A 57,671-nucleotide genomic window follows, 5' to 3' on the forward strand; every position below is an offset into this window, starting at 1 on the left:
TGATTCATCGCGTGTCCCAAAACCGACATTACGTCGCACGAGTTTAATCAGGGAAGTACCATGTACTTTCTGATAATCCCGATTCAACGCTTCAAAATCATCCTGAATTTTACGCGTCGTTTCCCCTGTAATCGACTGCGGGGTTCCATCCGGATACTCCACCGTCGCTTCGATCATGCGGAAATCGGTTTTAGGAAAAATATTGAAAGGCGCAAACCCGCCCATAATCAATCCGGCGGACATCAGCATCAATGCTCCCGCAACTGCCAGAGCAGACGAGGGATAGTTCAAGGCCGCTTTAAGGACAGGCAGGTAGCAGCGGTCGATAAACCATTCCAGTTTTCGACTGACAAATCCCTGTTCCTGTTTTTGAAAGCTCCCGTCCGCTGGCTGTTTCGCATGTGCCAGGTGGCAGGGAAGAATAAACGTACTCTCCATCAATGAAATCAATAACATGGCGATCACCGCGATCGGCATCACCGCGATGAATTTTCCCATGATCCCGGAGACGAACAGCAATGGCATAAAAGCAATCACAGTTGTCGTAACCGAGGCACAGACAGACGGTAACACTTCGGTGGCACCATCAATGGCGGCGGTGACAAATGATTTCCCCATTTGTCGATGTTCGTAAATATTCTCACCCACCACGATCGCATCGTCGACCACAATCCCCAGCGCCATCAGGAAAGCAAACATCGAAAGCATATTCAAAGTCTGGCCTGTATAATACAGAACCACACAAGCACCAAACATCGAAATGGGAATCCCCAGCGCCACCCAGAATGCCAGCCGGAATTCCAGAAATATCGCCAGTGTGATAAATACCAGAATCAGCCCCTGTAACCCGTTTCGGGTCAGCAGGTCCATACGGTCACGCACATCCACTGACTGGTCTTTCCATAATTTCAGCGAATACCCGGCAGGCAGTTTGGCAGTTTCGACGAAAGCCCGTACCTCTTCCACAATCGCCAGTAGATCTTCCTGAGCGGTCCGTTCCACGGCAACCGACAAAGCCGGCTTGCCATTGATTTCACTGATCATGGTCGTATCAGCAAATTCATCCTGAACGTGTCCCAGGTCCCCCACTGTCAGCACAACCCCGCCCGGTTCAGTGACGAGGGGGATCTTTTCAATTTCTCTACCGGTCAGATGTTTATTTTTTCCGCGTACTAATACGACCTCAGAAACGGTATTCAGCTTCCCCCCGGGCAGCTCCATATTTTCTCTGCGTACGGTCCTCGCTACATCCTGTAATGTCAGCCCATATTTCCGCAGGGTGGCTTCAGGGATTTCGATATCAATCTGATAATCGCGTGCCCCGGCAATATTGGCTTGAGATACCGATTTCAGCTTCATCAAATCATCACGAATTTTTTCTGCCAGTTCACGCAGTTCCAAAGCGCTATTCTCGTCCTCGATCCCCGGACCAATCACGGCAACTTCAATTGCTACCTGCCGAAACGTGATCTGCTGAATTTCCGGATCTTCCGCCAGCTCCGGAAAACTGGGAATGCGATCGATTTCAGAGCGAACCTCGTTCAGAATTTTCTGCACATCGGGTACATCTGCCCTTAATTCGAGAACAATAGACCCTGATCCTTCATTGGCAATGGACGTCATCTTTTTAATGCCGTCAATCGCGCGAACGGCCTCTTCCATCTTCTGGCAGATGCCTTCTTCGACTTCATCGGGACTGGCGCCCGGATAAGGCACCGAGACCAGAATGATTTCCAGTTCAAATTCCGGAAAGACTTCACGCCGCATCATCATCAGTGAAACCAGGCCGACCCCCAGTACTGTGACCATCAGCGTATTCATCGCTGGGGAATTATTGATGGCCCATTTGATGATCGACCTCATTCTGCGTCTCCCTCACTCACCAGCATGCCTTCATCAGCAGTGCTGAGTGGCGAGACGACAACCCGATCTCCCGGCTTCAGGCCGGAGGCACCCTGCTCGACCAGCAACTGATCACCACTCATGTCCACCACGCGAACTGTTTCAGAATGCAGTTTACCATCCCGGACGACCCACACCAGATTTCCCGGACGAATGGCCATCTCGGGAAGTTTCAGCAGGGAAACATTCCCTTTAAGCGGAATATCAATCACGACAAACATTCCCCGTGTCAAAGGGGGGGCCCCCACAATTCGATTGGTCGGCTGCCCATTTACCAGAATGGCAGAGGGGCGTGGATCAGATACAATAATGCGACAGGGAACCGTTCTCGTTTTTTCATCAAGACCAATGCCATCGAAACGGGACAATTCACCATCCCAGACAAACTTGCGCCCGCCGAGTTCGTAGGAAACTTTGACGGGCAGTTGTGGCAGTTGGTATCCCAGATCATGACGATTGGAGGGATCGGTAGCAGTACGATTCCCCTGGGCAGCCTGAGCTGCGTGCTGCCAGAGCAGAGAGAGTTCTTCCATTCGCAGATCCGTGCTCACTTCTACGGCGGAAGTATCTTCAATTGTCACCAGCGGGTCACCGACTTTGACATAACCATCCTCCTCGACCGAATCCTCAACGATAACCCCATTGATGGGTGAATAGATCCGGGTGCGGCTGAGATCCAGCTTGGCGCGAGACAGTTGCACTCCCACCAGGTCGCGGGCATGCATCATACGTTGTCGTTTCGAACGCAGCAGGTCGGCTTCATTAGTCAACTTCTGCAGTGCGTTGCGGGCGGCCAGTTCACCACGTTTGGCTTCTTCAAATTCGGTATCCGAAACCACATTTCTGGCTCTTAATTTTTCCACGCGATTCAAGTGTGTTTTCTGCAGATTGACTTCTTCATGCGCCAGATCAATCATCGCTTTGGAGTTATCGATTTCCACTTCCAGTTCATCGATGACATCCTGCGCCTGTGCATGTTCCTGGGTCAGCCGCTTGACTTCGAGTTCGTAGTTCTCGGGATCAATCTGGATCAACAGATTCTCTGTCCCCGATGCCGCCCGTTCCTGATCGGTTGCTTTGCGTACCAGATTCCCGACCTTGCATCCATTACGCGTCAATAAAACCCTGCCTGCCACTTCCGCCGCCAGCTTCACTTCGCGGGAAGGAACCACAGTTCCATCAACGGTTACCGTAAAACCGGAATCTGTCGGGATCACAGGCTGAGTCAAGACCAGAGGTGCGGCCTGGGCCAGTAGTTTCTGACTCTGTTCCGGTTCTTTTTTCATCGCCATTAAAACAACCAGGCTGCCACCACCTGCAGCTAAAATAATAACCGGAAGCATGAAATGCTTCAGCTTTTTATAAAAGCTGCCTGATTTCTGATTTTTGAAGTCTGACATGATTATTTTCTATCGTGAATTGCATCACAAATGAAATTGACAATAAACGCGAAAAGTCAATTACGAAGTATCAACAGTGATTTTTGAGTTTCAATTTCCGTCGCTCAGCATTAATGCCTTGATCCAGAAAGCTCTATTTAATTTCGACTCAGTTTGATTAATGTTTCCCGATTGTGTACCGGGTCGGTTCAGAAATTGTTAAGTGTTGAAGAAGAATCCATTTCTGATGAGAGGAATTCGTGTTTCAGATTTTTGATGGCTGCCAGAGAAAACTGAAGAATATGTTCAATAATTTGTTCGGTATTGTAATGAGCTTCCTGTTCTTCCTCTCCCAGCATCAAAGTAACCAGACCGCCTGAAACACGGTAGAACTGACACTGAGCAGCGATACTGAAAACACACTGCATTCGCCGATGATCCGGTACCTCTTCTCCCAGAATCTCCAGCAGGATTTTGTCGGCGATGTTCACAAACGGACGGAACAGATCCTGAACCAGATGCTCACAGGCCCGTGTGGGCCTGAGTACTTCGCGCATTATCAGATGATTACTCCAGGAAAGCTCCCCCGTGCCCAACATCCGTCTCACCAGTGTTTTGACCCAATCCTCTAATTTTTGTTCGGGGGGTGTATTCTCAGTCCATTCCGGTAAAGGAGCCCGGGAAACTCCCATCTGTTTCGCCAGGCAGATCACTTCCAGGTAAAGCTGTTCTTTATCCCCAAAATAATAATTGACACTCGCCAGATTGACATCCGCTTTCTGACAGATTTCACGAACCGTCGCCTTCTCAAAGCCTTTCTCTGAGAAAACCGGTCCTGCGACCTCCAGCAGTTTTTCACGGACATTGATTGTGGACATGGTGGTATTCCGACTCTTTGTAGCGCTAACCGACCGGTCTGACAATCGAATGATTACAGCCTGATCGCGATATTCATTAAACCCGCCGTTTTAAACAATTGTATTAAACAGCCGTTTAAATTCAAAGCAAATTTTTAAAAATCAATGTATATATTCATAAAACGCTACTATAAATTGACTTATAGCACACACAAGCACACCAGTATTGTCGAAATACCGAATATTGAGCAATTGATTCGAGATCAGCTGGCGAAGCGTTCGGGACCTTCTTCGCGGATATCAAACCGCTGAAACCCGGATTCATCAAGGCGCTGCCTGAGAAGTTCTCTCCACAATTTTTGAGGGAGTCCATTCAGAATTCCGTACAGGACCATCCCGATTGTCAGGCTGGCGACTTCGACGACGCGCATCGGCAGCGAAAATTGCTTCAAATCGGCGAATATTTCCTCGGCACTGCAGTATTCACCAAACTTTTGATCGTGGTACATAAATTCCACGCCAGAGAAATCTTTGCTCCATTCATAGTCGAACGGACCAAATTCTCTTCTACGATGGAGTACCCAGAAGCGGGTTCCCTCAAAACGTATTCCGTGTGTACCTTCCAAAACGAATGTTCCTGAATAGAGACTGATACTTTTGAGTGCCATGTGTGTAAGAGACCTCGTATCAACCAGATGGAAACAAAATGGACTATAAATCATACGTCATTCTCCTCCTTTTGCGAAGTCCGTTTTAGAACCTCTGGTTGGCTTCCTCTGTCCATCCAAGCCGATAAACCTTCTTTTTTTCCAGGAACCGTTGGGAACCGGAAAAAAATAACCACCATAAGTCGATAAGTATTCAGAACTTGCTATCATTATGACAACCCAGTTGTTCAACCCGGTTCGATTCAAAACACAGGATCCATGAAACATTCAGAACCGTATCTTGCAGCGGTCGAGATCGTCCGCAAACTACGTGACGCAGGCTTCCAGGCCTTGTGGGCAGGCGGATGCGTACGTGATCTGCTGCTGCAGAAAGAACCCAAAGATTACGATGTCGCCACGAATGCACTGCCTGAGGAAGTGCGCACACTGTTTGGCAAACGTCGAACTCTGGCCGTCGGTGCCAGCTTTGGAGTCATCATCGTCCGCGGACATCAGCCCGACTGCGATGTAGAGATTGCCACATTTCGCAGCGAAGGCCCTTATCTGGATGGACGGCGTCCCGAACACGTGAAATTCACCACAGCCGAAGAAGATGCCCAACGCCGTGACTTCACCATCAACGGCATGTTTTTCGATCCCATCAACGACGCGATCTTCGATTACGTAGGTGGCAAAGCTGATCTCAATCAGCACATCATTCGTGCGATTGGAAATCCTCTGGAACGAATGCAGGAGGACAAACTCCGCCTGCTCCGCGCCATACGGTTCGCTGCCACGCTCCACTTTCAACTGGAAGAAACCACGCGTCTGGCAGTTCAGGCGATGGCAGATCAGATTAACGTGGTCAGCCCCGAGCGGATTGCAGACGAGTTGCGTAAGATGCTGGTTCACCCGGCCCGCAGCCAGGCGATTGCCCTGGTTCAGGAAACTGGGCTGCTCAAACAGGTTCTGCCTGAACTGACTCCACTCTGGGAATCCGCAGAAAACCAAGACCTCTGGCTTCACACACTCGACCGCTTGAAACTGGTAAATACACACAACTTTGAAACCGCTTTTGCGACACTCCTGCTGGATTTACCCGCTGCGGGTCCTGATCAGCGTCTGAATGAAATCTATGAGATCTGTAAACGTCTGCGTTTTTCCAATCATTCTCTAAACCTGGTCCACTGGCTGGTGCAGCAGCGAAACAGTCTGGAGCATGCCCCCGACATGAAGCTGTCTCGGCTCAAACGCCTGCTGGCACATGAGGATTGCCCACATCTGTTTGAATTAATTGCCGCCGATTTAAGTTCTCAAAAACAACCACTGGACGACCTTGAATTTTGCCGTCAGTATCGTGATCATACTCCCAGAGAAGTCTTGAATCCCCCTCCCCTGATCTCAGGTAATGATCTGATCGACCTGGGTATCAAATCGGGTCCTCAGTTCAAACATCTGCTGACGCAGGTTCAGGACGCCCAACTGGAAGAATTGATTCATACGCAGGACGAAGCATTTGCGCTGTTAAACCAAATACTTCAAAAATAAACATCGTATTCGAAATTTCATTAACAGTCGTTCGCTAAGGTTTTCTCATGGCTGATTTAGTTCGTATCGGAATCATTGGAGCAGGCGCTGTCTCCGATTACCATCATGTTCCCGGCATCAATCTTGATCCCCGCGCGGAACTGGTCTCCATCTGCGATCCGAACTCCGAACTGCTGGCCCAGCGTCAGAGCGACTGGGGAAAAACCAAAGTATCGACGCGATTTGAAGACATGGCTGATGACCCGGATGTGGATGCCGTGATCATTGCGACTCCCAATTTCACTCATCATGAAATTGCGTTGGCCTGCATCAAAGGTGGCAAGCACGTGATGTGTGAAAAACCACTGGGATTGAACTACACCGAGTCAGCCGAAATGTATCGCGCAGCCCGTGATGCCAATCTGCGACACATGACGGCATTCACTTATCGCTTTGCCCCTTCGATGCGATATGTGAAACACCTGGTTGAATCCGGGGCGCTGGGAGTGCCCCGACATTTTCGCAGCCAGCGTTTTCTCGACTGGCCTGAATCCAGCTGGGGTTGGCGGCAGAGTAAAAAACTGGCCGGCGCCGGTGACCTGTTTGACATGACGATCCACCGTATCGATTTCGCGCAGGATCTGCTGGGACCGATTAAAAGCATTTGTGGAGCCGTCGCTCAATTTGTTCCACGAGATAAAACAGCCGAGGGTGAAGCCTGCGAACCGTCAGAAGTAGATGACTGGTCGTCCCTGATTGGTCAGTTTGAAAACGGAGCCGTCGGTGTCTGGGAAGGCAGCACCCTGATGAAGGGCTATCACAACGATGGCTTCGGCTATGAATGGGCCGAGGTCAACGGTTCAGAAGGCTCCGCCGCCTATCAATTGACCGATCCCAACAACATCCTGATCGGAAAACCGGGGCAAACCATGGAAAAGTTACCCGTCCCCGATGAATACCTGGTGATTGACGGCAGTCCCCGCAAACCTCACGAAGGCGTTCCCAGTACGGTTTTCCGCTATGACCTGGTCTACGAATTCGTCTCTGCGATCGTCGAAGAACGGGACGCGATTCCCGGTTTTGATCACGGTGCCTCAGCCCAACTCGTGGCTGACTCGGTACTGGAATCGTTCGACAAACGCACCTGGATCGACATTAACTGTGATCTCTGAGACTTAAAATGTCAGCTGGTAACGCATTATACCCGTAGGCGAAATATCGTAATTGCCGATATCGGATTTGTATTCCAGCTTTCGGTTGAAAACGAATCCGACTTCCAGTTTGCTGATCATTCCGCCGGTATGTTTTGTTTCGAGACCGCCAATTAAGCGCAGATCACTATAAGTCGCGATATCATCAAAGCCTGCTGTGCCACGCCGAATTCCCCACGAGCCACCGCCAAATTCACCAGCGACATACGCCCACCGTTCGAGTTCCTCTGTTTTTTCAATACGGTACGTGTACTTGGGCTTGGGAAAAATCAATTCGAGTCGTGATCCTTCACTGAACCACATAATCATCCCCGCTGCAGGCAACATCTGAATATTTTCGCGATCCAGATACACGACTCCCATGACAAACTGCTTGGAGCGGGAGTGCACATAATAGGCAAGCCCTTTCCCGGTTATCCGCAGAGAATCGGACGTCACATTTTTGAAATCACTGTAAACTCCGGGAGCCACTTCCAGTTCATAGGACCACTTTTCGTTATGTTTTTTGAACCAGCGAAACGCCACCGAGGTATCGTAAACTCGCGCTGGTAAATCAGTCTGTATCGGTCCATCCAGATAATGCACGCCAAAATAAGGGGTCACCGAAAAACCTTCTAACCGCGGCACTTCGATTGTTTCCGACAGATTGATGCTGAAAATTCCAAGTTCATCCCCCGTTCCCGGCAACCATGTGACTCCGGCGTCTGCCTGCTTATGAGAGATTAATGGCACAATCGCATCACAGTCGACGCAGTCATCGCCTGGGTCTGCCCAACTCTGATCGTCATCCAGCAACTGAGGCGGAATCCCCAATGCTTCTCGTGAATCAGCATCCAGCACATTGGGGATCTGGGGAGACTGGCTCACCTGTTCGATTTCAGCCTCGCGCGGCATAAAAATCGTTCGATGCTGCAGCGCTTGTGAACTGCCTGTCGCAGCATCACCACGCGACTGAACAGACGCACCTTGTGCCCATGCCGTACCATCAACACTCTCCATGCTGAGCGCACACAGGGCAACGACCAGAAACACAACCTGGCGGGACCGAAAGAACATGACCGAATTTCCCAAATGTATGATAAGGATTTACCTGGAAATCATTATCAGAGCCCGAGCACGTAGACCAGGGTCAGATAGATGAGAGGTGGTAAGGGGAGGAGTTATGAGAGAGGTAGCAGGGAGTGCTGTATGAAATATCAGGGAATGAATATCAGGTCAACCCGAATCTAGATCAGTGGATCTCTCAATTCTCTGCAAAAATGCCCTGTCCTGAACGTTGCCCCTTACCATATTAGATGTTAGAATCAAACTCCTTAGACAGAATATATACATTCGAACATAGCAATTTTCTTTTATCAGGAACTAGTGAGAAATGGGACGTGTTGAAAAAGGGCGTGAACTGGCCCAACGTCGAGTCCGGAAACACAAGCTGAAACAGCTCCGGGCAAAGTTTGCCAAAGCGAAAGATCCTTCGGAAAAAGAAGCGATCAAAGAAAAAGTTCGCAAAATCAGCCCCTTCACTGTCCTGGAAGAATCTGCATAAGCAGTTCCAGCAGTCAATGATGAAACATGACGCTGACTCGCCTGCAGCCAGCGTCGTTTTTTCGTGCGCTGCCTGAAACTGTATCCGAGTAAAAAAACAGCCCTGGAATTTGGTTCCAGGGCTGATTTGCATTTTCCTGAGGTTGCCTGTTCATCTACCCGAGAACAGAAACAGTCCCTCATGCGCATCCACATGAATCGTGGCTCCCTCCTCAAAATCTCCCGAGAGCAGCTTGTTGGCCAGTTCATTCTGAATGTTCGATTGAATCGTCCGCTTTAAGGGACGCGCTCCATACACCGGATCATAGCCTTCCTCCGCCAGCAGATCTTTGGCAGCAGTGGATACTTCCAGAGTGAAACCATTGTTTTCCACCAGCCGGGAAAGGTTTTGCAACTGCAGATCCACAATCTGGCGAATTTCTTCCCGCCCCAACGGATGGAATACAATCACTTCATCAATGCGGTTCAGGAACTCCGGTAGAAACTCATGCTGTAACGCATCCATGACCCGATCATGAATCAGGCCCTCGTCTTCTTTACCAGACAGATCCATAATCGTCTGGCTGCCGATATTTGAGGTCATTACCACAATCGTATTCGAGAAATCCACAGTTCGCCCGTGGCTGTCTGTCAGTCGCCCGTCATCCAGCAGTTGCAGCAGGATGTTAAACACATCACGGTGTGCTTTTTCGACTTCATCCAGCAGCACGACCGAATAAGGCTGCCGCCGCACTGCTTCCGTCAGACGGCCTCCTTCTTCATATCCAATATACCCCGGAGGCGCACCAATCAGACGCGCAACAGAATGTTTCTCCATGAATTCACTCATATCAATGCGAATCATGCTGCGCTCATCATCAAACAGAAACCCAGCCAATGCTTTACACAGCTCTGTTTTCCCCACACCCGTCGGCCCGAGGAACATAAACGAGCCAATCGGTCGATTCTGGTCCTGTAAACCGGAGCGAGAACGTCGCACTGCATTGGAGACAGCGTGCACGGCTTCATTCTGATTGATCATCCGCGTGTGAATTTCGTCTTCCATCCGCAGGAGTTTTTCACGTTCCCCCTGTAGCATCTTCGAAATTGGAATCCCGGTCCACATGCTGATCACCTTGGCAATATCTTCCGACGTGACTTCCTCGCGCAGCAGTCGCTCCCCACTCACATCCCCGAGTTCATTGACACGCTGCTCCATCTCAGTCAGTCGCTGACGCGCGGCGTTCAATTCCTGCTCTGCATTGTAGGCCTGCGAATAGTCTTCGTTGGAATTCGTCTGCTGAGCCCGGTGAAACGCCTGCTCATAAGCGGTATTCAGCCGATCGATATCTTCCTTTAAAGGCTGCAGACCCGACAGTGCCTCTTTTTCCGTTTCCCAGCGTGTCTTCAACGCATTGACACTCTCTTCACGATCAGCGATCTGCTTGCGCAGTTCTTTCAACCGTTCCTGACTGTCAGGCGTCGTTTCTGTCGCTAAAGCAGCCGCTTCAATCTGCATCCGGGTCAACTGCCTGGTTGCCTCATCAATTTCGGCAGGCATGGAATCCATCTCCATTCGCAACTGACTGGCAGCTTCATCGACCAGGTCGATCGCTTTGTCAGGCAGGAACCGATCATTGATGTACCGATCCGATAACGTCGCAGCATTGATCAGCGCATCGTCAGTGATCCGCACCCCATGGTGCGTTTCGTAGCGTTCTTTCAAACCCCGCAGGATGGAGATCGTATCTTCGACCGTAGGTTCAGTCACCATCACCGGCTGGAAACGCCGTTCCAGCGCAGGATCTTTTTCGATGTACTTGCGATACTCGTCCAGCGTGGTGGCCCCCACACAATGTAGTTCACCACGAGCCAGAGCGGGTTTCAACAGATTCGAGGCATCCGCGCCCCCCTCCGCTGCGCCTGCCCCCACGACGGTATGCAACTCGTCGATGAACAGAATAATCTGTCCCTTCGCCGCTTCGATCTCCTTGAGCACTGCTTTCAGACGATCCTCAAATTCCCCTCGATATTTGGTGCCTGCAATCAGGGCGCCCATATCCAAGGCAACGACACGTTTATTTTTCAGGTTCTGTGGCACGTCACCCATTACTATTCGATGTGCGAGCCCTTCCACAATGGCCGTCTTCCCGACCCCTGCCTCTCCGATGAGTACCGGATTATTTTTTCGACGCCGGGACAGAATCTGAATGACACGGCGGATCTCCTGATCGCGACCGATGACCGGATCGATTTTCCCCTGCCTGGCCAGTTCGACGAGGTCTTTCCCATACTGCTCCAGAGACTGGTATTTCTCCTCTGGACTCTGATCGGTGACGCGCTGACCCCCGCGTACCGCCTGCAATGCAGAGAGCACATCATCCTCTTCAATTCCGTTGAGTTCCAGCAGCCGCTTAGGCTGTTCATCAACGGTCGTACAAGCCAGCAGGAGATGCTCGGTGGAAACAAAATTGTCCTGCATCTGGTCTGCACGATCCTGCGCCGCCTGCAGTATTTTGAGCAATGCCTGCCCTACGCCCACCTGCATGGTGGCGCCGGAGACTTTCGGCAGGCGACTGATTTCATCATCGACCATTTTCTGCAACTGAGGCAGATTGGCACCGATCTTCTGAATCAGCGGCTTCACAACCCCCTGCTCTTCATCCAGCAATGCTTTGAGCAGATGCAACGGTTTGATTTCCTGCTGACCAAAATCTTCAGCCGTCTGCTGAGCACGCTGCACAGCTTCCTGGGCTTTCACAGTCAACTTTTCAAATCGAAATGCCATAACACTCCTCCGTTCTATTGTTAACCTGCGCAGCAACTCAACAGCCTGAATTATCATATCAGATAACTGGTCGGTAAGCAGTGCCTGTAGAATAAATTTTAAGTGAATCAGACTCGGGGAGGGAGAGTATTGTGAGTCTGACCAGTGGTTTGAAACTGAAAATAAACAGTAACTTAGAAATGGATTTCATGAGAGGAATCCGGGGCCCAAGACGACTCTTGAGCCCCGTTCCTTATCTCAAAGAACTGAATCAGTCCTTTTTCTCAAATTCTGCATCAATGACATCCTCTTCATCGGACGCCGCAGCACCAGCTTCCGGAGCTGCCCCTTCGGCTGCACCGGCTTCCTGGCTCGCTTTATACATCTGCTCGGTGAAGGCATGTGTTGCCTGCTGCAACTCTTCACAAGCAGAATTGATGGCCGCAACGTCTTCCGTTTCGAGAGCATCATTCACTTTCTTAACAGATGCTTCGATCGCGGATTTCGAGGATTCATCAATCTTTTCAGCATGTTCCTTCAACAGTTTTTCCACATCATAGACGATGCGAGAACCGTTGTTCTTTGCCTCAGCCAGTTCTTTCTTCTTCTTGTCTTCATCAGCGTGCGCTTCTGCCTGTTTCTTCATATCTTCGATTTCAGATTCAGACAGTCCGCTCGACTGTTCGATTTTGACTGACGTCTCTTTACCGGTGGCAACATCCTTGGCTGACACGTTCAGAATGCCGTTCACGTCGATATCGAATACCACCTTAATCTGTGGAACCCCGCGTGGAGCCGGTGGAAGTTCTTCCAGATTAAACTGCCCCAACAGTCGGTTGTCGCTGGCCATCTGTCGTTCCCCCTGGAACACGCGAACGGTCACCGCAGTCTGATTGTCAGCAGCAGTCGAGAACACCTGATCTTTCGTCACAGGAATCGTGGTATTACGTTCAACCAGTTTGGTCATCACGCCACCTTCAGTTTCGATCCCCAGAGACAGGGGCGTCACGTCGAGCAGTACCACATCCTGAACATCACCAGAAATAATCCCCCCCTGAATCGCAGCGCCAATCGAAACCACTTCATCCGGGTTAACCCCTTTGTGAGGCTCTTTGCCGAAGATCTTCTTGACAAACTCCTGCACTTTGGGAACACGTGTTGAACCACCAACCAGCACGACTTCGTCAATATCGCTGGGGCTGAGACCGGCATCTTTCATTGCCTGCTCAACCGGTTGACGACAGCGTTCCACCAGGGGATCGATTAACTTTTCGAACTCAGATCGAGTAATGGCCATCTGCAAGTGCTTTGCACCACTGCTGTCAGCGGTGATGAAAGGCAGATTGATGTCCGTCGACTGCGAGGATGACAGTTCCTTCTTCGCCTTTTCAGCGGCTTCCCTCAGACGCTGCAACGCCATGGCATCAGTTCGCAGATCAATGCCCTGCTCTTTTTTGAACGCGTCTGCTATGTGGTTGATCAATTCTTCATCGAAATCGTCACCACCCAGGTGACCATCGCCGTTGGTACTCAACGTTTCGATGACTTCATCGCCCACTTCGAGAACAGAAACATCGAAGGTACCACCACCGAAGTCGAACACGACGATTTTTTCGTCGCTCTTTTTCTCCAGACCGTAAGCCAGAGCAGCCGCAGTAGGCTCGTTAATGATTCGAGAAACTTCCAGACCGGAAATCTGACCCGCGTCTTTGGTCGCTTGCCGCTGAGCATCATTGAAATAAGCGGGTACGGTAACAACCGCCTTATTGACCTTATGCCCCAGGTAGCTTTCGGCAGCTTCTTTCAGCTTCCGCAAAATGGAGGCGGAGATTTCTGGCGGCGTATAAGTTTTGCCACCGGCTTCAATTTTGACGTAGTCTTCCGGTCCACCGATAATCCCATAGGGGACAATCTTTTCTTCGCTCTGAACCTCGTTATGACGACGTCCCATAAAGCGCTTGACCGAGTAAACCGTATTTTTAGGGTTGGTGACCGCCTGACGCTTGGCAGGCTCACCCACAAGAGTTTCCCCCTTATCAGTGAAGGCCACGACACTGGGAGTGATACGATTTCCTTCCAGGTTGGGGATCACTTTTGCTTCCCCACCTTCCATGATTGATACCACTGAGTTGGTTGTACCCAAATCAATACCGATGATTTTTTCGCCTGATGACGACATATGAGTTTCCCCTCTTTCCTTATTCGTATTTCAGATCTGTACAAAGCTCAAACAACGAGAAAACTCTCCCAGCCTCATACACCTCAATCTTGTGTTTCAATAATTTCGTTCAATTCTGCCTGTAAACACAGGCTACTCTGCTAGACAGCAATGAGTGTGCCAAGCTGAACACCATCACAAAAAAAACACCTATATCCCTTATTAACAACAACTTATCGATTCAGACCGTTTTTGCATGATTAAATATACGAAGCAGGCACTGCCAAATTGACACCGCCGCAATCCCATTCTGCCTCTGAGTCAAAATGACATAATGGCAGTCAATTCACCCTGCCCGCTGGAATAAAAGCTAAACAGTTCACAGGTCTGGCCTAACCGCTTGACAGCCCCTAAACACGGCGGTACAAACTAGAACAATTGAAGACCAAACCGGTGACTGGTAAACATCTCACACAGAATGAACCCGGTCTTCAACTCCAACGCCTCTAACCGATTATTATATAATATTTTAAGCAAAATATTCAAGAATGAGATTCGGGAGAAATCCGAAGTTAATCAATTCTTAAGGGACTGTAATCCAATTGTGAAACTGGCAGTAAGCAACGAAACACAACCAGGGAAGGCGTGTGATCTGGCTGCGGTTAATTTTCTGAGAGACAGAAACGAGACTCACATCCTGAAAGATTCCGATGGCCAAGAAAAAAGCGGTTAATAAACGAACTTCAGTCAGTAAGCCGAAGTCGTCAGCCAAGAAAAAAGTGGTCCAAGCCAGCGTCAAACGAAGTCCCGTGTCGCTTCAGTCAGAACTAAAAAAAATTGACCGAGAGATTGTCAAACTGGTCAATAAACGCTGCTCAATGACAGTCAAACAGATCAAATCTGATCCCGAGCCCCGCAAGGCCATGTTTGACCCCAAATCTGATGAAGAACTGCGTCAAACCATAGAAAAACTGAATGGATCTGGCCCGCTGACCAACAATGCAATCCGGGGAATTTTCCGCCAGATCCTCAGTTCTGCCCGCAGACAGATCCACCCCCAACGCGTTGCTTACCTGGGCCCCGCTTACAGTTATACCCACCTGGCGGCCCTGGAACGGTTTGGCGGAGGAGCCGATATGGTGCCTGTAAACACCATTGGTGCCGTCTTTGAAGAAGTTAACCGGGGCAACACCGAGTTTGGTGTGGTTCCCATTGAAAACAGTACCGATGGACGGGTTGTTGACACACTTGATATGTTCACCCGACTTCCGTTGCGGATTTGTGGTGAAGTTCTGATCGCTGTACACCACAACCTGCTGGCACGCTGTGAACGCAGCGAAATCACCGAGATTTACAGTAAACCTCAGGCCCTCTCACAGTGCCGCGAGTGGCTCTCCCGGAACATGCCTCAAGCACACCTGCATGAAGTCACCAGTACTTCGACCGCCGCACAACTGGCAGCGACCAAACCAGGTGCCGCCGCAGTTGCCAGCCACCAGGCCTCTGTAGAATACGATCTGCAGATTATCGTCGAAGGCATTGAAGACAATGCCAACAACGTCACACGCTTTGCCGTCATCGGCGAAGAAGTCTGCGATCCGACCGGTAAAGATCGTACCGCGATCCTGGTTCAAATCGCCCATAAAGCTGGCTCTCTGGCTGATACCCTGCAAATCTTCAAGAAAAACAAGGTAAACCTGACCTGGATTGAGTCCTTCCCACTCCGGGGAGAAGAGCCGGGATACCTGTTTTTCATCGATTTTGAAGGCCATGTTCAGGAACCTCATATTAAACGGACCCTGAACGAACTGGAAAAACGCGTGGTTCGCCTGGAAACGATGGGCTCCTACCCCCGAAGTGGGATTCTGGAGTAGCAGATGACGGCAATCGAGCTCCCTGTCTCGTCTGATTCATGAGAATTCCGTGAAAACAGGGGTCATTTCAGGATTTTCAGCTCAAATCCTTGAATCATTGCGTTTGACTCAATAACTTATGCAGCAGCTCAGACTGCAGCTTAAGAGCGTGATTGAAAATAATTTTGCCAATCACGGCTCCTTTTCGCTTTTGTATGGCTCTGAATTCCTGGGGAAATCAGGTTCCGTACAGTCATAACCAACATTCACTTTAACTTCAATCACAGGATTAATTATGCGTCGCTTCCTTGTAGCCGGTAACTGGAAAATGAATACCACCAAAGAATCCGGTGCACAGTTGGCACAGGCCCTGGCATCAGAAGTGCCATCTGAAAATCCTGCCGTTGAAGTTCTGGTCTGCCCTCCGTTCCCCTACCTGACCACCATTGGCGATATCGTCACAGGCTCAGGCGTCGGCTATGGTGCACAAAACTGCTACCATGAAGCTCCGGGGGCGTTCACAGGTGAGACCGCGACCGAAATGCTGACCGATATTGGCTGCCGCTCCGTCATTCTGGGACACAGTGAACGACGTCATGTCCTCAAGGAAACAGACGCAGACATCAATCTCAAAGTCAAAAAAGCCCTCGAAGCGGGTCTGCAGGTGATTCTCTGTGTGGGTGAATTACAGAGTGAACGTGAATCAGACCAGACAGAAGCAGTGCTCAATACTCAGATGACCGGTGGCCTGGCAGGCGTCGACGGAGCCGCTTTCGGGCAGATCGTCATTGCTTATGAACCAGTCTGGGCTATTGGAACCGGTTTAACAGCAAGCCCTGAACAGGCCGAAGCCGCTCATCTCTACCTGAGAAACTGGTTAAAAGACCAGTATTCTGCAGAAATCGCTGATGCAACACGGATTCTGTATGGCGGTAGTGTCAAACCGGATAACGCAAAAGAATTGCTTTCACAGGAAAATGTCGATGGTGCACTGGTAGGGGGAGCGAGCCTTAAAGCAGAACTCTTTATCCCGATCATTCAGGCTGCTGTGGAGTTATCCGCAGAATAGTCCAGAGTTTCTGCCATTTTGACAACACTCCGATTCCAGAATCGATTTACAGACCGTATGCCATTACTGTATGATGCAGGCGATCTTACTTCATCAACTGCGGGTGATACGATCAACTCGTTCAGAAGATATTATAAGCCATTTAGGATGACACAATGATTTTTGCGACGTTCCTGGAAGCCATTACGGATCCTGCTACCATTCTGATGACATTTCTGATGTTCTTCGGAATCCTTCTGATCATCATCATCCTGCTCCAAAAAGGCCGCGGCGGTGGTCTGGCCGGTGCTTTCGGTGGTGCCGGTGGTCAAAGTGCACTGGGAACCAAAGCCGGTGATGTCTTCACGAAAATCACGATCATCATGGCTGTGATCTGGGTGATCCTGGCTGGTGTCTCCGGCATCACCACACGCGCCAGTTCCGGAAAATACAGCGGCGGTAGTGCCGTTTCTGAAGATACTGAGATCAGCTCTGACGACAGTGAGAAAAAAGAAGAAAACCCTGCTACTGAAGAAACACCAGCAGGTGGCCCGGAATTCACACCTCCCAAAGACCTCGCTGAAAAAGAGACACAACCCGCCGAAGAGAAAAAGCCTGCAGCAACTGAAGAGAAAGCAACCAAGCCGGCTGAACCAGCCAGTAAAGATGCTGCTCCCAAAGCTGCCGCTCCTGAATCTAAAGAAGACAAAAAACAGGAAACTCCTGCTCAACCTGAGACAACCAAATCTCAACCCAAGTCAGAATAGTCAACTCAGCTGAACCCCTTGTTCGGCAAAGTGATGCTGGTTCTCTAAACCTCAAATAATTCCTGTTAGATCAGAAAAGAGTGTGTTGTGCTGCTGGGCATGACTGGATTTGGAAGTGCGACCGCAGAAAACGACCGGCTCTCGGTCCATGCGGAACTACGTACCGTCAACAATCGTTACCTGAAAGTTTCCACCCGTTACCCGGACTTCTACGCCAAACTGGGAAGCCAGATCGAAAAATTGATTCGCGGCTCAGTCTCGCGCGGGACCGTGAACCTCACGCTGCGAATTGACAGTCTGGATCGCACCAGCGATTACCTGCTGGACGAAGAAGTCATTAAACAGTACTGGGAACAGCTCAAACACCTGTCCGAAGTCTGCCACACTCCCCTGCCCGATCGCGTCGATCGTCTGTTAACGTTACCCGGTGCAGCAATCGATAATTACTCACGCTCGCATACCCCTGAGTCGGACTGGCCTCTGATTGAACAGGCCATTCGTGGCGCTTTGAAGGAACTCACTGAGTTTCGCAAGAAAGAAGGGGAATCAGCCCAGGCAGACCTGGAGAGCAGTAATCAGATCATTCGCCAGCAACTTGCCGTAGTCAAAGAGAAGGCGCCGCGTGTCGTCACCAGCTACCGCGATCGTCTGCATCAGCGACTGACAGACCTGCTTAAAGATCAGGAAGTCGAAATGGACCCTGACAGCCTGATCCGCGAAGTCAGCATGTTTGCAGATCGCTGTGATATCAACGAAGAAATCAGTCGACTTACTTGCCATTTAGAGCAATTTGATACAATTATCTCATCGAACACATCTCAGGGTAAAAAACTGGAATTTCTGGTGCAGGAGATGTTCCGCGAAATTAATACGATCGGCTCGAAAGCCAACGATGTTGAGATTTCCCATGCCGTGATCGAAATGAAACTGGCTGTTGAGAAAATCAGAGAAAACGTCCAGAACGTTGAATAGTATAAAATTATTGATCTCACTGAGATTGAATAGAGAGACCACACAACGATTACTCTGGAGCTTTGCCAAGTGTCTGAACCCCAAGCCTGTATCCCACCGCACATTCCGATTGTTGTGCTTTCCGGCCCGACGGCCAGTGGCAAAACGACCATTGTCAATCGGCTGATGCAGGACTCTCCCGTCAAGCTGATCAAAGCGATTTCGGCTACGACACGACCTCGTCGGAAAGGGGAAGTGGATGGCGAAGATTACTATTTTCTGTCGACAGAACAATTTGAGAAACGACAGGAAAATAACGAATTCCTCGAATGTGAACAGGTTCATGGGTTGGGATACTGGTATGGTACGTTAAAATCAGAAGTAGGCCGGGCAGCGGAAGAAGGGGGCTGGCCTTTTCTGGAAATTGATGTGCAGGGAACGCTTAAACTGATCGATCAGTTCCCTCAGACCATTACGCTCTTCGTCAGAACCTCTTCCGATGAAGAATATGAAAAACGCATCCGCAATCGGGGAACCGAATCAGAAGAAGTGATCGAGAAACGGCTGGCAACAATTCGCAAGGAACTGGAGCAGGCCCAATATTATAGTCATGTCATTATCAATGACGATCTGGAACGTGCTGTCACAGAAATTGGCACCATCCTGAAACAACGGGAGCAAGAAATTAATGCTGGAAGAATTTAAAGAAGAAGAAATCGTCAACAAAGTCGGCGGACGTTTCAAACTGTCTTCACTCATCCAAAAACGCATCGTCGCGTTGAACCGAGGCGCGCGACCACTGGTGGAGATGCAGACCAAAAACCACATGGAAATTGTGGTCCAGGAAATTATGGAAGACAAAATCTATCTCGATCAATCTGGTGAAGTAGCGGTCACAGACGATGGAAGCCCGCTGGATGCCATCGAATATGACGATGCAGGTCCCAGCCTGGAAGATCTGGTCTAACGCACTGATTCAGAACCATGAGCACCGCAAACAAACCCATGCAGGGGCGTGAAATTCTATTAGGTGTTTCTGGAGGAATTGCCGCATACAAGACGGCTGACCTCGCCAGTAAACTGGTGCAGAAAGGGGCAGCCGTCAGCGTCGTGATGACACATGCCGCGCAGAAATTCATTGGTGCGACCACTTTTGAAGCCCTCACGGGCCGCCCGGTCTACCAGGATGGTTTTTCCCCCCGGGAGCATTTTCAGGGGGAGCATATTGGCCTGGTCAGAAGAGCCGAACTGTTTGTCATCGCGCCGGCAACTGCCAACGTGATCGCTCAGATGGCGCATGGTTTTGCGGATGATCTACTTTCCACGCTGACGCTGACCTGCACCTCTCCGATACTTCTGGCACCGGCTATGAACGCTGATATGTGGGCCAAAGCATCGGTTCAGCGTAATCTGCAACAGATTAAGGAAGACAGAATTCAGATCGTCGAACCAGGTGAAGGCTGGCTGAGTTGCGGTGTCATCGGCAAAGGACGGATGGCAGAACCCGCAGAGATACTAACCCGAATCGAAGAACTACTGGGATAATTCGAAACGGTACTGCCCTGCTTCGAACTTCTCCCTTTGATTGATCCCCAAATGCGAATCCTGATCACAGCCGGTCCTACACGAGAATATCTGGATGATGTTCGCTATCTGTCCAATGCGAGCAGTGGGCAGATGGGATACGCTTTGGCGCGTTCCGCCATTGCTGCTGGCCATGAAGTCGCGCTGGTCTCAGGCCCGGTCACCATTAATCCCCCTGCGGGATGTGAGATTTATCAGGTCGAGACTACGGATGAGATGTTCGCGCAATGCGAAAAACTGTTCCCCAACTGTGATGGTGTGATCGGCACTGCCGCGGTCTGCGACTATCGCATCAAAACCCGCAAACCCGGTAAAATCGCTAAAACCGGCGAAGCCATCACCCTGGAACTGATTGAAACGATCGACGTTCTGGCAGAACTGGGAACCCAGAAAGGGAGTCGCTGGGTCATGGGCTTCGCGCTGGAATCTCAGGATGCCCGCTTCAATGCCGTTCGCAAACTCTACAGTAAAAAATGTGATGCGATCGTGCTGAACAGTGTGAGTGCCATCGGGTCCTCTGAAAACTTCGTGGAAGTCATCGACCAGAGCCAGGAGATTGTGGCGACTTACTCGGGCGAAAAGACCCAGGTGGCAGATTCGCTGATTGATTGGATTCAACAGCATCTGGCAGGCAGCTAAACCGACTGCCCACAGAGCCCCGCCTCAACAGCACGCTGCAGGAAACCGGGAAACTGGTCAAAACCTGTCGATTCCGCTCAACCGTCAAAATCGGTGCGGTGAATTCCTTAACACTTCCTCTGACTGTTCTAACCCGAACCGCACTGACGCGTGTGGTAAAAACACAACATCGTTTGTTGACTTTTTTCGACCTCCCTTCAGTTTGTGTGATAGGTTTGAGTAGTTAAGGAAATCAACATTTACATGAATCCATACTTTTGTTTGGTACGTCTCAATGCCCCCCCATTGAGACACTGGTCGTGAAAATATTCCCGTCTGTTGATGTTCTTGGGTTTTCATCGCAGACGGGAACTATTTTTCATTCGAACGAATTTTCTGGTTTATCCCACAAAAAAGTAACCACCTTTTTGCGTCCGCTTTGCGCGCTGTTGATTCTCCTTTGAATATACAATCCGAAATTTCAAACATAGATTTGCAGGTTGGTCAGCATGATCGACATTCAACGGTTCAAAACAGATTTAATCGCGCTGGGATTACTGGCAGCGACAGTCTTTCTTGGACTGAGCCTGTTCAGCTACGACCCCGCCGATCCCCCTGCGCAACTCGTCTTCCCTGTCCGTGATGTCGCACAAAACCTGTGTGGCGACTCCGGCGCTCAAATTGCCCATTACCTGCGAACCAGTTTCGGTATCGGTGCCTGGGGAATCTTCATGGCGTTAATCGTAGTCGACATGCGCATGTTTTCGCGCCAGCAGAACTCGGGAGTCTTCGTCGAACTCATCGGCCTGGCTTTGATTCTGATTTCACTCTGTATCGCCAGCCAGATGATGCTGGGACAAAACAATGCGACCCCACTGATTGGCAGTGGCGGGTATATTGGCGCGCTTGGTTTTTCTTTACTGGAAACCCGATTTTCGATCGCTGGCTCATTGATCCTGCTGACCTCGATGTTTCTGGCAGGACTCTTACTGACTGCAGATACGCTTCCCGTTCGTCTCTTTTTTTCCTGCCTCACCTTTCCTTTCAAAGCCTTGAGTCGTGAATCGGCTGAAGTGGATGAAACAGAAGCAGAGGCAGACGAAGAAGAATATGTAGAGGAAGAAGAAATCGTCGCTGAAGAAGAGGAAGACGAGTACGAAGAAGAAGTCGTCGCCGCTCCTAAAGCGAAAGTAAAACCTAAAAAGCGCAAGCCCATCAAGGTCAATCCGCCGGCGGGAATTCGTCTGGCGCGACCGTCTCAGCCGATCGAGCAAAAAAAAAACAGCTCTTATAAACTACCCGACTTAGAACTGCTGGAAGAAGCGGAAGATTTTCCGTTCGAAATGTTAGCCAAAAAGGCGGAAGAAGCGGCTGAAATCCTCGAAAATACTTTTGCTGATTTCGGGCTTGATATTCAAGTCTCTGAAATCGATACCGGTCCGGTATTAACCTTATTCGAATTGAATCTGAAACCGGGACTGCGGGTTGCCAAAGTCACCGCTCTGGCTCATGATCTGGCCGTTGCTTTACGTGTCCCTTCTGTCCGGGTGGTGCCTTCCATTCCAGGAAAAAATACGGTCGGCGTTGAAGTTCCCAACGACAAACAGGTCATGGTCCGTCTGAAAGAACTGATCGAAGCCTGCTCCGATGAAGCAGAACACAGTCGCATTCCTCTGTTCATGGGTAAAGATGTCAGCGGTCACCCCCTGACGGCCGATCTGGCTAAGTTGCCTCACCTGTTGATCGCTGGTCGAACCGGAACCGGGAAAAGTGTCTGTCTCAATACATTGATTCTTTCACTGTTGATGACCCGCACCCCTAACGAAGTCAAAATGTTGATGATCGATCCGAAGATGGTGGAATTAAGCGGTTACAAACGCATTCCGCATCTGATGCATCCCGTCATCACCGATATGAAAAAAGCGGAAGCCGTACTGGCGTGGGCCGTCGATAAGATGGAAGAACGCTACGATCTACTTGCCCGCTGTGGATCAAGAAACATCGAAAGCTTCAACAAACTGGGTAAGGATAAAATTCTGGACCTGGCTGGCATCGATCCTGAATCGGAAGAAGCATTGCAGATGCCGGAGAAAATGCCTTCGATCGTGATCGTTGCCGATGAAATTGCCGACATGATGATGACCTCTGGTAAAGACGTGGAAGCGCATATTATTCGCTTGGCACAGAAATCTCGTGCTGTCGGAATTCACCTGGTTCTGGCTACTCAGAAACCAACCGTTGATGTCATTACCGGACTGATTAAATCAAACCTGCCTGCACGTATTTCGTTCCAGGTTGCTAGTCGCGGCGACAGTCGTGTGGTTCTGGATGAAAACGGTGCAGACGCCCTGCTCGGCAATGGTGACATGCTGTATCTGGCTCCCGGGACCAGTAAACTGACCCGTGCCCAGGGCGCGTATGTCAGTGATGAAGAAATCGAACGCGTAATCGACTTCTTCAGCGATATGGCTCCCGAATACAGTCCGGAACTGGAGCAAATCACCGCAGCCAATTCCAAGAAAAATAATGGCGGCGACTCGGACCGGAAAGAAGACAGCTTGTACGACGAAGCAGTCGAAGTAGTCATCCGTGAAGGTCGCGGTTCCGTCTCACTCCTGCAGCGTGCGTTGGGTGTTGGATATGGACGTGGTGCCCGGTTGATCGATTACATGGCTGAAGATGGCATCGTGGGTGAATATAATGGCTCACAGGCACGTGAAGTTTTATACACCATGGATGAATGGGAAGCCGTGAAGTCAAACCAGTTCGAAGACGATTTCGGCGAAGAAGAATACGAAGAAGAGTTCGTTTAAACTTCTGCTATTCTCTGCTTCATCGGGAATTTGACCTGAAAACAAGGTCAAATCAGCTTTTGGTTTGACTCCTACTCCCCTGCTGCTTATGATCTTTCCATTGGCTGTTTGTGATTAATAGTACCAACTCAATAGAAGGCTCTCTGGTCTATGTTGTCTGTCTCAAATATTGTCTGCATCAGCGGCATTATTATTATTTGCGAAATTTCAGACTCCCAATGACTTGAGGATCATTACCAATTTAACAGATTTTCATAACCTCAGGTCACAACCTGAGGTTTTTTTGTTATGTAGACCAGGACAGATCAAGCATTGCCCCGGTATTGCCTGAAAAGAATAGCAGCAGATAGAAAAACAAGAGTCAATCTCTTTATTAAACAGAAAAGAAAGCCCCGACGATGGCCCGAATTCAGATGTATGACACCACTTTGCGGGATGGCAGCCAGGGAGAAGGCGTGAACTTCTCATTGGAGGATAAGCTGCAGATTACCGCAAAGCTCGATGAGATGGGTTTCGATTACATTGAAGGCGGCTACCCCCTTTCGAATCCGAAAGACACTGAATATTTCCAGCGTGTCGCGGAAATGGATCTGAAGCACGCCAAAGTGACCGCATTTGGCATGACCCGCCGCAAAGAGATCGAAGCCAAAGACGATGTCGGCATGCAGGCTTTGCGTGACTCACAGGCCCCCGTGGTGACGATTGTCGGTAAAACCTGGGACCTGCATGTGACTGAAGTCCTGCGGGTCTCACTCGAAGAGAATCTGGCGATGATTGCCGATTCGGTCGGCTTTATCAAATCATGCGGACGAGAAGTCATCTACGATGCAGAACATTTCTTTGATGGCTTTCGCGCCAATCCGGAATATGCACTCAAAACCATCAAAGCAGCAGCCGACGCAGGAGCAGATATCGTCATCCCCTGCGATACCAACGGCGGCAGCCTGCCCGAAGTCATCACGAAATACGTCGATCTGGTACGATCAGAAGTGGACGTTCCACTGGGAATTCACTGCCATAACGACTGCGATCTGGCGACTGCCAATTCACTGGCGGCGGTCGAACACGGCGCCATCCAGGTTCAGGGTACTATCAACGGGATTGGAGAACGCTGTGGCAATGCCGACCTGATCAGCGTGATCGCTAATCTGGTAACGAAAAAAGAGGGGTATTCGGTTTTACTGGACAGCAAGCTGCATCACCTGACCGAACTTTCGCGCTATGTATATGAACTGGCTAACATGAATTTCCGCTCCGGCCAGCCTTTTGTCGGCAGCAGTGCTTTTGCTCACAAAGGGGGCATGCACGTGCATGCCGTCAACCGCATTGCACGCAGCTACGAACATATCGAACCGGAAGTTGTCGGCAATGAACGCAAAGTGCTGGTGAGTGAACTGTCAGGTCGCTCCAACATCGTCGCTAAAACAACTAAGATGCAGCTCGACAACGATCCGGAACTGCTCACCCGGATTCTAGAAAAAGTGCAGGATCTGGAAAACGAAGGCTATCAGTTTGAAGCCGCGGAAGCATCCTTCGATCTGCTGGTCAAGAAAGTCGCCGGGACCTTCAAACCACATTTCGAAAAGATCCATTATCGCGTGAATGTAGAGTCCGACAATACCCACGAACCGCTCACGGAAGCGACCATCAAACTAATCGTCAACGGCCAGCAGGAGCATGTGGTGGGCGAAGGTGACGGTCCGGTGAATGCTCTGGATACGGCTCTCAGAAAAGCCCTCTGCCCTGCTTACCCTGCCCTCGAAAAAATGCATCTGGTTGATTACAAGGTCCGCGTAATCAACTCCGCAGAGGGTACCGCCGCCAGTGTGCGTGTGGTGATTGAAAGCCGGGATGAACACAAGGTCTGGAGCAGTATCGGCGTCAGTGAGAACGTGATCGAAGCCAGTTGGCTGGCGTTGGCAGACAGCGTCGAATATAAGCTCTACAAGGATGAAGGAACGATTTTAGGCTAACCGGTGTCCATGTTGACGCGATCGTCGGCTGAGATGCACTCCCAATCCAGAAATCCGGACCGTCAACAATGCCCGCCATGGCTGTTTTTGCGATATCGGAACTGGTATAGTTCGTGTCAGTAACGGAAAACCAGCTATTTCGTGGCAGATCGAATTCTCCACTTTAACCATGTCTCAAAGCACAAGACCCAACTCGAAATCATGACCGAATCGTTAGAGAAACAGTATAACCCTGAAAGTGCACAACAGAAGTGGTATCAATTCTGGGAAGAGAAAGGCTATTTTCACGCCGAACCCAATCCGGAAAAAGAACAGCACACGATTATGATTCCGCTCCCCAACGTCACCGGGGCACTGCACATGGGTCATGCCCTCAATGGGACTGTCCAGGACCTGATCACCCGCTGGCGACGCATGCAAGGTTACGAAGCCCTCTGGATGCCCGGAACCGATCATGCCGGCATTGCCACTCAGGCGGTGGTAGAACGCCGTATGAAGGAAGAGGAAAACCTGACACGCCACGACATCGGTCGTGAAGCGCTGGTCGAGCGGATCTGGGACTGGAAAGATCAATACGAAAAACGCATTTTGAATCAGCTCAGAAAACTGGGCGCCAGCTGTGACTGGCAGCGCACACGGTTTACCCTGGATGACATGTGCTCCAAAGCGGTCCGCCGTACCTTCCTGAAACTGTTCTCTGACGATCTCATCTATCGTGGAAAACGCCTGGTCAACTGGGACCCGTTCCTGCAGACCGCTGTGGCTGACGATGAAGTTTTTTCAGAAGACATTGCCGGCCAGTTCTGGACCTTTCAGTATCCGGTTGTCGGCAGTGACGAACGGATTTCTTTTTCGACCACGCGTCCGGAAACCATGCTCGGCGATACCGCTGTGTGCGTTCATCCTTCCGATGAACGTTATACACACCTGGTCGGCAAATTGGTTCGCATTCCGTTAAACGGGCGCGAAATCCCGATTATTGCGGATGCATTGCTGGCGGATAAAGATCTGGGGACCGGAGCCGTCAAAGTGACTCCCGCGCATGATCCCAACGACTATGCCTGCGGATTACGAAATGATCTGGAGCAGATCAATATTCTGAACCCGGACGGCACGATGAACGACGCGACCGGCGCGTATGAAGGCCTGGATCGTTACGCGGCTCGTAAAAAAGTCGTGGAAGATATGGACCAACTGGGTTTCTTTATCGAAGTCGAAGACCGACAGATTCCTGTCAAACACAGTGATCGTTCGAAAACTCCCATCGAACCTTATCTCTCCGATCAATGGTTCGTCAAAATGGATACACTCGCGCAATCTGCCATTGATGCTGTTGAGGATGGTCGCGTGCGATTCTTTCCCAGCCGCTACTCCAAAACGTATCTGGACTGGCTCAAAGAAAAGCGCGACTGGTGTATCAGCCGTCAACTCTGGTGGGGACATCGCATTCCCATCTGGTACTGTGATACCTGTTCTGAAGATGACCTGAAGCTGGCATTTGGCGATCGCTATGATGTGGATTATCGTCGCAACGATGAAGATACCTGCTGGCTGATCTGCAGTGAGACGGATCTGACAGGTGATGAACTGGGAGTCGCGCATAAGTTGACCCAGGATGAAGATGTCCTGGATACCTGGTTCAGCAGTGCACTCTGGCCGCATGCCACGCTGGGCTGGCCGGACAAGAATCCGGACCTCGATTATTTCTATCCGGGCAGCGTACTGGTCACCAGCCGCGATATTATTACCCTCTGGGTGGCCCGCATGGTACTGACGGGCCTGTATAACATGGAAGACATTCCCTTCAAACATGTCTGCATCCACCCTAAAATCCTGGACGGTTTCGGGCAGACCATGTCCAAATCCAAAGGCAACGGCGTTGACCCTATGGATCTGATTGACAAATACGGTGTCGATGCGGTCCGGTTTACGATTGCTTCATTCGCAGGAGAAACACAGGACGTCCGCCTCCCGGTGGGTTATGAAGACCCGGAAACCGGTGAAGTCGTGCCTCAAACTCTGGAGCATCAGACAACGACTCCCTCCGGCGGCGCAAAACCACGCATTAAATTCCCCAAGAGTGGAAAATCGTATCAGTATACGAGTCCCTGGTTTGACCCGGATCCCGGCGAAAAGGTCGCCCGCATCGTCAGTGAGCGTTTTGAGTATGGCAGAAACTTCTGTAACAAACTCTGGAACGCCAGTCGCTTTGCCATGCTGAATCTGGAAGGTTACACCCCTGCTCCGCTTCAGGAGTCAGACCTGAAAATGGAAGATCGCTGGATTCTCAGTCGGCTCTCTACGGTTGCAGAAGAAATGACCACCGTATTAAGTCGCTACCAGTTTGATGTGGCCACGCGCGCGATCCGCGATTTCACCTGGAATGAATTCTGCGACTGGTACCTGGAAATGATCAAGCCCCGTCTGTGGGATGAAGAACAGAAACCGGCAGCGCAGCGCGTTCTGGTAGGGGTTCTCGATGCCCTGCTGCGGCTGCTGCAGCCTTTCGTGCCCTTCATTACCGAAGAACTCTGGCAGCGATTGAATGAGATTGCTCCGAAACGGGGACTCTTCACCCCGGAACAAGGGGCAGAAAGCATCATGATTGCTGACTGGCCGGAGCCACCGAAAGACTGGCAGGACCCGCAGCTGGAAAAACGGTTTGAGCGCCTGCAGGAGATGATTGTCGCTGTGCGAAATATTCGTGCCGTCTATAAAATTTCACCGGCAACGCCACTGCAACTTTTCCTGCGTTGTGAATCCAGCGTTGCCGATGATATGCAGAATGTGGCCGGACAGTTCGATAACCTGGCGAAAACATTGCTGGAATCAGCGGGCGCGGATGTCAAACGTCCCAGCGGGTCTGCTACGTTTTCTCTCAACGATGTCGATGGTTTCATCGCCTTGGAAGGCATTATTGACCTGGAAGCAGAATTAGAGCGTCTGCGGGGCGAAGCCGAAAAGCTTGAGAAACATATCGTCACCAGCGAAAAGAAACTGGCCAATAAGAACTTTGTTGATCGGGCCCCCGCGGATGTTGTGGCAGGGGTGCAGGAGACTCTGTCAGGAAATCAGAAACAGCTGCAGAGCGTTCTCAAAACCATCGATGAACTCGAGGGAAAATAGTGTCTTATCAGACCTGAAAAGATTCGTGGCCCGACATGGTTCACGATTTGATATAGAATCTGTTGTCCTGCTCGGAAACGGTGTATAATAAGTTCAAAATCACAGGTATTTCAGTTTTAACTCTCTCTATAGAATCTGGTTTGCAGTGAATTCCCTGTCTGACCTGAGGAGGCTCTCTTGTTAGTGGAAATGGAGTTATCTCGCATTATTATCAGCGAGATCGGTGATCAGCAGGTGATCTACCTGCGCGAAGTCGAGGGCGAGCGTGTCTTCCCGATCCTGATTGGGATCTTTGAAGCCACCACGATTGACCGCCGTGTGAATCAGGAGTTTTCCCCCCAGCGTCCGCTCACGCATGACCTGTTGAAGAATACCATCGAATCCCTGGGGGGCATCTTAAAAGATATCGTGATCACGCACCTGGAAGACCACACCTACTATGCCGTCCTGCGAGTGGAACAGGATGGGGAACTGGTCGAGATTGACAGCCGTCCCAGCGATGCGATCGCGTTGTCGATTCACTACAAACCACCACTGCCGATTTATGTGCATGAATCGGTTCTGGAGCAGACAGCAGGTTAAGTTCGCTGATCCACCACTTCAGATAAAATAAAAAAAGGCAGCTCGAACTCAGACTTCGAGCTGCCTTTTGTGTTTGTTGTGAACGGTTTAATTACACTCCGCTACGAGTGGACCGGCCAGTTCGTCCAGAATAATCAGGCGCCCGGGTTGAGTCGTCATGTAGGTAGACGGAATCCAACTGGAGGGTTCATGTCGTAACGTCATCCAGACACTCATCCCCTGCCACTGCATACCCCGCGAGAAGATGCCGTCACAGCCACCGATAATCTTGTCGGCCTGCAGAAAACAACCGGGACCAATCGTATTGGCATACGCGGGAACCAGAGTGGTGCGGCTTTTAAAGCTCGTCACAGCGTTCTGCTCAATTGTTAAAGGATGCAGCTTGGCACCGATGCGATGTGTCTGTGCTTTCCATTCTTCCTCGGAATTGAATTCTCCGGCGAAGTGAGGTTCCCAGAATGCGATATGACAGACACGTCCGATACCGAAAATGACCCCCAGTTTCGCACCCGCTGATTTCAACTCACCAATTTTTTCTGCATAAGTGGGAAGAGTCTCGGCAGTCGCAAAGTGACGTTGGTTCTCGGGAACCGTCAAGTCACCGAGAGGACCATAAAAAGCCTGCTCCATAGCGTACTGAAACGCCCCAGGGTTGGTGGGAGGCAGTGTATTTCCGTCCGCATCGCTCCACTCATCCATATTGAAGCCATACACATGGTCGCAGGATACACCCCATTCTTTGAGGAAGTACACAGCCCAGCGATACATGCCCATCGGGCCTACGGGCAGAATCAACGCCAGCTTTTGACCAGCATCTCTAGACTGCTTAATCGTTAAAGCGATCTCATGACCCAACATCGTATCGAAATCAGTCACGCTCCCGCACAGGACAGGCTCAAAGCCTGCATGCCACCAGGACTGACGGTCTAAAATCGTCGTGGGATCGGCACTCATGCACTGATCGATTTTGGTCAGATCCCATCCCGCTGGAAAAAAACCTTCCATCATGGAACCGGCAATCGTACTCATTAAATCCATAATTCTTCCCTTCTCAAAGCAATTTCACAGGTTGGCCAAACTGTACCAACTGTCAAAAATCAATATTTTCTTATCATTGTTGCATAATTCAGAGGCTGGAGTGGATTTTAGCATAGAAAAGGCATAAGAACAGGAAAGATCAGCCTGTGATTTTATAAACAAAAGAATATTTAAACAAAGACGTTGAGAACGACAAACATCTTGAATTCTCTAACCGATATAGTTCTAATAGTAGAGCTGAGTCGACAACTTAAATGATTTATCGGTCCTGCCTTAGCTTACCTGCCTTAAACAACCAGAAGTTTATCTTTACACGATAACCGTCAACCTGCCCGATTGCACAACAGAGTCCCTCTGCTGTCATACATCAAGAGCTTTTACAAACTGATTTTTTATTGAACGAGTCTGCGATCAAAGATTCTCGATCAGTAAACGAATTGTTTGCTCAAAGGCTCCTGCTGCGGTTCACACAACCGGAGAAACGAAAAGATGAAAGTACTGATTGCCCCTGCCTGTACGGCCATAGCCATGATTGCAGGCTGGCTGGTTTATGAACACTCCCTCAACAATACGCAAACGACTCCCACGAAAATCCTGACTGACCCCATTGCAGTCCAAGTCACCCGCTCTACAAAAAAGACTCTCGAGAAACGGATTACCCTGGTGGGTAACCTCGAAGCAGGTTCCCAGGTCGAAATCCGCTCAAAATATAGCGGGTACATCAAATCCATCCCGTTCGACGTGGGAGATCAGATCAAAGCCAACGACGTCATTCTGGAATTGAATGACACGGAACTGCAGGAACTGGTCAGTAAAGCAGATGCCTCTCTGATCGTTGCCAAAGCACAATTGAAAGCGCAGGTCACTGGCCAGGAACTGGCTCAAAAGGCGTATGAACGCCTGCTGGTTCTGCAGAAATCCGGTGTCAGCACGCAACAGGAGATGGAAGAAGCGCTGGCCAACAAGGCAATTCAAGAAGCGCAGACGGAACTCGAAGAAGCCCGCGTGGAACAGGCCAAATCCGATCTGGAACAGAGCCGCCTGCGACTGCGAGAAAATAAAGTGCTGGCGCCGACCGATGGCTTTCTGGCAGAACGGATGGTCGATGTGGGTGATCTGGCAAAACCAGATGTCCCTTTAATGAAAATTGTCAACCTGGATCATGTACGGACCATCGTGCATATCGTGGAAAAAGATTACGAAGATGTCAAACTGGAACAGAAAGCACTGATCACGGTTGATACATTTCCGGGCAAAACCTTTACGGGCCATGTGAAACGAAAAGCACCGGTACTTGATCCGCAGACCCGAACCGCCGCCGTGCATATCGAAATTCCGAATGCGGACTTCGCGCTGAAACCGGGAATGCATGCCCGCGTGCAGATTGTCTTTGAACATCACCACAAAACCAGCGTCCTGCCCATTGCCTCGCTGACTCGCAGAAAAGATGGCCCGGGTTCCGCAGTTTTCATCATCGGCGGAAATCCCCCCATCACTGAACGACGAAACATTGAAACCGGGATCAATGACGGCGAACTCGTCGAAATTCTATCGGGGCTCAAACCGGAAGACCTGGTGATTACCCTGGGTAATCGAATGGTCGACGAAGGACAGACCGTCACACCAGTAGAAGTGCCCATGGATCAGGTGATTCAAACACCCTCCCCGTTACCACAGAAAACTAATTTGTGATCAGGATGATCATTTGGTTCAACAGTAGATCATAAAAACCTGAGAAATCCACTATGTCCCTGACTCGACTGGCAGTTCAGCGTCCGATTACAACCCTGATGTCCTCACTGGTGCTGATCATGCTGGGCGGGGTTTCTTTATCACAGCTGGCTGTGGACCTGATGCCTGACATTCAGAATCCCAGCGTCAGCGTGATCACGATCTATGAAGGCGCGGGGCCCGACGAGGCAGAAAAACAGATCACCCGCCCGATTGAACAGAATTTGAGTTCTGTTTCCGGCATTGAGAATATTCTCAGCAGCAGCATGGAAGGCAGCAGTACCGTCCGCCTGCAGTTTCAGTGGGGCACTGATCTGAATCTGGCGATCAACGAAGTACGTGACTCGCTGAACAAGCTGAGAAACAAGCTGCCCGAGGGAGCCGAAGACCCTTACATCCGCCATTTTGATGTCGCGGACCGCCCCATTCTGTATCTCGGGTTGAACAGCGATCTGGACCCGATCACACTCACACGCCTGACGGAAAATCAGATCATCCCGCAGTTTGAACAGCTGGAAGGGGTCGCCCGGGTCCGCATGCGGGGCGCGATTGAACGCGAGATTCAGATCAACCTGGATCGCAGCAAGCTTGAATCGCTCAACATGGGCGTCAACGAAGTCATCAATGCTCTGAAACAGGAGAATATCAACCAGCCCGCCGGTAATTATGAAGAAGGCCATCTCAATCTGCATATCCGCAGCCAGGGGGAATTTACCAGCCTGGATCAGATTGAAAACACGGTCGTCCGTGAACAGGCGGGTGCCACAGTTCATGTACGGGACATCGCCGAAGTCGTCGACGGTGAGAAAGAACGGACTGAGCTGACGCGTATGAACGGACAGCCCGGTATCCTGTTGTACGTGTATAAGCAGTCGGGTGCGAATACGATCAGCGTGAGTGACCAGGTACAAAAGCAGGTCGAGCGGGTCAACAAATCGCTGCCTGACATGAAGCTCACCATTCGCGTGGATAATTCGGAATACATTCGACAATCGATCACCAATATTCAGGAAGCCGCGCTGTACGGTATGGGGCTGGCCATTCTGGTACTGATTGTCTTTCTGCGCAGTTTCCGCAGCGTACTGGTGATCGGCGTTTGTATGCCTCTCTCAGTCCTGGCGACATTCACCCTGATTTATTTTCAGGGATTTACTTTGAATATTATTTCCTTCGGCGGGCTGGCTCTGGGAGTGGGACTGCTGGTTGACAATTCAATTGTCGTGCTGGAAAGCATTTTCCGGAAACGGGAAGAAGGTCTGGACCCCAAAACGGCGGCCATTGAAGGGACTGAAGAAGTTTCCTCTGCGATCATCGCCAGTACGTTGACAACACTGATCATTTTTCTGCCCCTGATCTTTATCCATGGTACAACGGGTATCCTGCTGCATCAGCTGGCGTGGGTGGTTTCCTTTTCTCTGGTCTGCTCGCTGTTTGCCAGTCTGACTCTGACACCGGTCATGAGTGCTTACTGGATCCCGGAACAGGCATCGACACCGCATACAGGCTGGACCCGTTACTGGTTCAAGCTGATCGATGGTTTCCACCACCTGAACTATCAGATCCTGTTAAAACTGGAGCGCGTCTACGAACGAATTTTAAAGTTCAGTTTGAAACACGCCACATTCACCGGCTTCCTGCTGTTACTCTGTTTTACGACCACATTGGGTCTGATTCCCCATGTCAAAACAGAATTTTTACCGAAAACAGACGAAGCCGCCATCAACGTCTTCTCGAGAATGGCGGCCGGGATTCAGCTCCGAAAACTGGATCAACAGACACGTATTCTGGAACAGGCGACGATTGAAGCAGTGCCCGAAGCGATCGCAATTGCTTCCTTTATCGGTGATAGTGCCGATGACGCAGATCAGTGGAATCGCACGACTTTAAGACTCCAACTGCAACCCCGCGGTGAACGCGAACGGGGAATCGAAGAAATCCGCAAAGCGCTTGACGATGCAATCGGCCCAATTCCCGGCATGAAAGTCCAGGTGAAAGCACAAACAGAAATGATGCTGATGCGGATGATCGGGAGACGAGGCGGTGGAGATCTGGTCGTACAGGTCGCCGGCCACAACCTGCAGTCCGCGCAACAGATTGTCGACCAGGTCGTTTCTGTTATGAAGCAGACGCCCGGTCTGATCAATGTGGAAGCAGAGGTTTCGGATCAACGGCCTGAACTGACCGCATCCATCGATCGTGAAAAAGCGGGTCTGCTCAAAATCAGTGTGCAGGATATCGCGCAAACTCTGGAAACGACCATCCGCGGGACCGAAGCCACGCTCTATCGTGAGGAAGGCGATGAATTTCCCGTCGTCGTCCGTTTGCGGGCGGAAGACCGCGATCAGATGGATGACGTACAACAGGTGGGTGTAACAACAGCAACCGGTCGCACGATTCCTTTGAAAAATATGCTCACCTTTCAAGCCAATGATGCACCCGTTGTCATTGAACGCCAGAATCAACAGAGAATCCTGAGAGTCTTTGCCGATGTCGAGGGGCGCGACCTGGGCAGTGTTGTCCCTGAGCTCGAAGAAAACCTGAGTGCCATCCAGGTTCCCTCCGGTTTTTCTGTCAGTGTCGCAGGCGACTGGGAAGAACAGCAGAAAAGTTTCACCGCGCTGAAACAGGGTTTTATTCTGGCGATTCTTCTGATGTACATGATCATGGCTTCGCAGTATGAATCTTTGAGCGATCCGTTTTACATTCTGTTTGCGGTTCCGCTGGGAATGATGGGCGTGATCTGGGTCTTTGTCTTTACAGACACCACCTTAAATGTGCAGTCATTCATCGGCATCGTGGTTCTATCAGGAATTGTAGTCAACAATGCCATCGTGCTCGTTGATTATATTAACCAGCTCCGACGAAGATTTCCGGAGAGACCGGTGAACCAGCTGATCATCCAGGCAGCCACACGCCGTTTCCGACCGATTCTGATGACCACGCTCACGACGGTCCTGGCCATGATCCCGATTGCCCTGGGCTGGGGTGAAGGAGGCGAACTGCAGGCTCCCATGGCGCGGGTTGTTGTCAGCGGCCTGATTGCAGGGACCACAATCACGCTGCTGGCGATTCCCCTGATCTACCAGACCTGTACTACTCCTGCTGCGAGAAAGACAACGCAAAATCAGGAAGTTTCAGTACAAGAACCGCTCATCGGCGAGCCGGTAAAATCCAGCTGAAATGGTCGGGATATCCTGTCTACGATAGCATCAACTCAGCCGGTCTGTCTATAATACGCCTCTAGTTTGTGTCAGACGGAGCGAGTGTGTTCGGATTCCATAACCTGAGATCAAATTGACCTGGAAACACACAATCTCAATCTGAATGCAAATAGAGGGATTGACGGTCTTTCTGTTACGGATTTTGAAATACAGAATGTTGTCAATCGGGCATCTCTCTCATCTCTGGGCATCTGGATATTCACTCTGACGATGATGAATCAAAAACCTGCACTGATTACCGAACCAGTTCCTTACAAAACACTGTTTCCCTGGCTGAACCTGTTTCGGGTATTTCGACTGGCTGTCGATTTCCAGAAAATCCTGCTGGCCGCAGCAGCGATCCTGCTGCTCATGCTGGGTAATCAACTGTTTAATAAACTCCCGTTCGCACCTCAGCAACCCGCAAGCAGTCGTTCGGCTCTTGTCCATCAAAGGATTGAATTTCCTCCGCGAAATTCCGATCTATTTTTACATTCTCCTCAACAGGGACTGATCCCGGAGCCAGAACAGCCGCCTGGACTGGCCAACCTGATCCGGGGCACCACCCTGCTGGAACCGATGTCCTATTTCACCAACCCGGTTCTGACCCTGTTTGAAACCGGTGCCAGCTGGAGCATGCTGGCCTATGCCACCACACAACTGCTGTGGGCGATTATCGTCTGGGCGGTATTCGGCGGTGCCATCACCAGGATTGCCGCGATTCAGTTTGCGCAGGATGATCATATCGGTATCCGGGCGGCATTAAGTTTTTCACTGAAACGCATCCTCTCGCTGGTCAGTGCCCCCCTGCTCCCGTTTGCGGGCATGGGTTTCTTCTGGGTCCTCTGTCTGCTGATCGGACTGTTAGGCAATATCCCCAGTGCCGGGGGAGTGATCGTCAGCCTGCTGTGGGGACTGGCTTTTCTGTTTGCTTTCGTAATGAGCCTGATCCTGCTGGTGACTCTGGCTGGCTGGCCTCTGATGATGACCACCATCAGTGTGGAAGACAGCGATGGCTTCGATGGCTTAAGCCGCATCTTCAGCTATATTTTCGGGCGGATCTGGTATTTTCTGTGGCTGGTGCTGGTCACACTCTGCTATGGAGCCGCCTGCCTGTTTTTTGTCGCACTATTGATGCAACTGGTCTCGCGCCTGGCATTCTGGGGCGTCAGCTGGGGTATGGGCAGCGAGCAGGCATTTCAGCTGTTTAACCAGGGGCAGACGACCCTGGCGACTTCCATTTCCATGGGCTGGGGATCGATCCTCAACATCACTTTTTCCGGTTTTGTGATCAGTTTTTTCTGGTCGGCCAATACCGTGATCTATTTCCTGCTGAGGAAGTGTGATGATGGCACCCCTATTGATCACGTCTACTATGCGGAAGAAGAAGCGGATACCGCCAATGAGCTTCCGCTGGCAGGTGTTGCCAAAGCAGGCGAACCCGTGATAGAACGCCCGGTAACTTCGAATACAACAGCTGACGGGGAACAGCAGGATGCAAAAGAGACGACAGACCCCGAGTAAGCCTGCAGGGAAATCACCAGGCTGCGCGGGCAGACAACCGCTGGTGGAATCAATTGAAACCAGCGGAACAAGGTGAAAAATCTACCAGCGAAACAAGCCTGTGCCCCAGGCAAGTCCGGCACCAAAACCACTCAGGAGAATGGTATCGCCGCGATTAATCCGCCCCGATTGAAACGCTTCATCCAACACAATGGGAATCGATCCGCCGGACGTATTCCCATAACGGTCGAGATTGTTAAAGACCTTCTCGCGGGGAATTCCTAACTGTTCGCAGGCAGAATCAATAATTCGGATATTGGCCTGATGCATCAGGAACAGGTCGACATCATGCACGCTCATACCTGTTTTGGTCAGCATCAGATCAATAGAATCGGCAACCGTTCTGACGGCCCACTTGAAGACACTGCGGCCATCCATATTCAGAAAATGACGACCTGCAGCAATATCTTCGGCTGTGGCAGGATTACGGGTTCCACCGGACGGACGATCCAGCAGAGAGCAACCACTGCCATCAGAGCCAGTCTGATAGCACGTCAATCCCTGATGGGGATCTCCTTTTGACAGCAGGACAGCACCGGCACCATCACCAAACAACGGCGCCACGCGGCGATCTTCCGGATTGACAATACGGCTGTTGCAGTCACCACCAATTACCAGCGCCAGTTTACTGTTTCCTGTCGCGACATACTGGGCCGCGGTCACCAGAGCATACATGAAACCTGCACAGGCAGCCTGTAGATCAATGGCAGGGGCATCCAGTCCTAAGCGATCCTGCACCAGGCAGGCAACGGAAGGACATTGAAAATCCGGTGTAAACGTACCGACAATCAGCAGGTCGATGTCTTCCGGACTGACACGGGCCGCACGAATCGCTTTCAGTGCCGCCTCGTAGCATAAATCACTGGTTGCCATTTCTGGCGGGGCATGTCGACGTTCCAGAATCCCCGTTCGTTGTTCAATCCATTCCGGGTCAAATCCAAAACGCTCCTGCAGATCGTGATTCGTAACGACATTGTCGGGTACATACGATCCACTCGAAACAATTTGTACTCCCAACAATGAATTAGTTCTTTGACTAATCACCTGGCGACCACGCTTGCTCTCTATTTTTTTTGTCTCAGGTAGCTGATCCCGCTGTTGATTTAACAACCCGGATGCATCCAGAACGGATTCCAGATCCGTTGAATCGACCTGATTTTTTGATTGAAGTTTCAAAGACATCTTGTGCATAATCCTGACATCCTTATTCAGTTTGAGTCAAGCTTGCCGAACAGACAGAGCTCGACCTCCTTTCAACACGAGTCCGATCGTGATGCAGCACAATTCCATTGAATACAGAATCTCAGTTTGAGAGATTCTGCGTCAAATGCAGATGCACTAACTGATTACCAAAACGATTTCGCATTAGTAACCAAAAAAGCCATAAAGACTGGCAGCGAGAAGGGAAATAAAAATCTCACTGACTGTTGACGAGGGCCGTTCAGACCAGACTCGACAACAATGTCCGCAAAGTATAGCGATTCACAAAATTGGAAACTAGCGAAATATAGAAAATTCCAGCTAACGTACAATATAGGCAAGATTCATTGTCCTGCAAACAAACTTAAAAGCCTATTTTGACACATTTTAGACTTAATTCAATTTCGGTTCCCCGATAAGTTCTGCAAATCAGCAGATATCCCAGACTACCCTGATGATCAAAAGGAGACCTGTTTCAGGCGACATCCTCATTGAGTGCCTGATTGGTCACCCAATATTGCATCACTGCCTGAAATTCCTGCTCCAGATCGGCAGAGCGTTTAACCTCCACGCTGACACCATAACCACGGGTTTCCAGGATCCGAGTCCGGACAGGCAAACCGGGGTCAAACTCGCAGTTCACGGAGAGTTTTCCCTTCAAAGGAGGGTAAAGACCGAGATGCACGACCCGAGTCTTCTGCTGTGGTTCAAATTGCACCAGGACCCCGCCTTCAATGCATTCAAAACCTGACTCATCTGAGTTGCGATTCATCCACTGTGAACAATGACTATGTTCCTCGTCATCTGAATGCGTTTCTATATCAGACTGGTTTTCTGTCAGTAAAGCCTCAAATCGCTTTTCACGGTCTGCATCGATCTCAGTCAGACCTGATATTTGTGACTCAGCAGCATCAGAGCAGGACTCCGCTGAATCTGCTGCTGGTAACCCCTGATGGGGATCATTGAATCGATCATTCTCCGCGAGTTCCGCTGCTTCCCGGTCAAGCCATTCCAGTACCCCGGCAAAAGCCATGAAATAGGTCAGGCAGAAAAACAGGATGCCCATCAGATTGAGACCGTTTTCTGGTAACACTGCCAGCATTCCAGACAGAACAGGTAATACGAGCGCCAATGTGAGACCACTCTTGTGGCTGTTTGAGAGCCTGAGCAATCTGAATTGTCGCAGTAACAGCAGGTTTCCTGCGACCAGAGACGACATCAGAGCGCCGACGGTCAGGACGGGTAAATAGCTGTCTTCTACCTGAATCAAGGCGACTGCGCGCAACAGCAACAGCCCTACTCCACCGGCACCAATGACGCCTGTGAAAAACAGAGGGGAAAGCCCTCTCAAAAGAGACAGCTTTCCCCGTGTCATTTCATTTTCCAGGCGATAAAGATTCTGCTTAGACTGTTTCATATCGAGCATCCTCCGTTCTGCCCTGCCAAAATCCGAGTGAACTGATTCGCTCAGGACATGGCAAATTGAGGCTCGGGTACTTCATTACCCAATCCGGCAGCGTCTCTCAATTCGGCTGCTTTATCAGTTGCTTCCCAGGTAAAATCGGGATCGTTCCGACCAAAGTGACCACCCCAGGTTGTTTTTCTGAAAATCGGGCGGCGTAACTGCAGATGATTAATAATCCCCTGCGGGCTCAGCGGAAAGAGTTCTCCGACCAGTTCGGAAATCTTCTCTTCGGGTATCACTGACGTTCCTTTGGTATCCACATAAATGCTGGTTGGTTCGGCAACACCAATGGCGTAGGAAAGTTGAACTTCACACTCAGCAGCCAGTCCGGCAGCGACAATATTCTTGGCAATATAACGTGCCATGTAGGCAGCAGAACGGTCTACCTTCGTAGAGTCTTTTCCGCTGAATGCGCCACCGCCATGACGTCCCCAGCCACCATAAGTGTCCACGATAATTTTACGTCCGGTCAGGCCGGTATCGCCGTGGGGACCACCAATCACAAAACGACCTGTGGGATTGATATGATACTTTGTTTTATCATTTAAGAAGTCGGCTGGAATGACTTCCTTGACCACTTTTTCAGTGACAAATCTATGAATTTCTTCCTGAGACACATTTTCTGTGTGCTGAGTGGAAACAACTACAGCGGAGACTCCCACAGGTTTGCCGTCTTCATAATCCACGGTGACCTGACTTTTGCTGTCAGGTAATAACCAGTCTACTTCTCCATTCTGGCGAATTTCTGTGAGCTTATTCAAAATGCGGTGTGAGAGCGCAATCGGAACCGGCATGTATTCTTCGGTCTGATTGCAGGCATAGCCAAACATCAGTCCCTGGTCTCCGGCTCCTTCTGCATCCACGCCCTGGGCAATATCGGCACTCTGCTGATGCAGTTTCACCAGAACTTCACAGGTATCGGCATTAAACCCGATGTCATTACTGGTATAACCAATATCACGAATCACGTCGCGAGCGATCTTTTCATAATCGACCTGGGCATTACTCGTAATTTCACCAGCCAGCACAACGAAGTCAGTGGTACACAATGTCTCACAAGCGACACGTGAGTAGGGATCTTGAGCAAGTAATGCATCCAGGATACCGTCCGAAACCTGATCGGAGACTTTATCGGGATGTCCCATACTGACGGATTCACTTGTGAACGAAAAATTAGCCATGCGTTACTCCACCTATATACTTTGCCATGATGAGCGTACCTGGACCCGGGCAACACCGGGAACCTGATCCATTACCTCAAAATATGAAACGAACTGCCTGAAAGAACATCTCGCCTTTCATTTTACGTTTCATATCAACTGATTTTGCCTAATTGTAGAAATCCAGAGTAAACTCAACAAGAGTAGCTTTCGCTCTGCTTTCTGTTTTAGAAAATGTTTCTGGATGTTCCACTGCTGAAAATGTCCACGCGGGCACATCAAACCGGATTGAATCAGGCAGCCTTATCCTGCGAATCCGACTTTCCTCCCGAAATGAACGGTAAGATCAAAGCCAGTGTGCGCAGCGTTGCTCCCCGTTGATCCAAAACGAAGCGTTGTGCCCGTGATCCCTGATCTTCCGCCAGTCGTGGGTCTTCCAGCCATTGAATCAGTGTCTCCTGAAATGCAGTCTGATCCTGAACAATCGTGGCAGCCTGATGTTGCAGCAGGGCGTCGACCACATCCTTAAAATTCCAGGTATTCGGCCCCAACATCAAGGCGGTACCATATCCTGCCGGTTCGATCATATTTTGTCCACCACGTTTTGTCAGGCTACCCCCGACAAACGCGAAATCAGCCAATCCCCAGCAGGATTTTAATTCTCCCAGCGTATCCAGCAGCCCAATCGCAGGTGCCTGGGTAGTCGAAAACGGTAAGACCGCCCCAGCCTCTTCCGACTCCTGATCGCTGCGCCGAATCAGTGGGAGTCCCTTTCGCATCACCAGCTCAGCAACTTCATTAAAACGTTCCTGGTGACGTGGTACCAGAATCAGGCGCAGCTTGGGAAATCGCTCTCTGGCTGCCAGGTAAACCTCCACAGCAATCTGTTCTTCCGGCGACTGAGTACTGCCTGCGACCAGAACGGTTTCATCTGAATTCAGCCGAAAAACACTTCGTAGTTCTGCCGTCAATCGATTCGCCCGATCCACCTGAATTCCGTCAAATTTAATCGAGCCGGTCACCTGAATGCGATCTACATGGCCTGTCAGGTTTTGAAAGCGTTCCGCATACGCGTCGGTCTGAACAGCAATCAGTTGCAGACGGTTCAACAACGGCCCGATCAACCAGCGAAGTTTTCTGTATCCGCGAAAACTTTTTTCACTTAATCGACCATTGATAATCGAGACTGGAATGCCCGATTGATCTGCCGCTAAAACGAAATTCGGCCAGAGTTCCATCTCCACCAGAATCACTGCCGTTGGCCTGATGCGCTGCAACGCCCGTTTGGCCGCCCAGGAAAAATCCAGGGGAAAGTAACAGACGGTCAACTCGGGAAACTTCTCTTTCGCTACTGCATATCCCGTATGCGTCGTCGTCGAAATCACAAGTTCGAGAGTGGGATTTTGTCGTTTCAGCTCTTCCAGCAGGGGCGGCAGTTGTAATACTTCTCCCACGCTGACTGCATGAAACCACAGGCAAGGCTCATCACTGTTTCGCTCGGGCAACTGCCCCAGAAACTTCTGCGCCAGCCCGCTTCGGTATTTTTTCTGAACCAGAACCCGGTACAGGATAATCGGCGAAGCACAGGCCAGTAACAGGCAGTAAACCAGATTCAACAGATACGCATATATTTGCACGGGATTCCATTCCCCAACCGGACATCAATTCCGGAATTTAAAAACTACAGATTCTTTCCGCAGCACTTTTTAAATTTTTTCCCACTGCCACACGGACAGGGATCATTTCGACCTACTTTGGGTTGCTGATTCACAATTGGATCGATTGCCTGCTGAGCAGGCTCGGAGGAATTCGTATCCCCCTCTTCATCTTCGCCATAATCGTAATCATCAGTGACTTCTTCATGTACCGTATCTGTGACCCGCCATAAGGAACCGACGAAATCAGGGCTCTGTTTTTCCAGGCGGAAAATGGCGGAAGTGACCTGTTGGCCAATGCGCCCCCACATGCTGTCAAAGGCCTTCATCCCTTCACGGCGGTATTCCACTTTGGGGTCTTTCTGGGCATACCCAACCAGACCAATGCCGGACCGCAAATGATCCATATAATACAGGTGGTCTTTCCAGGAGGTGTCGAGCACTTCCAGAATCAGCGAGCGTTCTGCCTGACTGAGTTCCGGACGATAACGTTTATTGTAAGCCTGATACAGACGGATTCTGACTTCATCGTCTGTAAGCGGTTCCAGTTCTTCCGTCGTCAGATTTAATTCGAGTTCCGTATTTGCCCAGTCAGCAAGCTCCCCCAGAGCGGCTGTATTCTGCACGGGATGAGCACTTTTCCCCGTGGAAACGGACTCTTCTCCCGTATAAGCTTTGGTCAGGAACTGCTCGATCTGCTTAGAGGCTTCGCCGTTAACAAAGACCTTTTCGCTTTCTGCAGACAGGATATTTTGAATTTCATTGACCTGTTTTCCTTTTAAGGCTTCCAGATCGAGGTTGGAATGAAATCTTGAGTTGGCCCACTTCACCAACCCGACCCGGCTGTTCGCTTCATTCCCGGGTTGTTGCTTGCCTAGAAAATTGTACATACCAACGGTTACCGGGAAGGTGACTTCTTTTTCCCGATACAGTTCTTTTACTTTTTCCAGTACTTTGGCTTTTGCTTCCGGAATACTCAACGATTTGAATTCTTCCGGGTCGGCTTCGATACCGAACTGGTAGTTCAAATAACCTGCCAGAGAACGGGAACCCCATTCTTCATCCAGAAATGCCTGCAAGGGGGTGAAGTCAATGCGTTCGATGGCTTTTTGAGCATGGTCAAACAGCGTCTGATGCAGTCCATCGCGACCGATTTTCTTTAGTTCGCGGTCATTCAGATTCAAATTGAAATAAGCATTCGTCCATTTGGTCAGTGCCTGCCAGTTCCAGTCATCTTCATATTCTTCGGGCAGATTTTCGTTGATCTGTTCTGCAATGATATCATCTGCCTGCAGGCTGGCTTCGTCTTTCAGATAGCTGACCAGCTGCTCATACGTCATTTCGCGTACGTTAGCGGATTCCACTTCGATATGGGCTTCCTGACCACACCAGGCGGCAATCGTGTCCCAGCTGTAATTTTTATCGAGCAGGCGCTCTGTTTCTTCATCGACCTGGCGTTCAATCATCTCCAGAATCAGATCGCGGCAGTTACAGCCATCCAGAATCCGCTGACGGTAGCCGTAGACGGTTTTTCGCTGTTCGTCCATGACTTCATCATATTCCAGCAGATGCTTTCGCTGCTCGAAATGGGTCTCTTCCCGTTTCTTCTGAGCGCCTTCGACACGTTTGGAAACCATCCGACTTTCGATGGCTTCTCCCTCTTCCATGCCCAGGCGAGACAGAATATTTTTCACCCATTCACCGGCAAAGACCCGCATCAGTTTATCTTCCAGCGACAGGAAGAAGCGACTGGATCCTGGATCTCCCTGTCGTCCCGAACGACCGCGCAGCTGTAAATCGATACGACGGGAATCGTGACGTTCAGAACCGATCACATGCAAGCCACCCAGTTGCATGACTTCTTCGGCTTCGACATCCATACCTTCCCGTTTTTCAATCTCTCTGACCAGTTGATCCCACTCCGCTTTCGGCACTTGAATACGAGATTCGTATTTCTGGCTCAATTCTTCCCAGGCAATATGCTCGGCACTTCCCCCCAGAATAATATCTGTACCGCGACCAGCCATGTTTGTGGCGATGGTGACGGCTCCTTTACGACCTGCCTGTGCAATGATCTCGGCTTCACGTTCATGATGTTTGGCGTTCAGAACGTTATGCGGAATGCCATACTTGCTCAGTCTGTGACTGACAATCTCAGACTGTTCGATCGAGACTGTCCCGACCAGAATCGGACGCCCCTCTTTATGAACTTCCCGGACTTCGTCGGCAATGGCGGTCCATTTTTCTTTTTCCGTCTGATAAATCACATCAGGATGATTGATCCGCTGCATCGGACGGTTGGTCGGAATACTGACCACATCCAGTTGGTAAATCTTCCAGAACTCTTCCGCTTCCGTCATCGCGGTACCGGTCATACCGGACAGCTTATCGTATAACTTGAAAAAGTTCTGCAGGGTAATCGTGGCCAGAGTCTGAGACTCTTCTTTAATTCTCACACCCTCTTTGGCTTCAACCGCCTGATGCAGTCCATCGCCCCACTGACGACCCGGCATGAGTCGCCCGGTGTGATCGTCGACAATAATGACTTCGCCTTGCTGGACGACATAATTCACATCCCGTTTATAAAGGTGATGCGCTTTCAGCGAGTTATCAATCAGATGCGGCCATTCCATGTTCCCGGCGGTATAAAAGCTTTCTACACCTGCCAGTTCTTCTGCATGTTTGACCCCCGCATCCGTCAGGTGACAGGTATGCTCTTTTTCTTTGACTTCAAAATCCGTGCCTGGAATCAGTTTCAATGAAACAGCATTCGCTTTGGAATATTTCGTTAAATCATCCTGAGCGGGACCGGAAATAATCAGTGGCGTACGTGCCTCATCGATCAGAATATTATCGATTTCGTCTACGACGGCGTAGTTCAAAGGTCCCTGCACCTGCAGTTCCTTCACCGGTTTCATATTATCACGCAGATAGTCGAATCCGAATTCATTATTGGTTCCGTAAGTAATGTCGCAGCCGTAATGCTTCTGACGTTCTTCAGGCCCCATTTTAGACTGGATCGCTCCGACCGTCAGTCCCAGCGCTATATGAATGGGCCCCATCCATTCCATGTCACGTAATGCCAGGTAATCATTGACTGTGACAATATGGACTTTGCCAGAGAGCGCATTCAGGAAGGCCGGCAGAGAAGAAACCAGAGTTTTTCCTTCCCCGGTCACCATTTCTGCAATCATGCCTTTATGCAGAAAGTACCCCCCGATCATCTGCACGGGGTAATGTCGCATACTCAAATTGCGACGTGCAGACTCGCGTACTGCTGCGAATGCATACGTCAGAATATCATCCAGCGTTTCTCCCGCGGCCAGTCGCGCACGGAGCTTCTCCGCCGTCTGTTTCAATTCTTCGTTGGATAGTTTCATCAATTCCGGTTCAAAACTGTCAATTTCTGCCAGCATGGAACCAGGGGCGATCTCATCGCTCCCGTCTTTATTGCGGACAAAACCCAATTTCCGAATCTGGCGTTCATTCGACGAACCGAACAACCCGGTGAGAAACCATTCGAACCATGCCGTTACTGTCGTTAACCATTCACCCAGCTTGTCTAGGAATTCCATTTTTTAACCTGAACTCGAATTCTCGAAAAATAGTCTTCAATATTTGTTCTGGTCGATCACAGTCAGACTGTCATACTGGCAGGAACAAGTGATTGTTCCCTGGTGACTGAAGTATTCGCCTTCACCAGCACTTCCTTGCCCAGAATACATTTAATTTCTGTAAGTTCTTCTCTTTCCGAAGTTTATTTATTTTGAAAAATATGGTCAATGGCGGTATTCTGACCGGTCCCGACCTGAACTTCAGAAGATTGGAAGGCTCACTCATACAGAAATGCAACCAATGTGCCAAGTCTGGGGCATTTGTAATATCTACCTCTGGATAATTTAGCAGAAATTCCTATATTCCTGAGGGAAATCCGTCCGGCATCAGTCTTCTTAAACCACTATGGAGCCTACAGATGTATAACAATCCGGATTCAGAGAAATATCAGACCGGTGCCCCACCTCTTCCCCCGGAAAATGATGACGAAACCATCATCAGTGCCGATACACGCCGGCAGGAACGGATTCCCGCCGGACAGACACGGACACGAAAATGGCCTGTGCTGCACGCCACCACTGTCCCTGCGGTCAATCTCGACACCTGGAAACTGGAAATTGGTGGCCTGGTAAAAACCCCGCTCACTTTCAGCTGGGACGAATTCCAACAGCTCCCGCGCACCCGGGTCTTCGCGGATTTCCATTGTGTCACACGCTGGTCCCGGCTGGGAAATTTGTGGGAAGGAGTTACCGGACAGGAAATCATGCGACGCGCCGGCGTTCACCCGGATGCCCGCTACGTGGTTGCCACCGGCTATGACGGCGACTGGACGACCAACCTGCCTTTGAAAGACTTTCAGTCGGAGGACGTTCTGCTCTGCGATCTGCATGATGGCCAGCCGCTGATTCCCGATCATGGCGGACCGGTTCGTCTGATCGTCCCCCTGCTCTATGCCTGGAAAAGTGCCAAGTGGCTCAAACGGATCGATTTTCTTGCCGAGGACGATCCGGGCTACTGGGAACGCTGCGGCTATCATCACCATGGCGACCCCTGGGTGGTCGATAAAGACAACCCGGACGGTGAACGCTTTGAATCACAGGACCAGATCCCGCCTGGCTTTGATAAGTGATCTGGGATTCTGTGCGTCTCAAAGAGAATTTACACTCTAATCAGCCGGAGTCTGACAGCGATAAATCGCCTGGAGTGCGAATGCGGTTGCAATCAGTGGGTCGTCTTCCATCATCCAGGGGAGCGGGTTTTCCCAGTGCCCGTCTGCATGCTGTTTCTCAATGAGTGTCTGCAAGACCTCATGACAGCGTGAATTCAGAAACTGATTTACCACACCTTTTTCCCTCATTTGTTTCCAGACACGGGCTGTCGCTGCGGCTTCGTAAAAATAGAGGGCATCCAGTTTCTGGTACGAACGCTTTATATTGAACGGGAACTCAGCGAGTCGCGAATGCAACAATTGAGACAGAACGGTGAGCGCAGACTGAATCCTTCGATCATCAGAAGTCACATCGCAGGCCAGCAGAGCGGAAATCCCATCACAGCTGGCAGAGAGATAGGGGACGCCATAAAGCTTACCTGACCGGGTGCGTTTAGAACCCGCTTTATTCAGAGGATGATCGGGAAGGATCGTAAACACAAAACCACCCGCGCCCGTGGCTTCAGTTGGAAGTTGACAGTGCTGCAGATATTCCAGTGCCCCGATGCGGTTCTTGAGTGGTAATTTTTGCGCCCCGGACAGCGCGGCGAGGGCAAAGAAAGTGACAGAGACGTTCGCCGGATTGGCTGCGGAACCCTGCTGGAATGAATCACTACCTGGCCTCCATCCCCCCGCGACATCACCTTCTGAGATTCGATCCGCTTGCAATATTCGCTGCCGGCGTAACAATTCCTGGCTTAATGAGTCCCGAAGTTCCCGATTTGCAGTTGCTTCCGGCTGATATTGATTCAGCGTCGCCAATATCAGACAGATTGAATACAGGGGATAATTCGATTCTGCCTCAATCGACTTCCAGATCTCTTCCTGGTTAATTTTTGATTTGAGAAAGGCGAAACCGCGACTGATTGATTCACCTTGGGCTGCACCTGGTGGCGTGATTTCCACCAGCGTTGACATCACCAGTGCACTGGTCGCGATTCTGCTCTCGAGACTGGCATAAGTTTTCGATTGCCAGCTGCCATCGTATCTCTGCTGCTGTACCAGCCAGCGTCTGCCCTTCAAAAGCGCATTGCTACCCAGTTGCTGTCGCGATTTGAATTCCCCGCGCTCCACCCGGATTCCAGGTGTCTGGTCTTCCGCGATCAGCTGACCCGGTATAAACAGTAGTATTCCGAGTAAATGAACCTGGATGTGATTGCAGTGCCGATACATCCGGATTACAGATCTGAAGTGGGAAGACTGAAGTTTGGGGATAACAATGTCAGCAGAACGCCAGCAGTACAAAAGGTGCGGTCGGTAATACAATGATGTCCTTTCCAGCTGCCATCCTGGTTTTGAGTTCTCAAGACTCCGTCGCGCACCTGAGGATACCAGTATTTCCAGCTCTCCTGCTGTCCCTTGAGCATGCATTCCGTAATAAAATAAAAGGCCAGATATTCTTCTCCCCCGGCAAAACGAAAAACCCGCGGTTCCGTTTTCACTCTTTCCAGAATCGTGTGCACACTCTCCTGAAACTCTGGAGTATCTCTGTATCCCAGTGAATACAGCACGCGCACACCTGCCGCCTCTTTATAGAACTGTTGCATCCAGTTTCGCCTGTCATCGGGCTGCTCCCGTAAATGCTTCATCAGCGCCTGACCTACCAGCTGTTCCGAAGCTTCAATTCGCAAGCCAGCCGAACTGGCCGCTCGCAGACATTCCCAGCCTAAAATCGTTCCCAGTACGGGAGCCCAGCTCTCGTTTCCCCAGGTGCCATCTTTTCCCTGTGTCAGACAGATGTAATTAACCAGTTTGCCCAGAGCAGCGCGAATTGCTTTCTCTTCCCCCGGAGCATCGTAGTAAATCTGACTCAGATAAAGTGTCGCCAGAAACAGATCTGCATTGAGACCGATCTTTCTCTGTACCAGGGTGATATTATCTTTTGATCGATTTAACGGGCGAGATTCGACCAGATCCAATACCCCATACAAGACCAGCCGACTCTGTTTCTGATACTTTCCTGCACGAGGAGTACTCCCTTCAGAAAGGAGCACGAGACCTGTCATCGCAGTACAACTGAGGTCCGGCATATGATACCGGTCTGGCCCCACTGTTCCATCTCTGTGAATCGCCGAGATCAACCAGTCCATCCCCCGTTCGATCGCCTGTCGGGTTTTGGGATCGTTTCGGACCGGATTGCCCGCCTGCACCGTCGAGGTCACCTGTCTTAAATCAGTACAGGGAGCAAGTATGAAACTCAGACAATAAATCAGAGTGCGGACACACAACAGATTCTTCGATAAAAATGCACTTTTCATCCAGCACAATCCCTTGAACAAAGCAAATGTCAGGCAACTCAAAGGGAAACCACTGCATAAATCGGTCCATTCGGGAACAATTTTTATTGTATCGAAATCCAGCTGTGTCAGCGTTTCTGTTCTTGATTCAATGTAACAAGTGCAGTCACAGCAGACGGGGGGGTAGATCTGATCGACTCTATTGTCGGAATTTTCGACAGGATAACATTATCAAGGGACGCAATCAAAATCATCTTCCACGTGAACTATCCATCATTGACGACTCGATCTCGAAACTCACTCCAGTCACCAAAGCCGCCACTTAGAATTTGCAAGAGTTCTTCGGTGGAAGAGATCTTAACAATATCAGGCCAGCGGGAAAGAGCACGCTCGGCGTTTTCAGCGGAAGTCACAATCGGTCTCATATCCTCCATGGCTGGCAGGATCACCAGATTTCCCTGGTCTGCCACTGCATACAGAAATGTGGCGATGTCTGGCGTTAAGGATCGGAGTGCCGCCATTCCGCCACTGAATTCAGAGCCTTCTGCCAGACCATCAAAAAATAATTCGAGCCCTGTCCCGTCCTCAAATTCGATCAGGTAACAGCCAGACTCATCTGGTTCCTGTGCTCCTTTTTTCGCAAACAGTTTTTGTAATCTTTCTCGCTCATCCTCAGCAACGCACTCACCGACCGGTTTTTGAATCGTTTCGCCGGTAAAGGGATTCACAGCCTCTTCCGTTTGATCACTGATATGGGCGGTTTGAAAAAAGACATCAAAACTCATGATTCATCCTTCTAAAATCGAAATTGATAAGACTCTCAGGGAAGCCAGATCTTTTATAATAATTGTCTGCCGAAGCAAATCACAGGCTGGAATGCAAAGCTGATTAAGGGCATTTGCTATACGTGTATTGGTGCTGGATTTTCATCTGCAGAGATGGGAAGCATCCCTATATAATTCTGCATGGTATATTCAGCGAGATAATTTCCAGCATGCCTGTCGGGAACGCGGACAACGGCAGCGGGTGTAGCATACCGGTCTCAATCGCCGAGGCTGGTAGTCGCCGTTTTCTACAGGCTGGACGCTATCTGTACTATTAAGGAGATCGATTCTATAGAGAGTCATACAGGCGTCAACAGGGATCTGAATAAAAGCAGGTGGCGATACAGGTTGATACAGGGACGATGCTGGTGTGAGCAGTGGCGGTTCCGGGGTGAAAGGCTGCGAAGTGCGGCGACCCGCAGGCATACATTCGGAACAGGTGCTGTTCTGCGAACTGCTTATCTGGAAAAAACCGGCTGTTTTATAGTGATGACTGCGAACAAGTGGCCCGTGTTTCAGTGCACTGTAAACTGGGCACGCGCGCGACCCAAAACAACGCTTATCGCCAGCGGCGCGCCGGGGTCAAGTCTGATCTGGTCAGTGGTGGTGATTCGTTTTCAGGTCTGACTGTTTTAACATATGCACTTTGAGGACGCTGGCTATTATGAAACTCTCAATGCAGGTCGGATCTATTATCCTGAATTGTGCGAATCCCTGACGGTTTCCTGTTGTCTGCGACAACCCCGAATTGCATTCGGGGTTACCCGGTTTTGATATAATGAAATTCCAATGCAGATTCTGTTTGTCCGGCGTGATCCCGTGATCTTAATTTTCAGAAGGACATTTGAATGTTGATCCATTTGTGTAGCACACGCTTCTGCTATCGCGGTTTACTGATGCTGAACCTGTGCTGTTACATCGCCAGTCAAAGCCAGGCTGCCCCTGAGGGCAATGCTGTGGTCCGAGGTAAAGCCGGTGATTCGGAAATCGTGATCACTACAACCAATCGCCTGGCGGGCGCCATTCATTCGCTGACCTGGAATGGCAAGGAATTCATCGACAGTTTTGATCATGGCAGACAACTGCAGTCTGCTGCCAGCTTTGACTGTGGACAGCCAGGCGAATTTTGGGCGGAGCGTTTTAATCCCACCGAAGCGGGCTCGCGCTCTGATGGCGTGGGACCCACGTCCTCCAGTAAATTACTCCGTTTACAGGCACGCGACAACGAACTGCATTCGACGACCCAGATGGCGTTCTGGCTGGCTCCGGGACAGAAATCATCCGGCAGGCCGGCACTCAATACCAGTATTCTTTCCAAACATCAGATTTCCAAGCAGGTTCGAATCGGCTACCAGGGTCTCGATCAGGTGCTCGATTATCGCGTCACGTTCACGATCCCCCAAGGAGAACGGCACAACCATGCCCAGTTTGAAGCACTGACGGGGTACATGCCTGCTGAGTTTGAACAGTTCTGGAAATTTAATCCGCAGACCGGGAAACTGCAGCCTCTGGACGACGGGCCGGGCGAACAGGACGATCCGGTCATCCTGAGCACGCGAGACGGCAAGTACGCGATGGGCGTTTTCTCTCCCGATCAGCCGTCTCCCGGCTTTAAACACGCGGGCTACGGCCGATTTCGCTTCCCGGCTGCAAAAGTGGTGAAATGGAACTGCGTTTTTCGGGTTAAGAATTCAGAGGGAGTCGCCGCCGGCGATTATTCATTCCAGGTGTTCGTTGCCATCGGTACGCTGGAAGATGTCAGGTTGTCTCTAAACTCACTGGCGAAAGAAAATACAAAATAAGAACTGAAACGATCATTCGATTCTATTCTTCCAAAACAAGCATCATAATGCTTCCTGTACGGCGATTTCGAATTCCCCTTCTCTTAAAACGAGTTCACCAGTTCAGTCCAGTGAAAATCAGACCCGCGGAGCTGCTGCCAGGACTTCTTCTGAAACACCGGATGCGTATTTCATAAAGTTGTCGTTGAAGGCGGTCGCCAGTTTGATTGCCGTATTTTTATAGGAGTTCTGATCGTCCCAGGAAGAATGCGGTACCAGAATATGATCATCCACGCCGGGGCATTTCGTAATGGTGGCGGTTCCAAAAATGGGATCGACTTCGGTCGGTGCATGCACCAGGGTTCCGGAATGAATGGCATCGATAATCGCCCGCGTGTCTTTCAGGCTGATACGATTTCCCACGCCGTAGGCGCCACCATTCCAGCCGGTATTGACCAGCCAGACGTTGGCGTTGTACTTCCTGATTTTCTCAGCCAGCAGGTCGGCGTATTTCCCCGGATGCCAGACCAGGAACGGCCCGCCAAAACAGGGAGAAAAGGTGGCTTCCGGTTCATCCACTCCCATTTCTGTTCCGGCGACTTTCGCTGTATAACCACTGATAAAGTGATACATGGCCTGCTCGGGTGTAAGACGACTCACTGGAGGCAGGACGCCAAATGCATCACAGGTCAGGAAGATCACATCATTGGGATGATCTGCCAGGCAGGGAATTTTGGCACTGGGCATGAATTCGATCGGATACGCGCCGCGGGTATTCTGTGTGAAGCTGGTATCATCGAAATCAACATGATGTCGGGCTTCATCGTATACGACATTTTCCAGTACGGCACCATAACGCAGCGCCTGAAAGATTTCCGGCTCGTTTTCCCGCGCGAGATAAATCGCCTTGGCGTAACAGCCTCCTTCGATGTTGAAAATTCCATTATCCGTCCAGCAGTGTTCGTCATCACCAATCAGGAACCGCTTGGGATCTGCAGAGAGTGTGGTTTTTCCCGTTCCCGACAGACCAAACAACACCGATGAGCGGCCCGTCTGCCGATCCGCAGTCGCGGAGCAGTGCATCGACAGAATTCCCCGTTTCGGCATCAGGTAGTTCATGACAGTGAAGATACCTTTCTTCATTTCGCCTGCGTACTCTGTTCCCAGAATCACGATCTCGCCATCTTCAATGCTGAGGTCTACGCTGGTTTTGGAAGTCATGCCTGTCGTAAAGCGATTCGCAGGAAAGGTGCCCGCGTTGTAAATCACATAGTCCGGCTTGCCGAAGTTTTCCAGTTGCTCTTCGGTTGGCCGAATCAGCATGTTATGCATAAACAATGCATGATAAGGACGCGAACAGATCACGCGGACTTTAATCTGATACTCAGGATCCCAGCCGGCAAATGCGTCAATCACATACAGGTGCGGGCAGATATTCAGATAATCGGTCGCGCGTTCTCGATTACAGAAGAACGCGTGCTGATCAAGGGGGTAATTCACATCACCCCACCAGATATCATCAGAGGAATTTTTATGTTTGACGACCCGTTTATCTTTAGGAGAACGCCCTGTTTTCTCACCAGAATAGGCAATCAACGCACCCGTATCCGAAATCGAAGCCCCTGGTTCAAATCGAATGGCTTCTTCGTACAACATTGATGGATCAGGGTTACGCATTACCCAGTCCACGTTGATTCCATGTTCGGACAGATCGAACGACTCCATTTTTCACTCCATTCACTTGAATTGAATTCCAGGGTTTACGTAATCCCAGCTCGACCGAGATCAAGATAAAGCCCTTCGCACCGCTGTTCGTCGCAAGTTTACTCACTCTCCTGAGTTTCACCAAGAGAGATTCCCACCTTTGTATCCAATTACCTTCAGGATTCGGCCGGGATTCACAACAGGACTATTGTGCAGCCAGTCGCTGCAATTCGGGCTTCATTCGCCGCATCGCTACTTCAAAACTAACGGGAGGCTCATACCCGAAGTCATGTCGCGCACGACTGACATCATAATAATGAGAACTGCTGAGCTGAGACGCCAGAAAACGAGTCATCGGCGGTTCGCCGGGCAGATGCAGAACCCGGAATAGAAACTCCAGCACACTTCCGATTCGTTTCGCCGCATTGATTGAGATCCGTTTTTTGACGGGCTGCAGTCCCGCTTCAACGAGTAATTGATTGATCCATTCCCACATCAGTACCGGTTCGGGCTCATTGATAAAATAGGCCTGACCTCCAACCGGAGAATCGGGAAACAAACGTGCCGCGGCCTGGAGATGGGCCGCGGCTGCATTTTCCACGTAGCTCATCGAAATCAGATTGGTTCCTTCTCCTACCTGTCGCAAGCGTCCTGATTTGGCACGCTGAATCAATCGGGGAATCAGATGATTATCGCGGGGTCCCCAGATCAGATGCGGCCTGAGTGCGACCGTTGCCAGTCCTGCTTCTCCGTTCGCCGCGAGTACAGCACGCTCGGCCAGCATCTTGGTGTGCGGATAGTGGCAGAGAAAATGCTCGCTGTATGGCAGGTCTTCGGTGGCATTTTCGTGGGCAGAACCGTCATACACAACACTAGGTGAGCTGGTATAAATCAGTCGGGTCACACCTTGCGATTTGCAGGACTCAATGATATTCAGAGTCCCTTGAGTATTAATGCTGTAAAAGTAATCCCAAGGTCCCCAGATGCCGGAAACAGCGGCTGTATGATAAACGGTATCGATATCCTCACAAGCCAACTCGACTGTTGCTGCATCACGAATATCCCCCTGAACGGTCTCCACACCCAATTCTTTGAGCCGCGCGTATTCGCCACGACACAACACGCGAACCGTTTCCCCGGCAGCCACCAGTTGCTCAACAATATACAATCCAAGGAAGCCGCCTCCCCCGGTCACCAGCACATTCATTTGACCTGTTTCTCTGCCCAGGGAGTTAATTTTTCACGAAAGATTTTGACATTATGCCGGATATCAACAGGCAGAGCACGATGAAACAGAACGGTTTCGATCGAGTCCGTTAACGGATTTGCTTTGCCCAATACCAGCAGTTCCTGTGTGAACTGATCACGGGCTGTCTGATTTTCAGGATAGTCCCCCTGCTCCGGCTCGGCGATGATCACCGGTTTCTGATTCGGTTTTGAGCCGACTCCCACCAGCGCACTGCGATAGACTCGTGGATGCTGATTGAAAATCGCTTCACAACAAATTGTGAACATGCAGCCCTGACGGGTTTCCAGCATGTGTGCCTTGCGTCCACAGAACCAGAGTTTTCCTTCCGCATCCCGATAACCGACATCTCCCATACGATGCCAGAACCGATCGCCGTCTGGTATTTTTGCCAGCTGTGTTGCTTCGGGCCGCTGAAAATATTCACGGGTCGCCATCGGGCCCTGTACGATGATCTCACCAATCTCACCAGCAGGTAATTCAACGGCATTTTCAAGCGATTCAATCGGCTCGTTATGAATCTGAATGATTTTTATCTGGACACCAGGAAACGGCGTCCCGACACAAGTTCCTGCCCCGGACTGTGTCTGTGCTGACGTTTTTTCCAATACATCGCGCCCGCAGATCGAAGCCACCGGCAGAGACTCAGTCGCGCCATAAGGTGTACTGATGTCCGTTACTGAATTCGTAAAAGTCTGCCGCATACGCTGAATCACATGCACGGGAACCGGGGCTCCTGCGGATAGCACGCGTTTGAGCGAAGGCAGTTGAATCTGATGCTGTTCGCAATACCTGCCGATTCGATTCCACATTGCCGGTGATCCGAAGGCTTGTGTGACCCCCTGATCGTTAATCTGCCGGATGATTTTTTCCGGATCGACCTGAGCCGGCTTTGTCGGGTCCATATCGGGAACCACGGTCGTGACTCCCATGGCAGAATTGAACAGCGCAAACAACGGGAACCCTGGCAGATCCACTTCACCTGGCTGAATCTGATAGTAATCACGCAGCAGATCCACCTGCGACCAGAACATACCATGCTCGTAGGCAACTCCTTTAGGAGGTCCGGTACTGCCGCTCGTAAAGATCACAGCAGCAGGATCGGTGGCAGAACGCGGGACCATTTCAAAAGGTTCCCACTCTCCCCCCAGTAGCCACTGATAATCGATACCGGAAGTCAGAACCGGCTTGCCGACAGTCACATTCAGATGCGCTTTGGGAAAAGAACGGTGTTTCAGTTTCCGAATCAACTGTGCCAGCGGGATCGCTACGAAACCTTCGGGTTCCACTTCCGCCAGACAGCGCATGATATTTTTTCGGCCCATGCCCGGATCAATCAGAATGATGACTGCGCCCGCTTTAAATAGCGCAAAGGTCAATGCAATAAATTCCAGACTGGGGCGTACCATCAAAGCCATTCGCGTACCGGGCTGCACGCCCAGTTGAATCAGTCCTCGAGCCAGTCGATCGCTTTCCTGATCCAGTTGCTGGAAAGTAAGACTGCTGTAAGCATACCGGCCTTGCTTATCTTGACCGGTGGCAAAGACGACAGCTTTTTGAAAAGGCCAGGCTTGTGCGGACTGCTTTAAACGGTCGGCGATATTTCGTTGTGAAATAGACATAATCAGAAGGAACGCAGGCTGTCAAACGAAGTGACGCTTTTCACTGGCGGACCAGAACTTCTCCCTTGCCAAGTGTCAGAAAGTCTCCACAGTAACGGCGATACTCCGCGCTCAGACAATCTTCCGGAACAGGAAAACCGACTGAACGCAATTCGCGTAGAAAGAATGACATCCAGGCGGGCCGATATTGACAGGAATACTTGAAAGTCGGAAGTAACTCAGGTTCTGCAGAGTCACTTAACGCAGCAATCGTCCCTCGTCGCATGCTGGCACCGGGACACAGACCAATTTTCCCAAAAGAAAATATCGAACCAGCAATCATATCAAAACCAGCTGCATCGCCGAGATCGCCTCCCACGACAATCACTCCCCGCCGCATGCGATGACCTGCTTCTCTACCGGCATTACCGCGAATCAGAATCTTCCCGCCATTCATTCCCCGTTTACTGCCAGGCCAGGCGGCTCCGACCAGATCACCGGCATTTCCAGTGACATGGATTTCTCCGCCTCGCATCGCAGTCGCCAGGTTATCGGCGACATCACCTTGAACCTGAATCTGACCGCCGGACATCTCCCGGCCCAGATGCATTCCCGCATTCCCCTCAATGCGAATGGAACCGGAACTCAACTCAGCACCAATGGCTTTAACTCGGGAGCAATCCCCCACCCAGACCATTAGATCCGATTCGGCAGAGGACTGTTTCACATCAAAAAAGTCAGCGAGGGAAGCGCGTTGATTTCCCTGAAGCACTGGCAGCGCACGTACCTCATCTGCCGAGAGCTGCTGGACCGCTGCATGATTGATCGAATCAACTTCGATCGGAATCGTGAGCGCATGCTTGAGAGTAAAAGTGAAGGCCATGCGGTAGAAATTCTTTATCAACCTGTCCGGGTGGTTTTTCCCATATTGATGAGGCCTTCAATGAATCCGCGTGCAGCCAGATAATCGTTTGGCAGCATGGTTTTGATCTGGCCACGCAGAATGCTTTTCATTTTGATCGCTTCGTCATTGATTTCCTGCGACAGACTGGATGTGATGCCTGTGGAATTCTTCAAGGAATAGAGTTCCTGAATTTTTTGACGTGACTCTGCATATTCCGACCCCATCAGCGATTCGGGCCAGGAGATTTCACCTGTTGCCGGATTGAGCTGGCTGGCGTTTAAGGTTTCATTATCTTGAGAGGAAGAGGCATTGTAAT

Annotated in this window: 41 protein-coding genes (2 of these 41 cut by a window edge); 20 read left to right on the plus strand and 21 right to left on the minus strand. The window is 50.5% G+C overall.

Annotated features, from left to right (window positions below):
- The 4 genes from Pan161_RS06630 to Pan161_RS06645 form a co-directional block, all read right to left on the minus strand.
- Positions 1-1,863, minus strand: partial view of an efflux RND transporter permease subunit gene (locus Pan161_RS06630; RefSeq protein WP_145225234.1) — the 5' portion only. Its footprint begins 1,371 nt before the window's first position; 1,863 of the gene's 3,234 nt are visible here — the first part of the coding sequence; the start codon lies at positions 1,861-1,863; its stop codon lies off the left edge, out of view.
- Positions 1,860-3,302, minus strand: a complete 1,443-nt coding sequence (locus tag Pan161_RS06635) for an efflux RND transporter periplasmic adaptor subunit (protein ID WP_145225236.1) — start codon at positions 3,300-3,302, stop codon at positions 1,860-1,862. The genes Pan161_RS06630 and Pan161_RS06635 overlap by 4 nt, the downstream gene beginning before the upstream one ends.
- 188 nt (positions 3,303-3,490) lie before the next feature.
- On the minus strand, positions 3,491-4,159 hold the full coding sequence (locus Pan161_RS06640; protein ID WP_145225238.1) for a TetR/AcrR family transcriptional regulator: 669 nt from the start codon (positions 4,157-4,159) through the stop codon (positions 3,491-3,493).
- Positions 4,160-4,401: 242 nt separating this feature from the next.
- The gene (locus tag Pan161_RS06645) at positions 4,402-4,764 is read right to left on the minus strand and encodes a hypothetical protein (protein ID WP_002649754.1); all 363 of its coding nucleotides are present in this window, start codon (positions 4,762-4,764) and stop codon (positions 4,402-4,404) included.
- A 300-nt stretch (positions 4,765-5,064) separates the two neighbouring features.
- On the opposite strand from Pan161_RS06645, the gene Pan161_RS06650 reads away from it, so the two are divergent.
- Both Pan161_RS06650 and Pan161_RS06655 read left to right on the plus strand, forming a co-directional pair.
- Positions 5,065-6,333 (plus strand): CCA tRNA nucleotidyltransferase, encoded by a 1,269-nt coding sequence (locus tag Pan161_RS06650; protein WP_145225240.1) that lies wholly within the window; start codon positions 5,065-5,067, stop codon positions 6,331-6,333.
- A 47-nt stretch (positions 6,334-6,380) separates the two neighbouring features.
- The gene (locus Pan161_RS06655; protein WP_145225242.1) at positions 6,381-7,484 is read left to right on the plus strand and encodes a Gfo/Idh/MocA family protein; all 1,104 of its coding nucleotides are present in this window, start codon (positions 6,381-6,383) and stop codon (positions 7,482-7,484) included.
- Between the two features lie 3 nt (positions 7,485-7,487).
- Here Pan161_RS06655 and Pan161_RS06660 read toward each other — a convergent pair whose 3' ends face one another.
- The gene (locus tag Pan161_RS06660; RefSeq protein ID WP_145225245.1) at positions 7,488-8,579 is read right to left on the minus strand and encodes a DUF6268 family outer membrane beta-barrel protein; all 1,092 of its coding nucleotides are present in this window, start codon (positions 8,577-8,579) and stop codon (positions 7,488-7,490) included.
- 316 nt (positions 8,580-8,895) lie between these two features.
- On the opposite strand from Pan161_RS06660, the gene Pan161_RS30440 reads away from it, so the two are divergent.
- Positions 8,896-9,066 (plus strand): DUF6800 family protein, encoded by a 171-nt coding sequence (locus Pan161_RS30440; protein ID WP_002649758.1) that lies wholly within the window; start codon positions 8,896-8,898, stop codon positions 9,064-9,066.
- A gap of 150 nt (positions 9,067-9,216) precedes the next feature.
- On the opposite strand, the gene clpB is transcribed toward Pan161_RS30440, so the two are convergent.
- Positions 9,217-11,832, minus strand: coding sequence for an ATP-dependent chaperone ClpB (gene clpB, locus Pan161_RS06665; protein ID WP_145225247.1), 2,616 nt, complete (start codon positions 11,830-11,832; stop codon positions 9,217-9,219).
- Between the two features lie 250 nt (positions 11,833-12,082).
- Positions 12,083-13,990 carry a molecular chaperone DnaK gene (gene dnaK / locus Pan161_RS06670; RefSeq protein ID WP_145225249.1) on the minus strand — a complete coding sequence of 636 codons (1,908 nt, stop codon included), beginning with the start codon at positions 13,988-13,990 and terminating at the stop codon, positions 12,083-12,085.
- Between the two features lie 689 nt (positions 13,991-14,679).
- On the opposite strand from dnaK, the gene pheA reads away from it, so the two are divergent.
- From pheA to Pan161_RS06730, 12 genes are all read left to right on the plus strand, one after another.
- A complete protein-coding gene (gene pheA / locus Pan161_RS06675) occupies positions 14,680-15,843 on the plus strand; it encodes a prephenate dehydratase (RefSeq protein ID WP_145225251.1) in 1,164 nt (387 codons plus the stop codon).
- A gap of 274 nt (positions 15,844-16,117) precedes the next feature.
- A complete protein-coding gene (gene tpiA, locus Pan161_RS06680; protein ID WP_197995731.1) occupies positions 16,118-16,891 on the plus strand; it encodes a triose-phosphate isomerase in 774 nt (257 codons plus the stop codon).
- 155 nt (positions 16,892-17,046) lie between these two features.
- Positions 17,047-17,637: a preprotein translocase subunit SecG gene (secG, locus tag Pan161_RS06685; protein ID WP_197995732.1), complete on the plus strand. Its 591-nt coding sequence runs from the start codon at positions 17,047-17,049 to the stop codon at positions 17,635-17,637.
- A gap of 87 nt (positions 17,638-17,724) precedes the next feature.
- The gene (locus Pan161_RS06690; RefSeq protein ID WP_145225256.1) at positions 17,725-18,609 is read left to right on the plus strand and encodes a YicC/YloC family endoribonuclease; all 885 of its coding nucleotides are present in this window, start codon (positions 17,725-17,727) and stop codon (positions 18,607-18,609) included.
- A gap of 69 nt (positions 18,610-18,678) precedes the next feature.
- Positions 18,679-19,293 carry a guanylate kinase gene (gene gmk, locus Pan161_RS06695; RefSeq protein WP_145225258.1) on the plus strand — a complete coding sequence of 205 codons (615 nt, stop codon included), beginning with the start codon at positions 18,679-18,681 and terminating at the stop codon, positions 19,291-19,293.
- Entirely contained in the window at positions 19,277-19,555 is a 279-nt protein-coding gene (locus Pan161_RS06700) for a DNA-directed RNA polymerase subunit omega (RefSeq protein WP_145225260.1), read from the plus strand. Before gmk ends, Pan161_RS06700 begins: the two co-directional genes overlap by 17 nt.
- A gap of 17 nt (positions 19,556-19,572) precedes the next feature.
- Entirely contained in the window at positions 19,573-20,133 is a 561-nt protein-coding gene (locus Pan161_RS06705; protein WP_145225262.1) for a flavoprotein, read from the plus strand.
- A 51-nt stretch (positions 20,134-20,184) separates the two neighbouring features.
- Positions 20,185-20,811 (plus strand): phosphopantothenoylcysteine decarboxylase domain-containing protein, encoded by a 627-nt coding sequence (locus Pan161_RS06710; RefSeq protein ID WP_145225264.1) that lies wholly within the window; start codon positions 20,185-20,187, stop codon positions 20,809-20,811.
- Positions 20,812-21,299: 488 nt separating this feature from the next.
- Positions 21,300-23,603, plus strand: coding sequence for a DNA translocase FtsK (locus tag Pan161_RS06715; protein ID WP_145225266.1), 2,304 nt, complete (start codon positions 21,300-21,302; stop codon positions 23,601-23,603).
- A gap of 398 nt (positions 23,604-24,001) precedes the next feature.
- Positions 24,002-25,576: a citramalate synthase gene (cimA, locus tag Pan161_RS06720; protein ID WP_145225268.1), complete on the plus strand. Its 1,575-nt coding sequence runs from the start codon at positions 24,002-24,004 to the stop codon at positions 25,574-25,576.
- Between the two features lie 201 nt (positions 25,577-25,777).
- Positions 25,778-28,702, plus strand: coding sequence for a valine--tRNA ligase (locus Pan161_RS06725; RefSeq protein WP_145225270.1), 2,925 nt, complete (start codon positions 25,778-25,780; stop codon positions 28,700-28,702).
- Between the two features lie 177 nt (positions 28,703-28,879).
- Complete coding sequence (locus Pan161_RS06730; RefSeq protein ID WP_145225272.1) at positions 28,880-29,284, plus strand: bifunctional nuclease family protein; 405 nt, start codon at positions 28,880-28,882, stop codon at positions 29,282-29,284.
- A gap of 87 nt (positions 29,285-29,371) precedes the next feature.
- Here Pan161_RS06730 and Pan161_RS06735 read toward each other — a convergent pair whose 3' ends face one another.
- Complete coding sequence (locus Pan161_RS06735; RefSeq protein WP_145225274.1) at positions 29,372-30,322, minus strand: sugar phosphate isomerase family; 951 nt, start codon at positions 30,320-30,322, stop codon at positions 29,372-29,374.
- Positions 30,323-30,811: 489 nt separating this feature from the next.
- On the opposite strand from Pan161_RS06735, the gene Pan161_RS06740 reads away from it, so the two are divergent.
- From Pan161_RS06740 to Pan161_RS06750, 3 genes are all read left to right on the plus strand, one after another.
- Positions 30,812-32,014: an efflux RND transporter periplasmic adaptor subunit gene (locus Pan161_RS06740; protein WP_145225276.1), complete on the plus strand. Its 1,203-nt coding sequence runs from the start codon at positions 30,812-30,814 to the stop codon at positions 32,012-32,014.
- A gap of 53 nt (positions 32,015-32,067) precedes the next feature.
- On the plus strand, positions 32,068-35,232 hold the full coding sequence (locus Pan161_RS06745; protein WP_145225278.1) for an efflux RND transporter permease subunit: 3,165 nt from the start codon (positions 32,068-32,070) through the stop codon (positions 35,230-35,232).
- A 252-nt stretch (positions 35,233-35,484) separates the two neighbouring features.
- Positions 35,485-36,777 (plus strand): hypothetical protein, encoded by a 1,293-nt coding sequence (locus tag Pan161_RS06750; protein WP_145225280.1) that lies wholly within the window; start codon positions 35,485-35,487, stop codon positions 36,775-36,777.
- Between the two features lie 81 nt (positions 36,778-36,858).
- Here Pan161_RS06750 and Pan161_RS06755 read toward each other — a convergent pair whose 3' ends face one another.
- The 5 genes from Pan161_RS06755 to secA form a co-directional block, all read right to left on the minus strand.
- The gene (locus tag Pan161_RS06755) at positions 36,859-37,998 is read right to left on the minus strand and encodes a 3-oxoacyl-ACP synthase III family protein (protein WP_197995733.1); all 1,140 of its coding nucleotides are present in this window, start codon (positions 37,996-37,998) and stop codon (positions 36,859-36,861) included.
- A 493-nt stretch (positions 37,999-38,491) separates the two neighbouring features.
- Entirely contained in the window at positions 38,492-39,433 is a 942-nt protein-coding gene (locus Pan161_RS06760; protein WP_145225282.1) for a hypothetical protein, read from the minus strand.
- 50 nt (positions 39,434-39,483) lie between these two features.
- Complete coding sequence (gene metK / locus Pan161_RS06765; RefSeq protein WP_145225284.1) at positions 39,484-40,662, minus strand: methionine adenosyltransferase; 1,179 nt, start codon at positions 40,660-40,662, stop codon at positions 39,484-39,486.
- Between the two features lie 272 nt (positions 40,663-40,934).
- Positions 40,935-42,278: a 3-deoxy-D-manno-octulosonic acid transferase gene (locus Pan161_RS06770; RefSeq protein WP_145225286.1), complete on the minus strand. Its 1,344-nt coding sequence runs from the start codon at positions 42,276-42,278 to the stop codon at positions 40,935-40,937.
- 44 nt (positions 42,279-42,322) lie between these two features.
- A complete protein-coding gene (secA, locus tag Pan161_RS06775) occupies positions 42,323-45,871 on the minus strand; it encodes a preprotein translocase subunit SecA (protein ID WP_145225289.1) in 3,549 nt (1,182 codons plus the stop codon).
- A 398-nt stretch (positions 45,872-46,269) separates the two neighbouring features.
- On the opposite strand from secA, the gene Pan161_RS06780 reads away from it, so the two are divergent.
- Positions 46,270-46,980, plus strand: coding sequence for a molybdopterin-dependent oxidoreductase (locus Pan161_RS06780; protein WP_145225291.1), 711 nt, complete (start codon positions 46,270-46,272; stop codon positions 46,978-46,980).
- A 36-nt stretch (positions 46,981-47,016) separates the two neighbouring features.
- Here Pan161_RS06780 and Pan161_RS06785 read toward each other — a convergent pair whose 3' ends face one another.
- The 3 genes from Pan161_RS06785 to Pan161_RS06795 all read right to left on the minus strand — a co-directional run bounded on the left by Pan161_RS06785 (position 47,017) and on the right by Pan161_RS06795 (position 50,080).
- Positions 47,017-48,231, minus strand: a complete 1,215-nt coding sequence (locus Pan161_RS06785; protein ID WP_145225293.1) for a prenyltransferase/squalene oxidase repeat-containing protein — start codon at positions 48,229-48,231, stop codon at positions 47,017-47,019.
- A gap of 5 nt (positions 48,232-48,236) precedes the next feature.
- Complete coding sequence (locus Pan161_RS06790) at positions 48,237-49,316, minus strand: prenyltransferase/squalene oxidase repeat-containing protein (RefSeq protein ID WP_145225295.1); 1,080 nt, start codon at positions 49,314-49,316, stop codon at positions 48,237-48,239.
- A 245-nt stretch (positions 49,317-49,561) separates the two neighbouring features.
- Positions 49,562-50,080: a hypothetical protein gene (locus Pan161_RS06795; RefSeq protein ID WP_145225297.1), complete on the minus strand. Its 519-nt coding sequence runs from the start codon at positions 50,078-50,080 to the stop codon at positions 49,562-49,564.
- 887 nt (positions 50,081-50,967) lie between these two features.
- Between Pan161_RS06795 and Pan161_RS06800 the strand changes: the two genes are divergently transcribed.
- The gene (locus Pan161_RS06800) at positions 50,968-51,921 is read left to right on the plus strand and encodes a hypothetical protein (RefSeq protein ID WP_145225299.1); all 954 of its coding nucleotides are present in this window, start codon (positions 50,968-50,970) and stop codon (positions 51,919-51,921) included.
- Between the two features lie 117 nt (positions 51,922-52,038).
- Here the strand turns inward: Pan161_RS06800 and pckA are convergent, their stop codons facing one another.
- From pckA to Pan161_RS06825, 5 genes are all read right to left on the minus strand, one after another.
- Positions 52,039-53,625, minus strand: a complete 1,587-nt coding sequence (pckA, locus tag Pan161_RS06805) for a phosphoenolpyruvate carboxykinase (ATP) (RefSeq protein ID WP_145225302.1) — start codon at positions 53,623-53,625, stop codon at positions 52,039-52,041.
- A gap of 184 nt (positions 53,626-53,809) precedes the next feature.
- Complete coding sequence (locus Pan161_RS06810) at positions 53,810-54,811, minus strand: NAD-dependent epimerase/dehydratase family protein (protein WP_145225304.1); 1,002 nt, start codon at positions 54,809-54,811, stop codon at positions 53,810-53,812.
- Positions 54,808-56,472, minus strand: a complete 1,665-nt coding sequence (locus Pan161_RS06815; RefSeq protein WP_145225306.1) for a fatty acid CoA ligase family protein — start codon at positions 56,470-56,472, stop codon at positions 54,808-54,810. Before Pan161_RS06815 ends, Pan161_RS06810 begins: the two co-directional genes overlap by 4 nt.
- 40 nt (positions 56,473-56,512) lie before the next feature.
- A complete protein-coding gene (locus tag Pan161_RS06820; RefSeq protein WP_145225308.1) occupies positions 56,513-57,334 on the minus strand; it encodes a formylmethanofuran dehydrogenase subunit C in 822 nt (273 codons plus the stop codon).
- Positions 57,335-57,351: 17 nt separating this feature from the next.
- Positions 57,352-57,671, minus strand: partial view of a hypothetical protein gene (locus tag Pan161_RS06825; protein WP_145225312.1) — the end only. Its footprint extends 481 nt past the window's final position; 320 of the gene's 801 nt are visible here — the last part of the coding sequence; its start codon lies off the right edge, out of view; its stop codon occupies positions 57,352-57,354.

Source organism: Gimesia algae, from assembly GCF_007746795.1.
In the GTDB taxonomy this organism is placed as follows: Bacteria; Planctomycetota; Planctomycetia; order Planctomycetales; family Planctomycetaceae; genus Gimesia; species Gimesia algae.

Bases quoted from the DNA above. Each gene is read 5' to 3' on its own strand.
- pheA (WP_145225251.1), top strand. From the start codon at position 14,680: ATGGCCAAGAAAAAAGCGGTTAATAAACGAACTTCAGTCAGTAAGCCG.
- Pan161_RS06815 (WP_145225306.1), bottom strand. From the start codon at position 56,472: ATGTCTATTTCACAACGAAATATCGCCGACCGTTTAAAGCAGTCCGCA.
- metK (WP_145225284.1), bottom strand. From the start codon at position 40,662: ATGGCTAATTTTTCGTTCACAAGTGAATCCGTCAGTATGGGACATCCC.
- Pan161_RS06800 (WP_145225299.1), top strand. From the start codon at position 50,968: ATGTTGATCCATTTGTGTAGCACACGCTTCTGCTATCGCGGTTTACTG.
- Pan161_RS06780 (WP_145225291.1), top strand. From the start codon at position 46,270: ATGTATAACAATCCGGATTCAGAGAAATATCAGACCGGTGCCCCACCT.
- Pan161_RS06755 (WP_197995733.1), bottom strand. From the start codon at position 37,998: ATGTCTTTGAAACTTCAATCAAAAAATCAGGTCGATTCAACGGATCTG.
- Pan161_RS06760 (WP_145225282.1), bottom strand. From the start codon at position 39,433: ATGAAACAGTCTAAGCAGAATCTTTATCGCCTGGAAAATGAAATGACA.
- Pan161_RS06660 (WP_145225245.1), bottom strand. From the start codon at position 8,579: ATGTTCTTTCGGTCCCGCCAGGTTGTGTTTCTGGTCGTTGCCCTGTGT.
- Pan161_RS06750 (WP_145225280.1), top strand. From the start codon at position 35,485: ATGATGAATCAAAAACCTGCACTGATTACCGAACCAGTTCCTTACAAA.
- Pan161_RS06810 (WP_145225304.1), bottom strand. From the start codon at position 54,811: ATGAATGTGCTGGTGACCGGGGGAGGCGGCTTCCTTGGATTGTATATT.
- Pan161_RS06795 (WP_145225297.1), bottom strand. From the start codon at position 50,080: ATGAGTTTTGATGTCTTTTTTCAAACCGCCCATATCAGTGATCAAACG.
- Pan161_RS30440 (WP_002649758.1), top strand. From the start codon at position 8,896: ATGGGACGTGTTGAAAAAGGGCGTGAACTGGCCCAACGTCGAGTCCGG.
- Pan161_RS06700 (WP_145225260.1), top strand. From the start codon at position 19,277: ATGCTGGAAGAATTTAAAGAAGAAGAAATCGTCAACAAAGTCGGCGGA.
- Pan161_RS06735 (WP_145225274.1), bottom strand. From the start codon at position 30,322: ATGGATTTAATGAGTACGATTGCCGGTTCCATGATGGAAGGTTTTTTT.
- Pan161_RS06640 (WP_145225238.1), bottom strand. From the start codon at position 4,159: ATGTCCACAATCAATGTCCGTGAAAAACTGCTGGAGGTCGCAGGACCG.
- Pan161_RS06725 (WP_145225270.1), top strand. From the start codon at position 25,778: ATGACCGAATCGTTAGAGAAACAGTATAACCCTGAAAGTGCACAACAG.
- Pan161_RS06820 (WP_145225308.1), bottom strand. From the start codon at position 57,334: ATGGCCTTCACTTTTACTCTCAAGCATGCGCTCACGATTCCGATCGAA.
- cimA (WP_145225268.1), top strand. From the start codon at position 24,002: ATGGCCCGAATTCAGATGTATGACACCACTTTGCGGGATGGCAGCCAG.
- dnaK (WP_145225249.1), bottom strand. From the start codon at position 13,990: ATGTCGTCATCAGGCGAAAAAATCATCGGTATTGATTTGGGTACAACC.
- Pan161_RS06790 (WP_145225295.1), bottom strand. From the start codon at position 49,316: ATGAAAAGTGCATTTTTATCGAAGAATCTGTTGTGTGTCCGCACTCTG.
- Pan161_RS06635 (WP_145225236.1), bottom strand. From the start codon at position 3,302: ATGTCAGACTTCAAAAATCAGAAATCAGGCAGCTTTTATAAAAAGCTG.
- clpB (WP_145225247.1), bottom strand. From the start codon at position 11,832: ATGGCATTTCGATTTGAAAAGTTGACTGTGAAAGCCCAGGAAGCTGTG.
- tpiA (WP_197995731.1), top strand. From the start codon at position 16,118: ATGCGTCGCTTCCTTGTAGCCGGTAACTGGAAAATGAATACCACCAAA.
- Pan161_RS06650 (WP_145225240.1), top strand. From the start codon at position 5,065: ATGAAACATTCAGAACCGTATCTTGCAGCGGTCGAGATCGTCCGCAAA.
- secG (WP_197995732.1), top strand. From the start codon at position 17,047: ATGATTTTTGCGACGTTCCTGGAAGCCATTACGGATCCTGCTACCATT.
- secA (WP_145225289.1), bottom strand. From the start codon at position 45,871: ATGGAATTCCTAGACAAGCTGGGTGAATGGTTAACGACAGTAACGGCA.
- Pan161_RS06715 (WP_145225266.1), top strand. From the start codon at position 21,300: ATGATCGACATTCAACGGTTCAAAACAGATTTAATCGCGCTGGGATTA.
- Pan161_RS06745 (WP_145225278.1), top strand. From the start codon at position 32,068: ATGTCCCTGACTCGACTGGCAGTTCAGCGTCCGATTACAACCCTGATG.
- Pan161_RS06705 (WP_145225262.1), top strand. From the start codon at position 19,573: ATGAGCACCGCAAACAAACCCATGCAGGGGCGTGAAATTCTATTAGGT.
- Pan161_RS06710 (WP_145225264.1), top strand. From the start codon at position 20,185: ATGCGAATCCTGATCACAGCCGGTCCTACACGAGAATATCTGGATGAT.
- Pan161_RS06655 (WP_145225242.1), top strand. From the start codon at position 6,381: ATGGCTGATTTAGTTCGTATCGGAATCATTGGAGCAGGCGCTGTCTCC.
- pckA (WP_145225302.1), bottom strand. From the start codon at position 53,625: ATGGAGTCGTTCGATCTGTCCGAACATGGAATCAACGTGGACTGGGTA.
- Pan161_RS06785 (WP_145225293.1), bottom strand. From the start codon at position 48,231: ATGTATCGGCACTGCAATCACATCCAGGTTCATTTACTCGGAATACTA.
- Pan161_RS06740 (WP_145225276.1), top strand. From the start codon at position 30,812: ATGAAAGTACTGATTGCCCCTGCCTGTACGGCCATAGCCATGATTGCA.